Consider the following 57,098-nt stretch of genomic DNA (forward strand, 5'->3'; position numbering starts at 1 on the left):
GGCACTGAAGTACCGTTCCCCCCGGGAGTTCCGGCGAACCGCTGCATCATCAACTTAACGGTGTCTGCGTGTCCTGATTTACAGGGGCAACTCCACGGTGACCTGCCGTCCCTCTACTCGGTTTGAGGCGTTGAAAGCCGTGTCACCGGCGCCTGAATATGGGAGCCGAATAAATTCGGCTCCTTCTGGGCCCGGCGGCGCTTTGCGTCAACGGCGCTTCATCTTGAGCACACGAGAAATCTGACCCAGCGTAAAACCGCTGTTCTTGACGTACTTTTCGTAGTCAAGGGGCGCGGTAAGCGATTCCTCAGTGACGTATTCGCCCATATAACGAAAGCGGTCGGACGCGGTTCGCACAAAGACAGGTACGGGTTCGGTCTGTCGCGCAAGCGTTCGACCGGCCGCACGTGAAGCCGCGCTGCTGTCGCAAACAATGACGTCTGGGGCGTAGGGATTCAGATCCTGGCGCAATCGCGCGGCGACTACCTTGCCACCCTTCACGGGCAAAAATGCCTGCTTGCATCCGCCCGTCACCCTGTGAATATCTTCCCGGGAATATTCTTTTCCGATTTCAAACATGCTCTCACTCCTGACAATAACGCCTGACTGAGGTCCAGTAGCGTCAAGCGGAGCGATGATATCGGTCCTGACCTAAATCCCTTGTAAAGAGTGTGAGTGCCTTGGTAAAGGACGTATACAGCCCAAGTCGAACAGATCGGCATACGTGCCGGCCGCGCGCGAACGACACGACACGGCGACGATGAACGCCGGCTCCATCAGTTGCTCACTTGCCGCCAGTGACGTCGAGGAACGTGCCGGTAATGAAGGAAGCCTCGGCACTGGCTAGCCATAGGATCGCCCGCGCAACCTCTTCAGGCTGGCCGCCTCTTCCCATAGGGATCGAATCCTTGACGCGATCCACCCGTCCCGGCTCTCCACCGCTGGCATGCATGTCAGTGTAGATGTGCCCTGGGCGAATGCAGTTGACGCGTATCCCATCCCGCGCAACTTCTTTTGCAAAGCCGGTAGTGAATGTCTCAAGGGCACCCTTCGACGCGGCGTAGTCGACATATTCGTTTGGACTGCCAAGCCGCGCCGAGGCCGATGAGATGTTGATCACGGCGCCGCCTCGTCCGTTGTGACGAAAGGACATCCGCTTCACCGCTTGCTGTGCACAGAGGATAGGACCGATCGAGTTGACAGCAAAGATCCGCTGCATCCGCTCGAACTCAAGATCCTCCAGCCGGGACTGCCGCGCAATGATCGCGGCGTTGTTCACCAGCACATCGATCCGCCCGAACTTACGGTCGATCGCGGCGAATAGCTGAGCGACCTGCTCAGGGTCCGCGCTATCTGCGCGCACAGGTAAAGCTCGACGCCCCGCAGCTTCTACATCGGCCGCCACCGCAAGGGCGGCAGCTTCGTCGGAGACGAAACTGATCGCCACATCGTAGCCACGTGCGGCAGCAAGACGCGCAGTCGCTGCGCCTACGCCACGACCACCACCCGTTATCAGAATTAGCGGCGCCTGCGGGACGGTATTCATTTAGCGAACCTTCGTGTGTTGGTGGGATAACAATTGAGCGCTGGGACCGGCTGAATGCTGGCGGCTCATTGGCTGCTCACTGACTGCCTTCGCCGATTCGCCCCAACGCAGACAGACAAGAATAACGATCGTGCGATGCAAAGACAAAGCAGATTAAATACGGGCCCGGGTTAGAAAAACTCTTTCGATGACGAGCACGTTGCCCTCCGCGTGAGGAATGACGATATGTGGCTTAACATTACGATCTGCCGAGAGCCGGCCCCTCTCATTTGCTAGCCTGCGATAAACTGCTACACGTATCGACAGCAAGCCGTCCATGATGGGCTGCCAAATCATCGCAACCCTTCGATTCCTCGCCCTTTCGATCAGCGGCCAGTTGTTCTCCATCGCTACTGCCGCAAACACTGCGAACGGTTCCTATGAAGCGAATCCCTCTGAATGTGCTGTTGCACGAAATCCGCGCCTGCACGATCTGCGCGCCCGTGCTACCGCACGCCCCCCGCCCGATAGTCGCGGCATCCGAAAGCGCGCGGGTTCTGATCATCGGCCAGGCGCCGGGAGCGCGAGTGCACGCGTCAGGCGTTCCGTGGAGCGATGCAAGCGGTACCCGCTTGCGCACGTGGCTCGGCCTCGACGATGCGACCTTTTACGACGACACGAAAGTTGCGCTTGTGCCGATGGGCTTCTGCTTCCCAGGGCGTGGCGCAAGTGGCGACTTGCCGCCACGGCCCGAGTGCGCCGCACATTGGCATCACGATCTGTTGGCACAGATGCACTCGGTCCAGCTCACCTTGCTGATTGGTCAATATGCACAGCGCTTTGGACTCGGCGAAGCATGCGGGGAGACACTGACCGATACGCTCCTGCGATGGAGAGACTTCAGCCCGAAAATCATTCCGTTGCCCCATCCGTCGCCGCGCAACATTGCGTGGTTCAAGCGCAATCCGTGGTTCGAAGCCGAGGTGTTGCCGACGTTGCGTGAGCGTGTTGCGCAGGCGTTGTCTGCTTCTGCGTAGCGGTATGCGGCAGGTCACTGGCGCCACGAGTCAGAGCGCGGGACACTGCCGTAATTTTCAGCTAAGTTTTGATGGTCAATCTGTGCACGGTACCAGGTACCAGGTACCACAACATTTAAAGCCTAACGCACGGGACGATCATGAAGCTCAGATGGACAGCCTTTTTTCTCGCGCTCATCGCGAGCGCACTGATTTCCGGATGCGCCACACCGGTAGAACGGGCCAACGAGAAAGACGACCTGCTTGCAGCAGCGGGCTTTCATATTGTTCCGGTGACAACAGACCAGCAGCGTTTGCAACTGAACACGTTGCCACCGAACCGTGTGGTGCAGAAGGTAAAGGACGGAAAAGCCGTCTTTCTCTATGCAGACCCTTATTCATGTGGCTGCCTGTATATCGGCGACGAAAACGCCTGGGACAACTACAAGCGGGAGCAACTTCAGCAACATTTCCTTGACCAGGAGCGCATGAGCGCCGAGATGAATGAGAATGCAGCGTGGAATTGGAGCATGTGGGGCCCGGGCTGGTGGGCCTACTAATCGAGCCCTTGCCCCAAGCGCTCTGAATCACGCAAACTGAACGAGAGCGGAACGAACTGACTCAGCCTACAACTCGATCCTTGTCGTGGAACTGCTGCATCCAGTAAGGATATGGCAGCTGCGGCTGCGAAACCTGATTCAGGCGTTCGGTCTGCTCTGCGTTCAAGGCGATCTGCTGAGCGTCGAGGTTAGCGCTCAGTTGATCGTGCGTGCGCGCGCCTACGATGACGGAACAGATTTCGCGGCGCTGCAGAATCCAGGCCAACGCCACCTGAGCCGGCGACGCGTTCAACTCCGTGGCGATGTCGCGCAATACACCCACGACAGGATCCGCCTTTGCAGGATCGACCGGCGGAAAATTCAGCCTGGTTCGACGCCCCGTTTCGCCGCTGCTTCCCTGCGTGTACTTACCGCTCAGGTATCCGCCCGCGAGCGGACTCCACACTAGCAGCGCGACATCATTCGCCTTTGCCACGGGCGCGATCTCATGTTCGACGTCGCGGCTCGTCAGCGCATAGTGAACCTGATTGCTGACGATGCGGGCCCGGTGCGTGCGGGCGGTAATTCCCTGTGCACGCTCCAGATCGCCCGCGCTGAAGTTGCACACGCCGATGTGCCTCACCTTTCCCTGCGTGACAAGATCATCCAGCGCGCGAAGCGTTTCTTCGAGCGGAACAAGTTCATCGCGGTCGTGCAACTGAAACAGGTCGATATGATCGCGGCCAATGCGCCGAAGACTCGTTTCCACCGACCGCATGATGTGCGAGCGGCCGAGCCCAACGTCGTTGTGACCGGCTCCTGTGCGTAGCCGAACTTTGGTCGCGACCAGCATGCGCGATTCGTCGAGCCCGAGGTCGGCCAACACCTGTCCGACGACCGTTTCTGACTGTCCTTGCGAATAGGCGTCAGCGGTATCGATCAGGTTGATACCGCGCTCGACGGCCATTGCAACAAGCTGAGTGGCCTGCGCACGGTCGAGACCGGCAATTTCGCCCCAGATTCCGGTACCGGCACCAAAGGTCATGGCGCCAAGACAAAGACGGGAAATGCGCAGCCCTGAACTGCCGAGTGTGCTGTATTCCATAGCGAACCTCTTGATATGAATCTCTTGATGAACGATGGCGGAAAACACCCGGTGACGCGGCATCCTGCTCGCGTCACCGGGTGCGCCTGCTCTAACCCGCCTGGGAGACAAGGCTTCGCACGACGGTTTCCAGTTCCACTTCGCCCTTGACGATGCCCGCTTCCTCGCCTTCGAAGGCGATCCAGCCTTCATTGAACCCGTCGAGCATGCGCATACGCGGCAACGGTTCCTTCATCCCCTGAGAGCGGAACAGCGCCTCCCACGTTTCGCGCAGCACCACTTCCGCACGAACCGGACGACCGAGGACCTTTGCAAATGCCTCGGCCAGATCGTTAGGACTCACACGTTGTGGCCCCTCAAGCTCGACGACACGCACGCCGCGCCAGGTTTGTTGAAGCAGTTGTGCGGCAACTCGACCGACGTCCGCGGTTGCGACCATCGGCACAGCCTTGTCGAGCGGTTGCAGAAAGCTGGCGATCATCCCTTCGTCACGGGCCGGCGCAACGTCCCATGCGGCGTTTTCCATAAACCAGCCTGGCCGCAGGAATGTCACGGGCATCGATAACTCACGAAGCGCTTGCTCCATCAGCGTACGTTGCGTGAGCAGATTGGTCTCGGTGGCCTGCGCGCCGATCGTCGACAGGCAGACCACCTTGCCGGGTGCCGCGGACTCAAGCGCACCGCGCACGGCGTCAATGACAGCACGTGCCTCGGGAAAGCCAGGCAACGGATCGAAGTCGGATGGCGGCAGAATGAAGACCCCTTGCGTGCCCTCGAACGCGGCGGTGAGGGAAGCCGCGTCGTCCATGCTGGCTGTCACCACCTCACACCCTTGCTCGGCCCACGACCGTGCCCGGGCGGCATCGCGTACAACCGCGCGTACCGGTTGGCCCGCTGCGAGCAACGTGCGCGCCACCGCACCGCCGACCTTTCCTGTTATACCTGTGATTGCATACATTGCAGTTTCTCCTTGCATAGATAGTCGCGGCAGGGAAGTTGAACGGTCATCTCGTGCTCCCTGGAAATTGGAATGAAGTGAGGTTGAAACGTACTGTTGGGGTGCATTGTGGGCAAATTCGATAAGAAACTGAATGACATGAATGACACTTGTGAAATGACGGATAGTCACTAATGAGTCATAGTGCAGTTTTTGACGCACTGTGCAGGGTCAGCCCAATGAGATCGCCCAGCGAAAATCTCTCCAGCGGTATCAGCGTATTTGCTGCCGTCGTCGATGCGAAGACGTTCGCAGCTGCGTCCGAATTGATGGGCATGTCACCGCCCGGGGTTAGCCGGGCAATCGCCCGGCTCGAAAAGCGGTTGAAAATACGGCTCTTCAATCGGACGACCCGCGCCGTTTCCCTCACTGAAGAGGGCCGACGGTTCTATGAGCAGGTCATGCCGCACCTAAGAGGAATGGAAGAAGCGGCCACAGCCGCTGCAGGAGGCGTCGCGACAGTACGTGGAAAGCTGCGAATCAACCTTGATCCGGCCTTTTTGCGAATCGCTCTGAGCCCGAAGCTCGACGAATTCATGGATGCGCATCCTGAACTTGAACTCGAGTTCATTGCGAGAGATCAGCTTGGTGACCTTATCGTGGACGGCTTCGATCTCGCCTTGCGATTTGGCAAACCCCGTTCATCCAGTCTGGTTGCGCGAAAGCTTCTGGACACTGCAGTTGTTACAGTCGCAGCACCCTCATACCTCGCTCGCCGGGGTCGGCCAACAGAGCCTCAAGAGCTGGGGCGCGGTGTGCACAGGTGCCTCGAATTCCGGAACCCGGAAACCGGAAAGCCGTATCCGTGGGAGTTTCATCGCAAGCGTAAAAAGCTTGTTGTCGAAACGAATGGACGGCTCACGGTGAATGATCCAAGCGCGCTCCTCAACGCGTGTCTGGCAGGCTCTGGCGTCGCGCAGGTGTTGCTGCTCGGAGCCGAGCCCCTGATCCGCGAGGGACGGCTCGTCAACCTGTTCCCAGACTGGCCGGATGAGCGCTTCCCGCTCTATGCATACCATCCATCGCGGCACCACACGCCGGCCAAGACAAGGGTATTTCTTGACTTTATCGTCGCCTTGACGAGTACAACTTAGCAAATCGACTTCATGGGTCAATGAGATGCGGCGAAATCGTCGATCTTTGCAGCTGGGGATAGCGCGAACGATGCCCGCATATCCCGAGCTTCATCGACCGGCGAGCGCCCGAAAAAGCGCTTGAACTCGCGACTGAACTGCGATGGACTTTCGTAACCGACACGCGCCGACGCGGAGGCCGCCGTCAAGCCGTCGCGAATCATCAGCAAACGCGCCTGATGCAGACGCGTCGACTTGATGTATTGAATCGGCGAGGTCAACGTAACAGTTCTGAAGTTGACGTGAAACGCGGGAACGCTCATCCCCGCCTCTTCCGCGAGACTACTGACATCCAATGACTGCGCATAGTCGGTGTGAATTCGCCGCAGCGCTTTCGCCACCCGGCCGAAGCGGCCCTGATGCGCGAGCGCGGCCCTCATCGCTGCGCCACGTTCCCCGATCAATACCCGGTAGCAGATTTCCCGCACGATTGCAGGCCCCAGTACCTCGGCGTCCAGCGGTGAACTCAGGGCTTGCAGCAGACGCAAGGTCGCTTCGGCCAGGTCTCCTTGAAGCGGCGTCGATACGATCCCGAGCGGTGTGCCTTGCTGATGACGTCCGGAACGGTCGATCACCAGAATCAGATCGGTCAGTTCGATCAGATCGAGACGCAACGTCACGGCCAGCATCGGCTCGGCCTCGCTCGCTTCGGTTTCAGTCGAGAACGGCAGGGGCACGGACAGAATCAGATAGTGCTGGGCATCGTATACGTACACCTCTTCGCCCAGGAAACCCAGCTTGCGCCCCTGACACACGATCACGATGCTGGGCTCGTACAGCACGGGGGTGCGCCCCAGCGGCCGGTTCGAGCGCATGAACCGCACGCCCTCCAGCGCGGACTGGGTGTACCCCTCATTCGGCGCCAGTCGCTCAAGCAGACTCACCATTCTTGCGGAAGCAGCGTTGTCGGCAACGGTCACGAGAACTCCTCTCTCACCGGATCAGGTGGAGGAATTCTACTGGATGCGATCGACCGGCTGCATCCACTTCAATAGGAATAGGCAATGCCGCAATTGTCGCGTGTATTCGCGCGCAGGCACCCGGCTCATAAGATGAGTCATCGGTTGCACGGTGCAGCCGAAGCGCCCGGGAGACCGCGCCGCGATTGCCTTGCCGCTTCATGCGCAGACTTCGCTGCCTCTCCCTTGGACCAACCGGCACAGATTGCCGAAACGGAGAACGCAACGTGGCAACGCAAACCAGTCAACCTAAAGTCATCCTCATCACCGGAGCAAGCAGCGGTATCGGCGAAGCAGCGGCCCGCCTGCTCGCCGCCCAGGGACACCAGCTCGTGATCGGCGCGCGCCGCACGGAACGACTCGCGGCGCTGGCCGAAGAAATCCAGACGAGCGGCGGCTCGGTTCGTTACCGGGCACTTGACGTCACGTCTACCGCCGACGTCAACGCGTTCGCCCAGTTCGCATTGGACGCCTTCGGCCGCATCGACGTGATCGTCAACAACGCCGGCGTGATGCCTTTGTCACCCCTGAGCGCGACAAAAGTGGACGAATGGAATCGCATGATAGACGTGAACATCCGCGGCGTGCTGCACGGCATCGCTGCCGTCCTGCCGGTCATGGAGCGCCAGGGGTTCGGCCAGGTCATCAATATGTCCTCGATAGGCGGCCTGTCCGTCTCGCCGACGGCCGCCGTGTATTGCGCCACCAAGTTCGCCGTGCGCGCCATCTCGGACGGCCTGCGGCAAGAAACCGACAAGGTTCGCGTGAGCGTGATCTGCCCGGGCGTCGTGGAGTCGGAGCTGGCCGATTCGATCTCCGACGACACCGCGCGCGCAGCGATGCGCGACTTCCGCCGCGTTGCGCTGACGTCGGACGCGATTGCACGCTCGATCGCCTATGCGATCGAGCAGCCGGCTGACGTCGATGTCAGCGAAATCGTCGTGCGTCCGACAGCGAGCCCTTTCTAACCATTCTCATCCCTCAACTCGAAGGAGATATTCATCATGACTTCGTCCGCATCCACCAACCAGCCGTTCGCCGGCAAAGTCGCTATCGTCACCGGAGCGGCTAGCGGCATTGGACTCGCCACCACCGAACTGCTGCACTCGCAAGGCGCCAGCGTGATCGCCGTCGGACGCGGCACCAACGTCGAAGCGTTGGGCCGTCCGGGGATTGTCCCGCTTATCGCCGATGTCGCGCATGAGGAAAGCGCGGTGCGTGCCGTGTCCACCGCAATGGAACGCTTTGGCAAGCTAGACATTCTCGTCAACAACGCCGCGATCATCATTAACAAGCCGGTTGTCGAGATGACGCTAGACGACTGGAATGGCATCCAGGCGGTCAACTCCACCGGTGCGTTCCTGTTCTCGCGCGAAGCTATGCGCGCGATGATGCCGGCGAAGACCGGGGCCATCGTCAACGTTGGGTCGTATGCATGCTATCAGGCGTTTCCGCTGATCGCCGCCTACGCGGCTTCGAAAGGTGCGCTCGCCCAGTTGACGCGCGCCATGTCGCTCGAAGCGATCGATCACGGCATTCGTGTCAATGCCGTGGGATCCGGCGACGCGGTCACGAACATCACGAATCACATCCACAAGGATGGTCCGGCCTTCCTTGCCGAGCACGGCAAAAACTCGCCCATCAAACGGGCGGCCGACCCGCGGGAAATTGCTGAAGTGATCGCCTTTCTGGCGTCCGAGAAGGCCAGCTATATCGTCGGCGCGGTCGTGATGGCGGACGGCGGTATGAGCGTAGCGCTCAAGTAAGACTCGGACCAGATTCCTTTAAACCGTAGCATTTGGTTAATTCCGTACTACTAATTTATCAAGGAAATTATCATGAGCAATTCTGCAAAAATCTGGTTCGTCACTGGCGCATCGAAAGGCGTCGGCCAACGACTCGTGCGGCAACTCCTCGCTCGTGGCGATCACGTCGCGACGACCTCGCGAACCGTGGCGTCGCTGACGGAAGCCATCGGCCCCGCCTCGGCACAATTTCTTCCGCTGCAAGTGGATCTGACCAGCGACCAGAGCGTACGCTCGGCCATTGAGCAAACCATCGACACGTTTGGCAAGATTGATGTGATCGTCAATAACGCCGGCTATGCCCAGCAGGGAACCGTCGAAGCCCTCTCCGAAGAAGAGCTTCGTCAAAATTTCGAAGTCAACCTGTTCGCGCCGCTGACGGTACTGCGGCACGCGCTCCCGCATCTGCGCAAGCAGCGTGGCGGGCATATCATCAACATCGCCTCGATCGTCGGTTACCAGGGCGGCTACGCCGGCTGGGGCAGTTATGTGGCGAGCAAGTTCGCGCTTGCGGGCTTGACCGAGTCGCTCGCGGTCGAGGTGGCCGAGTTTGGCATCAAGGCAACGGTGGTGTACCCGGGGCCGGTGCGCACGGAGTTTTTGTCGAGTGGCGCGCTGGCAGTGGCCAAACGCCAGATTGATGAATACACCGAAGCAAAGGCGTCGCTCGATCTGCACCTCGGCACGCTGCACGGTCATCAGGCCGGCGATCCGGACAAGCTGGCCATGTTGATCATGCAGGCCGTGAACGTCGCCGAACCGCCGGTGCACCTGTTCGCCGGCAAGATCGCCAACGAACTGGCGGCACAAAAAGCCGCAGCGGTTCAACGCGACCTTGATGCATGGAAAGGCTCATCGGAAGCAACGGACTTTGCCGAGTAACGTCAAAAGCGGGCAGCGCCCAGCGATGGGCGCTGCTTTACCGGAGAAATCCAACGTTCACGTAAATGACGAGCAAAAATCCCTACCGTTTGCTCCAATCCGGCACTATCGTCATAGTAACGACGCGCGCCGGTGGATTACGCTGCCGGCCACATATTCTGCAGCATGGGTGCCAAGGTGGCTCGGCAAGAGTTAGCTGACCCGCGTGATCGAACGAGGCCATTTTCCACATGGATCACTACGTCTTTTCTGCCTTCGTGTTTGTGCTCGTTCTTTCGAGCGCAGCGCTAGGGTCGTATGTACGCTCAAGACTGGCAGATCACCACTTTGAGGAATCCTCGCTTGCCGCGATGCGTATTGCCGTTGGTCTCGTAGCGACGCTGTCGGCATTGGTGCTGAGTCTGCTGATTTCGTCCGGGAAGTCCTCGCTTGACCTGGTCAATACCGCGCTCCAACACAATGCTGTCACGATGATCCGGCTAGACCGAACCCTGTCCCAGTTCGGTCCATCGGCCGACGGCCTGCGCCTTCAAATAAAAAACGACTATGGCCGATGGATCTCCTTTCTGTTTTCCAACAAAACGGGAACGCCCGCAGAGGCAGAGACGCGAGAAATCCTCCAGAGTACTTACGACATCCAGGGACGCATTTTCGCTTTGCAGGCTGCCGGACCCTCACAGGAGAGATTCCGTGACCACGCGATGGAACTTTGGGACGACATATTCGCCGGCCGATGGCTCGCGTTCGAACACAGAAAGGGCCTGATTCCAACTCCTTTGATTGCGGTCCTCGTCGGCTGGCTGGTGGTCATATTCGGCATATTTGGTTTCAGCGCCCCAAGAAACTGGAGCATGTGCGTCGTGTTTCTTCTTTGCGCCCTATCGACTACAACTGCCGTGTTCGTTGTCCTCGATCTCGACACACCCTTCCAGGGCATGGTCAATGTATCGAAGACGCCGATGATGGATGCACTCAAGTTCATCGGCAACTCCTAGGGCGCATGACATGCTCCCTCTAAAGACATCGGGGCCCAGGCTGACGACTCCCCTCCTCATTCGACGCTAATAGTCGATCAATACACTTGACGTGTTGCGTCGATCATCATCGAGTCAAGGAGCGTCCATATGAACAAGCCGCTAAGATCCACGGCACTCGCGATTACATTGGCGTGTGTCACGCTGTCAACCGCCGCTCACGCGCGAACCGTGAGCTATCCGCATGAAGCGGCGTGCGTGGCGCCGTCTGCTACGTCATCGATCTATGCAGGTCATCGCGAACAGATCGCGAACACACCACGCGGTCCGCTCGCCTACTACCGGTTTGGTCATGGCAGTCCGCTTCTGCTCGTCACCGGCTATCGCGCGACGGTGTCCGAATGGGACGCAGCGTTTCTCGCCGAACTCGCGAAACACCATGACGTCATCGTCTTCGACAATCGTGGCATCGGACGTTCGATGCCGGACGCGTCGAACTTCACCATCGACGACATGGCGAGCGATACTGCCGCATTGATCGACTCGTTGGCGCTAAAGCATGCGACGGTCGTCGGATGGTCGATGGGCGGCTCGATCGTGCAGCAACTCGCGATCGACAAGCCCCAGGCGATCGGCAAAATGGTGCTGATGAGTGCGTTGGCGCCGGGCCGCGCCGGCTCGCCGGTGCCTGCGGATGTCATGGCGAAACTGGCGGGCAGCCCTGGCGTCACGTTCAACGACATCATGGCCGTTCTGTTCCCGGCACCAAGCGTACAAGACGCCGAACGGTGCTTCGCCAAGGATATGTTCAAGCCGTCCGGCTACCAGTCATCCGCCATTTCCAACGCGGTTACGGACGGCCAATCCGCCTCACTGAAAGAGTGGGAAACGGACGATGCAGCCGCTGATGCGTTGCGCTCGGTGCGTATCGATACGTTGGTGCTGTCGGGCACTGACGATGCTGTCGTCGCCAAAGAGAACGCCTTGGCGCTCACGCACTTATTGCCGCATGCCCATCTTCTGCTGGTTGAGCACGCAGGACACGCGATGATGTATCAATACCCGGTCGCACTGGCGCATGCGATCGATTCATTTGCGCGTCACTGATGTGCTGCAATTGAGGACGCGAAAAGCGGCGAACGGGGATAGAGGACGTTGCGCCGCGCGTCCGCTCGTTAGTGCCAGTAGCCGTATCCATATCCGTAGTGCCCATACCATCCGCCCGGGCGGCCGTAATAACCGACGACCACGGGCGGCGCATACACGGGCGGCGGGGGCGCGTAATAGATGGGCGCAGGCGGCGGTGCATAGACCGCCACGGGCGCGACGGGCACCGCGGCCACCATCGGCATCATTGGCACCGCCGGCACTCCGACGCTCAAATCGACGAATACATGAGCCTCGGCAACACTCACGAGGCCGACGCTTAACACGGCGGCGACTACCGCCTGGCGAATCCCTTTCATGTCTTTCTCCTTGACCTCCGGCGCAGCGCATTGACTGCATCGGTTGACATGCATTCTGGTCGATGAAAGTGAGGAGAGAATGAGGGACCGTTGATGGATGAAACGGCCGTGGATCGCGACGTAATTCGTTGCGACGGTGCTACATATGTCCCTCGTTTCTGCCCGATTCACGGCGTCTGCGATTCGTTTGTCTATGCGCACGGGTCAAGTTCCGAGCGTCACTCAGACGGCGAGCTGGTTTCCCTCATTCGCGAGAGCGATGCAAAGTACCGTGCAGGGGGTTGCCCAAGAGCTTTTTTGAACATGGTGATGAATGCAGTCACGGACTCATAGCCGAGATCACCGGATACCCGCTGTACCGATGCCCCGCCCGCCAGTTCTCTGATGGCGAAGAGCAAATGGAACAACTGCCGCCAACGACCGAAAGTCAGCCCCGTCTCGGCAACGATCAAGCGGGCCAATGATCGCTCGCTCATCGCCACGCGCCTGGCCCATTGCTCGATTGTGCGGCGGTCACCTGGGTTGGCACGCAACGCGTTCTCAATCTCAGTTATTTTTGGATGGTCGCTGACCGGCAGGCAAAGCCTTTCCATTGGCATTCGTGCCAACTCATCCAGCAGCACACGTGCAAGACGATCAGTATGGCTATCTGGTTCGTACTCTTGATCAATGCTGGCCAGATGCAGGATCATCTCTCTCACCACCGGCGAGATCGCGAGCGTACAACACTGCTTCGGCAAATCAACGAGGTCGGGCTCGACGAACAGATAGTACAGTTTTGCGTTTGCCGTTGTGCGATTGCTGTGGGGTAATCCTCCGGGAATCCATACGCCACAATGCGGGGGCACCATCCACAATGCCTTGTCCACCTGGCACGTTACCGCGCCATGCAGCGCAAGCACCAGTTGACACTTGCGGTGCTGATGCACCGGGATCTCAGCTTCGTATTCCTTAACCTGAAGCCGAAACGCTAATGCGGGCCGATCGCTCCTGTCGGGATTAAGCTCAGAGATGAAGGAATTGGACGTCATTTTTCGACTGCGATCTTTACTCGCGATACGTTTGCTGCTGGCAAACATTCAAGCGCCAGTTCCCGCATGTCGCATGGGCCGCGACATGCAGTGAACACGAAGACGAGGCTCGCTATTGCAACCGATCAGGCAGACATCCGCGCCTCAAATACCGATGTTAGCTCGCTTTCCCGACTGACCTGATCACCAGACAGTGCGTATCCAGCCATTGCTCCACCCTCTTCGACAAATATCGCGTACACGCCCTTGCTATCGCTATTCTGCATCTGCCACCCACCACGGGTACCGACCGGAGGCAAGACGACGCGTACTGGGTGCGCTGGAGTCTTGACGTCGATAGGCATCGGGGGATAGTGCACCGGAGTGGCCACTCCTGTCAGCGTTGCGGCCAATGCTCGCGCCCCATGCTGAACTGGCTCGAGGAACGGCAACACGCTGCCCTCCATTTCTGCGCAATCTCCGATTGCGTAGATGTCCGGTGCGGATGTTTGCAAATAGCGATCGACAACGATGCCCCGGTTGATCTGTAATGGCGGCTCGGCGCGGACGGTCTGCGGAATGAGTCCGATTGCGGCAATCACTACATCGCACACGATACGAAGGCCGTTGTCGCCCGTTATCACAAGCTGGCGTCCATCAGACTCCGCGGTATCGATGGACTCGATGATCGCACCGGGATGCCACTGTACGCCCTCGGCGACCAATGCTTGCGTCACCGTGTCGGCCGCTTCGGGTGGCAAGAATCGGTCTAGCATACGCATCGACACGTCGAGCAGATCGACGCTATAGCCTCCAGCGAGCAAATCGTTTGCGAGTTCACATCCCACCAGTCCTGCGCCGATTATCGCTACCTTTGACGCGCCGTCAAGCGCGGCAAGCAACGTCTCGTACTCCGAAAGACTGTTGACAGATAGCACCCGGCTAACGGCATTTCCACCGAACTGAGGAACCCGTGCCTGCGCCCCGACTGCCAGCACGAGCTTGCCGTACCCGATCTGCCCACCCTCGGACAGATACAGACTGTGCGCGACCGGATCGATCCACTCGACGCTCAGGTTCGGCTCGATCTCGGCATTGAGCCGTTTCGCCATCTGCTCCCTGGGCGTGCCCGCCAATTGCGCCGGGCTCATCTTCTGGGCAAAAGCATTGGACAACATCGGCTTTGAATATTGGTTGCCGTCATCGCAGCTCAACATCAACAAACCTACGTTCCGGTCGCGACGTCGTAGTTCGCGGGCCACTGTATAACCCGCGAAGCCGGTGCCAACGATAACGATAGGGTATTCGGTGCCGCGGCTCATGGTGTCACCATTTCAGACGGGTACGACAATGAGTGTGTCCACGCAGCTCGAATCGAGTACGGCGATCTTCTCGCGAAAGCGCAGACCTTCCGTAGTCTCGACGATTTCGTCATGCCATACGCCGGAAAGGAACAACATGCTGTCTCCGCTCTCCATAATCCGCACGATGGCAAACCCCATGCGCGTACGGATCGTCCCACCTTCGGTGGTCTCCACGTGCAACGCACCGAGCAAATGTCGATACCGTTGTGGCTCGAAGATATTTGCCTTTTTCATCGAGTTGATCCGGTCAATCAGCATGCCCTTGCTGTTGCACTGAATAATGCCGATAGGCAACGACTTGCGACGCGCTTCTCGCGTCGTGATCTGATAAAAGCAGACATCTTCGAAAAAGTCAGGCCACTCCTGATAGCGTTCTTCGTCGATGCAGTCAGCGTAGGCGTCGTACAGCGGCCTTACGCGATGAAAAAGTTCGGTGGATCCCGACACGATTGCCTTCCTTGAATAAGTAGATCCTATGTGCGCGGCGCACCGCGGCGGCGCCGCGCGAACTGTAGAACTATTTGCGTGAACAGGTCACAGTTGCATGTACTTGCGATACGTCTGCCAGAATCCGCGGACTGACGCTTCACTGACGCGTGATTCCTGGCTTTCAACAGTTCGCCCGCCCATTTCGAGCACTGTCTCACGGCCTTGGTTGCCGACGATCGCACGCTGGACGAAGCTTCCGATCACACCGTCTTCCATCGAAACGAGGCCCGCTGGCCCCACCAGGTTACTCAGGGCTACGCGGATATCGGTCTCTTCCTGAGTATCCGATTCGTAGCCGAACATGATCCATACGAGCTCGCAGCCGTTCACACCACGCGGAATGAGCAGACGCAATGCAAGCGAGTTCTGGATTTGCTGGACGATCAGGTTGGGAAAAATGCCTTGAATGGCGTGCGTGATGCCGTCTTCGAATTCAGGCCAGCTTTTGAGAATCCGACCATCGTGCAGCGCAAATTCGTCGTTTTGCGCGCGAATGCCGCCGCTCTCGTAGTCTGTACCGCTACCGGAGTCGGTCGCCATTTTCGAGTAGCTGATGTGGTGGCCACCATCGCCCTCAAGAATCAGGCCGCCCTGCATTGAAAGCCGGTTCAGCTTGAAAGTGGTGAAGAACGTATGAAGCAGGCTTGCGTGATAGGAGTCCTTTACGTTTTCCATGTACAACTTCCAGTTGTTGTGCATGTATTGCGAAAACGTACCGAGAATCCTGATCTTCTTGGCAAAAATACGCCGGATATGGGCGCACATCTTTGGCCCAAGAAACTCTTCGAGATCTGGCGCAGTTTCGTCGAAAGATACGAACAGGAGGCCGCAGAGCGTTTGGACACGCAGTTTCTGAAGATTGTGATCGCAGGTACGGAAATCTTCGGGCAAGCCGCCCTTGCCGCGCACACCCTTATGGAACGCAACGGTCTTCAGGTTTCCCTCAAGATCGTACGACCAGTTATGGTAGACACATGTAAAAGCATCGCGATTACCGGTTTTCTCATAGCACAGCGTTGAACCCCGATGCGCGCAACGGTTGACGAAGGCGCTATAGCTGTCGGCGGAGCTCTTCACGACCACGACGGGCGTGTCGCCGACGAAATTTGTCTTGAAGTCGCCGACGGCAGGCACTTCCACGTCGACGCCAACAAAGTTCCATATCGGCCCCTTGAACAAGGCATCCTGTTCATTTTCGTAAAGCGCATCGTCCGTATAGATCTCGAACGGAACCCGGCTCACGCCTGCTTCCGGCCATTGGATACGTTGATCCTGCAAAACTACGTCGCCCATCCTCGCCTCCTGAAGTTACATTGAGCGCGGGCCGCCTTTCGCGACATCCGCGTTCACCCTGTTGCTGCCCCGCACTCGCTGATGAGCGCCTGAGCCGATGCTTAATTTCCGGCGTCCGGAAGGTCCACCCAGACCTCGTCGCCCCGGACGTCTACCTCATAGGTCGCCAGATCGACAGTCAGCGGCGAACAAAGCGCCTTACCCGACCGGATGTCAAAGCGCCCCTGATGCAACGGACACTCGATTTCGCCGTTCTCCTGATACCCATCACTTAGCAGAGCAAACTGATGAGTACAGATATTCGACGTTGCATACACGGCGTCACCGACGAGATACACCGCGATTCGATGCCGCCCCACACTGCAGGCCGCCGGATAGTCCGGCGATAGCTCGGACAGTTTCACAACATTCAGCCAGGACACGTTCACCCCTCCCAAGGAAAGCCGCAGTGCGGCGAACAGACGTGACGACAACGGCTTGTGTCCGTGCTGCTCTTTCGACATATCGTATATCGCATTTTTTTGGATCGCAAGTTATTTTGGCACTCCGGCTCAGTTGAATCCCTATTTGCAGGGGTTCTAAGGGCATTTTTGGGCGAGATCCAGAGGAACACCGTTCGATTTCCGCATATTTATACCAAAGTATAAATATGCGGCTACAATCTGGGCGGATGGGTGCCGCGAGGGCAAAAGGACCGGATTGCCGGCTGACGAGCAGGCTGAGCGTTCTGACTGGTACTGCATCCTGTGGAGGAAAGCGCAATGATCCGCTCGGCTGTCGCGTGTGCGAGCGAGCCCGTATAATTTCGGTCTGCGCCGGAGCTTATCCAGAACATCAATGATCCGGACATGACTAGGATGGGTTGAGAGAAATGCCAGTAAAAGCTCGAATCGGGCGCGCGCTTGCGCGCCGCGAGTCGATGCATGTTGCCATTCTGGAACAGCTTCGGCTCGATATCGTGGAAGGCCGCTGGCAAGCCGGCGAGCGCCTGCCGGAACCCCTGCTTTGTGAGGAATTTGGCGTATCGCGCACGCCGCTACGCGACGCGTTCCGGATTCTGGAAGCAGAAAGGCTAGTCGAGCTGATACCGCACGTCGGTGCCGTGGTGACGGCACCCGATGCCTCGGACATCACTGGTGCATTCGAGGTGCTGGCATTGATCGAGGGCGCCGCCGCCGAATCCGTCGCACGCAGGCAGCCCCCCGAGGTGCTAAAAAAGCTCAGCAAGACGACCGAACTCATGCAGATTGCTTTGGAAAAAGGCAATCATCGCCGGTACTTCGAGCTCAATGACGACTTCCATTACGCGATCGTCGAAGGGGCTGACAACCCCGTCATGCGACAGACTCACGAGCATCTGATGTGGCACGTGCACCGCATCCGGCACACAATCAACCGCCACCGCCCATTCAGCCGTGAGGCCGGAACGGGCGAAGAGCATCAGGCAATCATTCAGGCCATTCTCGATGGAGACGCGGGACGCGCTTTTGCGCTTTCGCGCGCGCATCTACTGGGCGTGGGTGCCGCGACTCTGACCAACGCCGGACTGGTTCAACCCGAGGCTGCAGGCGAGTCTGCCTGAGGGACAAGCTTATTTCGCAGCTGCCGCCTGCAGGCCGCCCACCACGAAGCTCGTCAATTGCTCAAGCACCTCGACCGGATCTCCGGGATTGCAAATATCCTTGGCAAGCACTTCTAGCCGGTGACTGTCTGAGAATGCGTAAAGATAGGCGCCGATCATTAGCGTCACACGCCAGTACAGATCTTTTTCGGGCAATCCCGGCAACACCTTGCGCAGCGCGTCCACGTAAGCCTTTGTCGATTCGCTATACGCCAGACTACGCAGCTTGTACGACACTTCCGGCGGTTCGGTGTGGAGCCGCGCCTGCAGCCTGATGAAGGCCCTTCCCGAAACCGTTGCGCGCAAGTCAACGATTGGCTTCAGAAAGGCACGGACGATTTGCTCGAGCTTGGCATTGTCGCCGTGTGCCTCTATCTGTTCGAGTAGCTGCACCCGGTCAGCCGATATCTTCGTCGCGCGACGCAGAAATACCTCTTCAAACAGCTGCTGCTTGGTGCCGAAATAATAGGTGATCAGCGCCTGGGTCACACCACACGACACCGCAACCTCGCGTAGCGTCGTACCCGCATATCCGCGGTGAGAAAAATCGACCTCCGCGGCGTCCAGGATGCTTTCTTTCTGGTTCTCAGTAGCCCCTGCGGGCCGGCCCAGTGCCCCGCGACGCCGCAAAGCACCCTGAGGGTGTTCTGATTTATTCATGGCTGTAGTTTTGAAAATCCACTTTGCGGAAACGATTGCCCGCGCCTCTGTTGAGCCGCGCAAATGGAATTATACGGCCGCACAGTAAAGAACGCCTCTCGTAGCACCACCATAGTGCAACCCAGCCGACCATTACCCTGGACAACGAGTTCACATCCCGCGCATTTATCGCATACGTATACCCTGAGCAGACGTAATTATTCAATCGTATAATATTGACTGAACGTCCTTGGTCCAGGTACGAATGACAGATAAGCAACCGGTTTGCATCATGCAGAGACATCCCAGGAAATGGCTTCCGGACGAAGGGGCATTGACCGTTTTCACGCTCTGCTTCGTGGGTGGATGCATGGACTGTGTAAGTTACCTGCTGCTCTTTCATGTCCTGCTGGGCGTGATGACTGTCAACACCATGATCGGCATTATTGGAATAATTCATCACACAAATATTCACGACGCCATATTGCACCTGTCGACGGTAGCTGGATTTTTAATGATGGTGTTGGGTCATCATTTAGCAGCCAGGCGAAAAGGGAAGGCTCAGACCAGTTGCACGTTTTATTGCCTCATCCTGGAGCTTGTCATAATCCTTGCGTACGCGTGCATTGCCAGCGAGTTGCATCACAAAGGGATGCTACGAGAGCCCAACATTATTGTGTTCGGGCTGGTATGTCTGGGCTCATTTGCTGTGTATCTTCAGAACACCGTCGTGCCGTCGACCTCGGGCTTCCCCACGTCAACGATGGTCATGACAGGCAACTACATTTCGCTGCTTACGCATTCCGTGAATATGATTTTGAGCTCCGACGAAAAGGCGAAGGCCCGTCAGGCCGCTAAGCACTTTTCGCTAGTGCACGCTCACTTTTGGAGCGGGGTTGCGGTCATGGCGTGGGCGACACAATACTTCGACTTCCTGGCTCTGTTCGTGCCGTGCCTGGCGCTTGGGTTGCTGATCTGGAAGCTCAAGGGATCAACCGCGCACACTGGCAATACGATCGTGTAGGAGAGCTGCTGCGTTTTCGCTGTCGCGCCGATCGGTTCAAGCGCTCTCTCCAAACAGTATCCGGAGTCTTTCACCCCGCCGAACACCATGTCCTTGCTGGCGTCGCGGGCTGATTGACCACAGCACGCCAACCTCAAGGCGCTGCGCCAAAAGCCGCTCTCCGCAACGAAACTGAGCTCCAGCATACGAGGGTTTACCCCAGCTATATATAATTTTATGGCTATATAATATCAAAGCGACAGCGTTGAAAGCTTTCGCGGGCGGTAAAGACATACTTTCCGTCGATGTGGCTTTAGCTGCCGGGTGTCAGCCGTGTGGCTCGCTGCGCGGCTGGCGCTCTCGCATAAGGCCTGTCCGACCTGTGGGCAGTTCGAACGGCAGACCCAACATCGCAGTGGAGAGAGTCTTGGAAACACGGAAAGTAAACATTCACGACGTGATCGATGAACATCGTATCGGTCGCACCCAGCGCGTCGCGCTCGCCCTGTGCGCGCTGCTGATGTTGTTCGATGGCTTCAACACGCAGACTATTAGCTACATCGTCCCTGTTCTAGCCAGCGAATGGCATCTTCCTAAATCTATCCTCGGCACCATTTTTTCAGCGGCTTTCGTGGGGCTGCTGATTGGCAATTTCGGCATCTCGCCGCTTTCAAACCGGTTCGGGCCAAAGAAGATGACTGTTTTGTCCACGGCCGCGTTCGGAGTTCTCACACTGCTCACCGTCCTGGTAACTAACGCACCGCAACTCATCGCAATCAGACTCCTTACCGGAATCGCCCTCGGAGCGGCCGCACCCTGCGCGATCGGTCTTACATCCGAATTCAGTCCGAAACGGACCCGCGCAACTTTTGTTCTGCTGATCTATGTCGGCTACTCTCTCGGCTTCACTGTAGCGGGCTTCTGTTGCGGCGCCATGATCCCAAGCTTTGGCTGGGCCGGTCCTTTATGGGTCGGTGGTCTCGGGCCTATTGTGCTGACACTGCTGCTCATTCCCTTCCTGCCTGAGTCCGCCTCTTATCTTGCGCGCCGCCGCTCACCCGTCGATCTGTTGCGTGCTGCCCAGCGGTTCTTTCCCGGGTTCATCTTGCCGAAAGACGCCGTACTGACTTCGAATGAAGACGCAACCAGCGATACACGTGTAAAAGGTCTGTTCTCCAGGAATCTTCGCCTAGGGACCTTTCTGCTGTGGGGCGTGTTCGTTATCAACCTTGCGGAATTCTATTTCCTTCAGAGCTGGTTGCCGACGGTACTGCATTCGCTGTCCTATCCCTCCGCATTTGTCGTCTGGGCGACCGCTGTGAGCACGATTGGCGGCATGGTGGCCGGTCTCCTTATGGGACCGTTGATGGACCGTATAGGCCCATACATGATCCTGTCGGCCCTCTATCTGTTCGGCGGAATATCCATGCTGGCAATTTCGGTCGCGCTCGGTGCGACGCACTGGATACTCGTGTTCGCGGTGTTCTGTGGCGGGTTCTGCATCAGCGGTGGCCAGAAAGGTGTCGTCGCTCTCGGATCGATTTTCTATCCAGCCGGGCTACGGGCGGCGGGAGTTGCATGGGCGTACGGGGTTGGCCGTCTCGGAGGCGCCGGCGGAACTTACCTGGCCGGCGTCCTGTACGCAGCGAATTGGGCACCCGATGCGATCTTCCGTGTTGCGGCAGCACCGGCCGTCGGCGCCGCGATTTTCGTCGGGGTCATGGGGTTGCGTTACAGCGGTGGCCGGGCGCTCGAGCCCTCGGCGGTGGTGCGAAACATCAGATAAGTCACCGGACCGTGCGCAGGCTACGTAATACGCCTGCTGCGGTACGGTGAGGCGGTGAACGCCCGTTAAGCCGGGGACGGGCAGCGCGCCGGCACAGAAAGCACGAACCCCCATTAACCAAGTCAGGTCTTTTAACAATAATTAGGAGTCACGATGAAAAAATCATTGATTGTTTTCAGCTTATGTGCTGTCACAAGCTATGCGAATGCACAAAGCTCAGTCACGCTGTTCGGTCAGATCGATGAGGCGGTCGCGTATATTAACAACGCCGGCACCGGCTCCTCGTATCGCTTACGTAGCGGGACATGGTTAGGTTCGCAATGGGGCCTCGCCGGTACCGAAGATCTCGGCGGCGGCTACAAGGCGTACTTTCACCTTGAGAACGGGTTTGATGTGAACACCGGCAAGCTTGGACAGGATGGCCGCGAATTCGGCCGCCAGTCGTACGTGGGAATTGGTAGCCCCTACGGCAACCTGAGTCTTGGTCGTCAATACGACGAGGTCGTCGATTATGTCGGTCCGATCATGGCGAATGGCCGGGGAACGGCTCCTATCTACGACATCGATAACACTGCTAACGACTGGACCACCAGCAACTCGCTCAAGTACACCAGCCCGACCTACCGGGGTCTTTCGGTGGCCGCGCTGTATGCGTTTGGCGGAGTCCCAGGTCAGTTCTCCAATGACAGCGTGGCGAGCGTCGGCGCCGGATATACCGCCGGCCCTCTCCAGATCGGCGCGGCTTACACGTCGGTGCGTGACCCATACGCGGTGTGGTATGACAGCACCGGCGCGTCAAGCATCCTGGTTTACGGGAAGTACTTGCCTACTGCGCGAGACCTGAATATCGCGGCGGGAGGCGTTGCGTACACGTTCGGTAAGCTGACTGCCCGCGTTGCGGTTTCACATTCCGACCTCACCGATTCGATCAACGGCGCAGATGCCCAGTTCAACATCTATCTGGCGCAGGCTGACTACAGGGTTAATCCATTCCTGCGCCTCGCAGCGGCGATCGATGTGATCAATGGCAGTATCGGTTCGCTAAATCAGCATCCTAAATATCTGGAATACAACCTGGTTGCCGACTATTTCATCTCCAAGCGTACCGATCTATACATGTGGGCTATCTACGGAAAAGCGGATGGCGGTGCAACACAGATGCAGATTGGTCAACTGCCCGCGTCGTCAACCGACAAACAGTTCAATATCAATTTTGGCATTCGACATCGATTCTGAGCGTGCTGCGATCGATATCGGCAGGCTCGTAGAGCTTGCCGGCCAGGTGAGGCATCGACCAGCGAGCTCAGGCTGGCGATACCTCACCCACTCTGTACCGCGTTCGATCCCTCACGACATGAAAGTCAGATTCGCAGCCACACGAGACATGGTATCCATCACACGGCCGCTTATCGGAAGAAACGTTGACAACAGCCGCTTCGGTTTTGCGATGGTGAGTGAGCCGCTCCCAAAACGCTGGCAACATGCATTCCGTCACCATCAGTGGCGCCTGCAGTCGTGTGAATACAGATCGTCGGGCAACGAACAGATACGGCAAGCGGCCTGAAACTTGAGCCGCACCCAAACCGTAAAGTGGATGACGCGCGTTGATGCGTCGACTAGAAAGCGCAGATCGGCTTACGCTAACGTCCCCGTAAAGCAGTTCGCCCAGCGGCCGAGCACGTAACCGCCGCATCGCCTGCCATACGCCAAGGCTAGCTTCGAGGGGCGTCACGCTGTGAGCAGCGACGCAGGGAACACCATCAACGGCAAGCACAACTTCGCGTATCCACGCGCGCTCGCGGGGCGCCAGTTGCAGTGCGTCACGCTCGTCGGACCAGGGCAGCCCAACAACCTCACGCGTGACACGCACATCTACCACTCCAAGCGTGCGCAGATGCGCAGTCAGCGAACCGCCCAGCGTCAGCCAGTGTTTTTGGAAAGCATCGAGGCTGGGCCTGGCGGTCGTGCACCAGCAGCAGCCGCTGGCGGAATCAAGGTGAGTCCGCCTAGCACGCATTGTGGGCTCTTCCCGTGCGCGCAGGTCCACCGATAAGCAATGGCATATCCTGGCTAAGTGTCAGCGAACGTTCCTGCCGCTGCTTTTTTCAATTGCGCCAATTGCGTCGTCGAGCGGCATAACCGCCGCATATTTCTGCGCCATATCGAAGAGATTCGCCTCGTGCGGTGCAATTGCGCGATCTCCCACGCAATCGGCAAGGACCAGCGGTCGGAAACCGTACGACATCGCGTCCACAACGCTTGCACGCACACAACCGCTTGTCACGGCACCGGCAACCAGCAAAGTCTGTACGGCGCGCTCCGTAAGCCACGGGGCGAGTTGCGTGCCGAAAAACGCCGATGGCACCGTTTTCCGCACAACCAACTCACCGCTTTCAGGCGTGAGCTCATCGACGATGGCGCTATTGGGATTGTCTTCGGTAAGCGACGCCATGCCAGGAACCTTTACCGAGAAAACGTTGTTACTGCTTCCGTCGTCGGCATAGACAATCCGGCTGTGTGCAACAGGCCACCGATTTCGACGCGCAAGCGCAAGCGCTTCGACAGTGCGAGCGATTGCGGGACCGATGTTTCCGCCGCCGAACACATCTGGATCTGCGAATCCAATAACGAAATCGACGATCAGGAGTCCGACATTGCCTTGAACCGGCAATGGCGTTCCGAATCCTTGCTTATGGTAAACACCCGCTTCGGCATGTTCTGAAAGATCGGTCATCGTAGTCCTTGTCAGTGTTGGGCCGTATCCGCTACCCGACCATCGGCGACGACCACTTCATCGTCGATTCGCACGGTGCAGTTACGCAGTGGAATGTCAATGTGACACGTGGTGGTGCGGCTGCCTCCGCCTTCGTTGTTAGGTCCGAGTGAGAACAGGAAATTACCCTCGAAGGCGCGCGCGTCCATTCCAATGGTTGCTTCGCGGTCGTACAGACCCAGCGTCGACCAGCGCGCACGACGTTGCAGTCCCCAGCCAATGTGGGAGATCGCGTAGCCTTCGGGATCGTTGAAGGTTTCCATGTAATCGCGCAACAGTGCAGCGTCGATGCCGCCTTCGATCTTCGTCGCATAGCCCTTTTCCACCGTCAGCACGATCGGCTCGCCGACGTAGCGTTTCTGCGGCAGCAGGATGTCGCCGCGATCGATCACGATCGTGCCACTGGCGGTTCGGTCATTCGGGAAGGTCAGTGCAAAGCCGCTAGGCCAGTGGTCCCAGCGACCCGGCTCGTCGACGAAACCATATTCGGCGATCGCAGGAAACTCACCCATAGGGCACACAAGCGATGTGCCTGCTGGCGACGTAACGCGCATCTCGCGCGCGGCGCTTATCTTTTTCGCAGCGGCCAGCACACGCTCGCGGTCGGCGTATGTCGGTACCAGCCGCGCCAACACTTCGGGCGGCTCAACCGCAAGGAGGATCTTCGTGCCAGACTTGAGGATGTCGTGTTGCTCGGGCGAGAAAAGCAACGTCATCAGATCAAGCACGAGGTCGCTCTCTTTCAGCGCGGCAATCGCCGCGCGGTTGCCTGTCAATGGCGTCGTGCCGAGGTACGCGAGCGAGTCGCGGCTAAATGCCTTCTCGCCATTTACCGGTGGTAAGTCAAGCCGGTTGACGACTGCACCCATCGACTGTGTTGCGATAAGCGCGCAAGCGAGAGTCTGCGGGTGCGTGGAGGAACTCGTCAAGATGGTGACGGTTTGCCCGCGTTCGAGGCGGGACAGCGTAAGCACTTCCTTCCAGGCTTCGACCAGTTGATAGTCGCTGATAGGCATGGCGGCTCCTTCGGGGGCTGAGCAAATGGGGGCGCGGCGAGCCTAGACGAGCGGCGCGCCGAGAAAGTCACCGAACGCCGCGTAAAAGCCCGTCGCGTTGTCCCACGGAATCATGTGGCCCGCGTTCGGCACACGCACATGCTGCATCGACGGCGTCGCACGTTGCAGTTCGGCGACATCCTCGTCACGCACAACGTCGCCGCGCTCAGCCGTGATCAGCAGAGACGGCACGTGCAGTTGCGCAGCGTCCGCATGGAAGTCGTCGATGTGAAAGCCTTCAAACGATGCAATGATTGCGCGCTCGTCGCAGGTGTGCAGCCACTCGGCTCGCAACTGGAGCTCCTGATCGGTCCACGTCGGCAAAAACGCGCGCATTGCCTCCGCGCCCACGCCGGCTCGAGCGAGCGCCATCGAATCGACGTACCACGGCAGCTTGCTTGGATACTCGCGACGGCCAGGACCCGACACCGGCGGGTCCACCAGCACGACCGATTCGAGGCCAATGGGCTTGCATGTCGCCGCGCGCGCTGCAATGCGTGCGCCCATCGAATGGCCTACAAGCGTGAATCGCTTCACACCAAGCGCGTCTGCGAATGCCACTACATCGTCGGCTTGCGCGGTCAGGCTGTAGTCAAGCGTTGGCGACGCCTCTGACAAGCCGCGGCCACGCACATCGATCACGTAGGTATCGAACTCACGGCCGAACACTTCACACACAAATCCCCACGTAATGGCGGGACTCGTGATGCCTGGAATCAGGATGATCGCGGTGCGCTCACTCCGCGTCCCATGTGTTCCACCGTAGCGGAGATAGTGCTGGCGAATACCGTTTGCGGCAACGTTCGCGCCGTACTGAAGAGTCGTAAACATAGGGGCGTCCCTGTGAATTTGCGAGGCTCAGTACGCGCCGGACAGCAACGCGCCCGCACCCGGAACGATACGTTCGAGGTCCAGTTCGCGCAGCATTGCGTACGTGGTTGCGATCGCCGCAGTAATGACCGGCTTTCCTGTCATCGCTTCGACCTTTGCAACCGCCGGCAGCGATGGCATCTGCACACACGCCGACAACACGATCGCGTCGGCATCCTGGTAGCGCAACTGCTGCACGATCGCCGGCAGGTTGGTCGGGTCGTGGCGTCCGACTTCCAGGTTGTCGGGGATTTCGAGTGCACGGTAGTCGAGCACCTCGTAGCCTTCGTTGCGGATGTAGTCGACGACCAGCTCCGTCAAAGGCTTCATGTACGGTGCAACTACAACGATGCGCTTCGCGCCGATGACCTTTAGCGCATCAATCAGCGCGCCGGCGCTGGTCAGCACCGGCGCGTGGGCGTCGTTAGCAGCAGTGTGCTTTGTGAGTCGCTCCTGCGATGCACGATGGTAGCCGTGGCCCATTGCCATGATCGCAACGAGACATGCGTAGCCGAGCACATCGACGCGCGCGTCAGACAGCTCAACCGCGCAGCGGTCGGACTCCGCATCCATTGCTGCCAGTTCTTCCTTGACGACCTTCTTCATGCGCATCCGGCTCGAATGGAACGTGAAGCGCTCCGGCCGGATGGTCTCCCGCAGGCGCAACATCGCGGGAATCTCTGTTTCCATCGTGGTATTTGAGCTCGGCACAATCTGGCCGATGCGATAAGTCTTGGTCATGTGTGTTTGCCTCGAACTCTAGATTAGCTTCGCGTTAAGCCACCGCTGCTACACGCGGCTGGAAGTCCGCCGCGTTGTATGCGTACACCCAGTCAGCCTGAATGCCCGAAGCGTGCGGATTGATCCACGACTTGAACTGATAAATGAGGTCGCGTTTGCGCTGCGCGAAAAGTGTCGGGAGGTGATAGGTCCGTCCACGTTCACGCGACTCCAGCTGTACCCGGCTGGTGCGTGGAATGCGCTCTGCTTCGTAATCGCGCAGGGCCGATGCGACGTCGGTGCCGTGCCCAGCGAGCGAGCGCGCCAGCACATAGCCATCCTCGATCGCCATCGCCGCGCCTTGAGAAAGGAACGGCAGCATGGGATGGGAGGCATCGCCCAGCAAGGTGATCCGCCCTTTCGACCACGTCGTCATTGGATCGCGGTCGAACAAACCCCATTTGAATACGGAGTCAACGCGATCAAACAACTGCGTAATGTTCGGATGCCAGCCAGCGAACGCGGCGAGCAGTTCTTCGCGAGTGCTAGGCGCATTCCACGACTCTTCGACCCACTCGGCGGTCTCATTGACTGCAACGATATTGACTGCCTGCCCGCGACGAACGTAGTAGGTGACGATATGTGATTTCGGGCCCAGCCAGAACGATGAATCAGGGCTCACGAAATCAAAGTTTCCGTCCACCGGAACAACCGCCCTGAAGCACATGTTGCCGGTGAACTTCGGCGCATCGTCGCCGAACAGTTTGTTGCGGACTGTCGATCGCACGCCGTCCGCGCCCACGATCAGATCCGCTTCGAACTCCGAACCGTCTGCGAAGATAGCCGCGGCGCTATCACCTGTTTGCCTGATATCAACACACGCCGACGAAAGCGATGCAACGCCAGCTGGCAACGAGTCGACCAGCAACTGATGCAAATCAGCACGGTGAACATGAAAAAACGGGGCATTGTAGAGACGCGGACACTCGTCCGCCAGCGGGATGCGGAAAATCTCCTTTGCCGTGTCCCAGTTGCGGCCAACGATGGCCTGAGGCAGAAACGCGACTTTTCGCAGTGCCTCTCCCAGACCCAACGCCTCAAGTACCTTGACGGCATTTGGCGTGACCTGAATGCCAGCGCCGATTTCACCGAACGCGTTAGCGCGCTCAAAGGCATGCACCTCGATCCCGTGCTGCGCGAGCGCGCTTGTGAGGGCAACGCCTCCGATACCGCCGCCAACCACGCCAACCCGAAGTTTTCTAGTCATCTTGCTTAATCTCCGCTGAATGCTCGAGCCGAATCAGCCATGCGGCCCGCACTATTTGGCCATACAATTAATTTATGCGACGAACCATTCTGCTCAACGGCCGCAATCCGGCGGATCGAAACTCAATCACGACACCCTGCAACCGAATTGTTCCGCACGGACCGGAAATGCCACCGCCGATCACGCTTACCGCTGCGGCCTTCACTTCACTGGCCGGCCACTGTGCCTGAGTCCGCCGCGGCGATTAATTCAAACCGCAACTTTACTCAACGGTGAAGAGAGACGCGCAACGCCCCACCAATCTGCTGCATGGCAGAGTGCATCGCTTCAGTCACCGTCGACTCGAGACCACTGTCCTTGGTCGCCGCAATCATGTCGTCCAGGACCTCAGCTGCATCCGCCGACGTTTGGTCGGGCAGCACCGCGGCAATCGCATTCAGGGCACCGACAAGACCAAGGATTTGTCCCCGCATCGTTTCGAGCTCATTTTCCATCGACCACTCCTCCATAGCTTCAACGCAACTGCTGTTAGCCGACGAATGACGCCCAAGTCCTCTGCATCCGCCGTTGGTTTGTACCTGCAGTTAATTATATGATCGTAAAATTAATAGCGCAAGCCCGATTTTTGCTGTGCCGATCACCGAACATCTACATCGGCAAGCCTGCTCGAGTTCGCCGGCAAGTCGACCAATTCCCCCAGAGGCCGCTATGCCAGTGCCGTGACGGGCAACAACGTAATGGGACTTTTCATTGGCCGCGCGGGCGCAAATTCAGCGCGGCGCAAACCGACGTCAGCACGGCCGCAAGGAAGGCAATACGATCCGTTCCGCACCGCTCCGTCCTGTCACAAACATGGTTAGTGCCCGGTGTGCTGCGTTAGGCAGAATTGAGCGGTCCGCCTGAAGAAGCCTGGCCCGAGCCCACGGCCGGTCCTTCCTGCCGAAGCTGCTTTTCGCTGGTCAGACGTAGCCATACAGGGTGAAAAGCAACGAGTAGGGAATTTCGTGTCCCGCAACGTCGTACGCGACAAGGTCCACCTCTTCAACGATAAACATGGATGCGAGAAATTTCCCGATTGAGGAAAGAGTACGAGTTAAAGATGCCGCACAGTTGGGCAATTTAGCTGGGCTCATTTGACTTTGGCCAAGGTAACAATGCATTAAAGAGTGATGACGGTGGTCGCTTTGCCACCAACCCGGAATTGAGTTTCTGGATTTGTATGTTTCGGATAACTGAATTACATGTATATCGAAAAATGCAATCCTTGAGAGATACTCTAGCGACAATCGCCCGATCTGGATTTGGCTAAAACGACAACTTACCTCTAAAAACGGTCAACTTGGTTCGGACACGTTCGCCTACGAATTCCCTCGTCGTCGATACGACGCGGGGCAAGATGACCCTTCGGTCGATACCCCAGACTGTAGTAGTACGTGCGAGCCGTCAGAACGAAACGGGCGGAACCTTCGACCACAAGTCCGGTTTTGAACGATTGTTGGCCGAAGTGAAGCGGCGAAAGGGCAGTACACGCAGATAGACTGACCACATCAAGAATCACGGATCCTGAATTCACAGCGGAGACATGTGATGGAATCACGCAAAGTCTACATTCACGACGTAATCGATCATTCTCGAATCGGCCGCGCCCAGTACGTCGCACTAGCGCTCTGTGCATTGCTCATGCTCTCCGATGGCTTCACCACGCAAGCCTTCAGCTACATCGTGCCCGTTCTCGCAAATGACTGGCATCTTCCAAAGTCCATCCTCGGCAGCATTTTCTCGTCCGTACTCATTGGTCTGATGATCGGAAATTTCGGCATCTCGCCCTTTGCGAAACGTTTCGGCACAAAGAAAATGACGGTATGGTCAACGGCTGCGTTCGGCTTGTTCACGCTGTTAACTGTCTTTGTAACGAACGTGCCGCAGTTGATCGCGCTCCGGCTGCTTACTGGCATCGGACTAGGATCTGCCGTGCCCTGTGCCGTCGGCCTCACATCCGAATTCAGTCCCAAACGGACACGCGCAACGTTTGTTTTATTAATCTACGTCGGCTATTCCCTCGGATTTACTGTCGCGGGCTTCTGCTGTGGCGCAATGATTCCACGCTTCGGCTGGACCGCTCCACTTTGGGTGTGTGGTCTCGGGCCGATTGTTTTAACGTTTCTGCTCATTCCTCTCTTGCCTGAGTCTGCCTCGCATCTTGCGCGGCACAGGTCGCAAAAAGACTTGCTTCAAATGGCGCGCCGATTCTTTCCTAAATTCAACTTACCGGACGGCGCCGTCCTAACCTCCAATGCCCACAAGAATAGCGATGGGGCCGTAAGTGGCTTGTTTTCCGCACGTTTGCGTGTCGGCACGTTTTTGCTGTGGGTTGTGTACAACATCAACCTGGCGGAATTCTATTTCCTGCAGAGCTGGCTACCGACATTTCTGCACTCCCTTTCTTACTCGCCCAGAATGGTCGTCTGGGTAACGGCCATCAGCACTGTCGGTGGCATGGCAGCCGGACTCATTTTGGGTCCGCTGATGGACCGGTTCGGGCCGTATATCATCCTCTCAGCGCTATTCCTGTTTGGCGGTATATCGATGCTGGCAATTTCTATGGCGCTTGGCGCAACACATTTTTTACTTGTGCTGGCGGCATTTTGCTGCGGCGCATGTACTAGCGGCGGCCAGAAAGGGATTGTCGCATTGGCCGCCCTCTTTTATCCAGCCGACTTACGTGCGCCCGGCGTGGCATGGGCTTCTGGTATTGGTCGTCTTGGCGGTGCCGGGGGCACCTATCTGGCCGGGGTGTTATACGCGTCGAACTGGCGGCCGGAGGACATCTTCCGCGTCGCGGCAGCTCCGGCCGTCGTCGCAGCGATCTTTGTAGGATTCATGGGCTGGCTTTACAGCGGCGACGGGTCTCTCCCGTCCTCCGCATTAACTCAGGATAGCTGACCCGTTTTTAGACGGCGGGGCGCGCTAACTCAATCGCAATTCGCATTTCCAGACAAGCAGAAGTCTTGACGATAGCGATTGCTCTTTCCTTTCATACTCCTATATATTCGTCGGGCCTGTATTGCTTTCTGGCATCCTGTCTGGATTTCAGATCAGACCCGACGTGCACAACTTGCTCTACCGATTCACCAAGGAAGTGGCCTGCAATCCATGGTATCGACGATCAAAGTAGATGAGCCCGCCAATCGTCTCGCCATCGCTCAGTTTTATTTCCTGCACCTCGCAAAAGAAGACCCTGTGAGTGCCTTGGCAGACGGTGTCAATTACCTTGCAGTCGAACGCTACCAGTGCATCCTCCAGCACAGGGGCACCCGTTTTCAGGGTGCTCCACGACGTTCCGGCGAAACGCTCCTCTACGCTGACGCCCGCACCGAACCTACGGGATAGCGCCTCGTGGGAAACACTTAATGTGTTCACGCACAGTACGCCGTTTTCGATCAGCGCGTTGTGTGCCGACGACTGCTGGTTAACGCAAACGAGTAGCGTGGGTGGCGTATCGGTGACGCTGCAAACAGCTGAGGCTGCAATGCCGGCTTTCCCAGCAACGCCATCGCTGGTGACTACGTGAACCGCAGCGCCGAGCCTGGCCATCCCAGCTCTGTAGCTAAGTTGTTCTTGGCTGAGCATGATGATGTCCTTTTACCTTACTGTACCGTGTCGGGCACTTCCGCCACCACGCGGCAGGAGAGCCCGCTGAAGCCGAGGAAACCTGTCCACGCAGTGTGCATCGTGAACTCCGTCTTGCCGACCGCGTTGTAGAGCTCGTCGATCTTGTTCATATTTTCGATGATGAAGCCGCCGCGGCGACCAACCAGGAGATCTGCTGGGCCATGCTGATCACCGCGACGCAGGCCGGCAAAATCCAAACCGATGAAGCCCAGCTTCATTTTCGCCAGCGTTTCGATGAAATCCCAAGACATCTGGGGATGGCCGCGGAAATAGTCACGCGTTCCGTACGAGTACTTCGACAGGTAGCCCGTGTGGAAGATGACGAAGTCGCCTTCGCGAACGTCGTATCCTTCGAGGACCTTTTCCGTGATTTCGGTTTCGCCGACGTCGCCTACATGAACGATTACGCCTCGGCGGACGGCGTATTCAGCCGGCGGACGACCTTGTCCCTCATACACGTCCAGGTGCGTGCCGATGTGCCCCTGGGACATGAAGCTGTTCTGGTCTTGATTGGCCTTGCCAACAACGGGATCGTGCATGTCGATGGCCAACGTGAGATCGAGGAACATATTTTTTTCTCCACTAGAATTGTGAAGTACCAATGTAAGCTCCCGGGCCAGGCAGGCACCCTCTAACATAGGTCACAATCCATTCAAAACAGGACAACCCATGCAACCGAATCCGCCACTTCTCGCGGTACGTCGCGATAACTTTCCTGTCAGCGCGGTGATTCGCGAGGGAGACGCGGTGGACTTCGAGGCGCATGTGCACGCGTGTGGACAACTGGTTTTCGCACAGCACGGTCCCATGCTGTTGGAGACACGCAACGGCATCGTGCGGATGGGACCCGACCGTGCGGCGTGGCTACCTGCTGGAGAGTCGCACGCGGTGTTTCTGGACCGTCGATTCCGATATCACAGCCTCTACATCGATAGCGACTTTTGCTCGCGCGGGACGTGCGGGGTTTTCATTCTCACCCCGCTGCTTCGTGAACTCATAATCGATGTGTCGTTGTGGCCTGAGAGCAATCTGACGGCTGACGAGAAGATGCGGCGCGCGTACGTCATCGTGGACGAAATCGTGCGAGCCCCGCGAACCGGCTCATCCGTTCGCATTCCTGAAGACAAGAAGCTTGGCGTTATTTGCAGGGCAATCGAACGAGACACCTCCATCGAAAAGTCGCTCGAGGATTGGGCCGTCGAGGTTGGCGCCAGCACCAAAACACTACAACGACTTTTTCTGGCGCAAACGGGTATGGCCTTCCAGCAGTGGCGCAATCACGTGAGGATGACAAGGGCTCTTGAAATGCACATGGCTGGCATGCGGGAGCTCGACGTTGCGCTGGCAGTAGGGTACGCCACAGAAGGCTCCTATGCGCAGGCTTTCAAGAAGTTCTATGGCCATCCCCCAAGCTTCCTGAAACGCTGTGCAACGGCCTAGGATTCTGCCAGCGCACGGCAAGAGCCTCCCGTTGGTCTTCCCTTGTGGGAAACACGTGAAACGCACGTCGGTCTGGACGAAAGCCTTCACCGTATCCGTGCAGCGCTAAAGAAAGTACAGCAATCTGCCGATATCCTGGTGTCCTCTCCCTTCAGGTAGCCGACAATGATTGTGAACGGAAACGTAACCACTACGGGACTCGTTCCCCTACCGACGACGAATACCCCTTCTTCGAGCAATGCCGCGTCAAACTCCGCGCAGGGCACCTCCACAACAACAGATGCAAGTAGTGATACATCCGGCACGGCGTCTGGCACGAAGCCGGCTACGGGCAGTACATCTGGAGTCTCGGGCGCCACATCGACTACCTCCTCCAGCGACTCCGGGTCAGCATTGGCCGCAGCTCAAATGCTGAAGCAATTGATCGATCATCTGCAGGCAATGTTGGCGGCGATCCAGGCCCAAATCTCCGCTGCCGCGGCCCGGTCCGGCCACGGGGGCATGCCGAACCCAGCGCTCGGTGCATTGCAAGCTGAAGCCTCGGTCATTCAAGGCCAGATTTCCGCGGCTACAGCGAAGATGGCGGAAATGCTGTTGGCGAATGGGCAATCCAGCGGGACGCTTATCAACGACCAGGCATGAGCGCATTTCGCATCGGCTTCAAACGGTCAATCTCGAATCCGACTGGTGATCGTTATGTCGATGCGAGAGCACGAGTTCAGTCGCCTCGCCACTCATCTTTCTGCCGGCGGACACTCCATTGGTTCGATCGGAGCTTGCGCCGCATGAGGCACATCTGGATTGGGTGCTTATTGGAGCGCATTCCCTTGTCGGGAAGATGCGGTACGGTTTCTTCGACCCTCTCGACTCGCAACTGCGGACAATGAAGACATGGCCGTGATGAATGTCGAGGCGTTCTCGACTGTCCACTCCTTCGATTGACCGGTAATGTTCTTCATGATGGACTTCAAACGCCGAGGGTGGCTTACCACACGGATCTCGGAGGTGATCTGGGTGTCAAATACCAAGGGTGCCATTTCCAAGGGCAGCGCTTTCTGCACGCTTGAATCCTTAGGGCGCGGCCGCATTCTCTGCCAAGTGACGACAATTGCAGATTTGGATCGGGCACGAGACGCCCTTGGATACAGGCTTCTGTCGCGATGGAGCATTCCGGACCGAACCACCGAAGCGCCAACGGCCAAGGGTAAACAGTTGATAGAATCGATCGGCGAAGCTTGGACCAATAAGGCCATCGCGCAGGAAGCTTCCCCTGGAATCGACACGGACACGTCCCTTTCCCCAGGTTTCTAACAGCGACGAGGCATCCGCATGATCTCTGGAACGCCTTCTTCTTGGGCTCTTGCCGCTTCCGGTCTTGTTGCGCTCGTGGTCGCGGCGGTGATTGGCGTCGCCTGGTATGCAGGGCTTGTCGACCCGAAGGAAATGATCCGTGCCGTGATGTTCCTCGACACAGACAGGCCCCGGTTGGAGGGGCCCTATGCCGTCGGCTTCGCCAGTGTTGATGTGAAAACGGGGAGCGACGGCCCTTCGCTTCCGGTCGATATCTGGTACCCCGCGCAGGCGCCCGGCGATGGCATGGGGCGCTCAATTCTGCGGTGGATCGCATCAGTCGGACATCCTACCTCGCCGCCGTTCACGCGAAATGGAAAGCTGTCCGAGGCCCGTGCTAAATATCCCCTCATCATTTACTTTCCATCATGGTTCAGTGTTCGCCAACAGAGCACATTTACGCCAGCAAATCTGGCGAGCCATGGTTTCGTCGTCGCTACGGTGGACGACATCGTGCACGCCCCTCGTCTTCCCGGACGAGAGGGCACAGCTCAGGCATCGGAGATCCCCGGCGATTCGATGGAAAGCTTCGAGGCTTATCGCCCCGTCGCAGCCCTCCGGGCTGAACTGGCGGCGAAATCGGGCTCTGCCATCATCGACGCATTTCAGAATATTCCGGTGTTTGGACAACGTGTGGATATGGCGAAAGTCGGTGCCGTCGGGTTCTCGTTCGGAGGCGCGACGGCAGCGCAGATGAGTAGCGACGATCGACGCATCAAGGCCGTCGTGAATTTCGACGGCTCCTTGTATGGCCGCCCTGAACGCGGCAATGTCGAGGTGCCTTACATGATGTTCTATAGTGGTTGGACCTATCCGACTTGCGAGGAACTCCTGCATAGTGACTTCGCCACGCGGATCAACTCGGTGCTGACGGTCGAGTCAGTTGCGCACCAGATTCGCCAGGCCACGCTCCCGAACAACTGGACCTTCACGGTAAAGGGTACGGTACATGATGATTTCGCGGACAAGCTCGCGAAGCCCCCATGGAAGGCCGCATTCGAAAAAACTGCAATCAACAGGGCGAAGACCTGGTCCGAGATCAACCGCTACGTTGTTGCATTCTTCACCCGCTTTTTGCTAGGCGAGAATCAGCCTTTGTTGACGGAGCCAGCCCCGTTCGCAGAAATACGGCCCTTCATGGAGAACCAGGCGCCGCCACAAGACCGGGCATCGGCCACTGGTTCCACACAATCCCGCTGTCCTTAGATCACATCGCGTTTTTGCGCGTCTGGTCGACCAGAGTGGATCTATTCGACGCCGACTCCGGCCATGGCTTTGCCACGCCGGTATATTGAGGCGACATCCTCTGCTCGTTCGAAACCAACGAAACGCGACAATGCCTTGAGATAGGATGGACTTAAGGGCAGGAAGCGTCCGAACATCTGGTCGAGTTGTGCGAGGCGGGCCCGGAACGCCCCGATATCGTATCGATACAACAGCCGCATGTATGACGAGAGGCGTTGCTTGAGCATTTCCTGATCGTCCTCCGAAAGCATGTCTAAAGAATGCCGGTGTCCCTCAGTGATCCTGAAGAAGTTCTCCATATATTGTTCTGTGAGGTCTATGGCGTTGTAGCGCGCTCCCCGGAGCCCAAGACGACGGTGTGGTTGCTGTCTCCACGCGAAGAGCGGGTCTGCGCTCTCGACTGTCAAAACCTTTGCGCCTTTTTTTGCGAGCTTTAGCAGAAAGTCCTGGTCCTCATCTACCTTGATATTCTCGTCGAAGCCGGCCACATCCGCGATCCATTGTCTTCTGAATACGCTCTGGCCCAAATGTATTAGAGGTCCCTTGGCGAGAATTTCCAGTTCGCTCGGCTGTGAAGAAAACGCTGAGCACTCGGCGAGGCGAACCCTTCGCGCAGCATCGCCTTCGACGATGACCTCTTCCCATCGCGACATCACATAGGCGACACCCGGATCAGCAGTCCGGCAGGCGATCGACTGAAGCTGCAGTTTCGTAGGGGCCAGGAAATCGTCGGCATCCAGAAACTGAATCCAGTCTGCTGTCGTCGATTGCCATCCCAGGTTTCGGGCAGCACTAACCCCCTTGTTGGGCTGCGTGAGAATCGTCCACCGATGGCGGCAACCCTCGAGGTGCTCCCGAGCCTTCGAGACGGTATCGTCCGATGAGCCGTCATCGACGATCAGGATTTCAACCTCGTCATGCGTCTGTGACGTTACCGTCTGCAACGTAGTGTCGACATACGCGGAGGCGTTGTAGCAAGGAATGACGATGGCGATTTGCAACGATGCCCCCATTGATGGATAACTTACGATCTCATCGCGCCCGGATTTGCGAGAGAGTGCGAAGTGTCAGTTAGCGGTCCTCAAAAGTAACGATCCACCGTCAGAGCCGGTGCCTTTCGATGGCTTGCCCCTCAAAGGGGCCTGTTCGCCATCAGTAAAAGGCAGCAACGTCAGCCGGAACAGCGGCTGACTGCTTCGGCTGTAGCGTGGCGGCTGCGCAACCCCGCCCAACCCTTCACGATTAAACGGCTGAAGCCGTCCGCCCTTACATCCCCTTCCATGTCCGGCTACAGCTGTTCAAGCCATAGGCCTGTATAAGCTCCTACACTCGAGGAGGGGCGATCTACGACGGTGAGCCCGAGTTCTGCCGCCTGCCATTCACCCAGCACCTCGTAGCCGAGGCGCTTGAAATCAGCAACGAGTTTCGAACGGTTGTAAACCTTGCAAGCGACACGAATCATTCCTGCATAATCTTGAACGACAGCGAATTCTGGGCCTTCTGTCAGCGGTGATCGATTTATCAGGATATATTTTGGACGTTGTTTGATATTTTCAATGAACTCCGGCAATGGTTTGTCGAAGTAGTGAAGAGCCCCGCTCACAATCAATAAATCAAGGCCTTCGGCCTGCTGCAGGTCATCGGTAAATTGAAGGTTGTCTACGTTCTTCTCGCTGGCCAATGCCCGCCCGCGCAGGATATTATCGGGCAGATCGTACACAGTCCAGATTGCGTCCGGTCTCAGGGGCAAATAATCTCGATAGCGATAGTAAAGATTGCCAACATTGCCACCCATATCGAAGATCTTTTTTATGCAAGGGATCCGGTCGCGGAGGTAATAGAAGGCGGCGTAGTCACTGGGTTTGGCCACGCGGTTGAGCTCGAACTGGTTGAGCTCGAACTGCAAGGCCGAATTTACGGGATGTTCATGGCCTCCTTTCGCATAGGGCCTGACTGCCCTTTCGGCTTCATCAAGCGTTCGGAAGCTGCGTCTGTATCCCAGCATGCATCCGAAAATCGCGGCTCCTGAGCGAGTGCGTTCGATTCCTTCTATCAATCGGCGGCTATAACCGATCGTTCCGAGAACCCTGAAAACCTTCGCGGTCCTGACGATTTGCATATCGCGCAGCCTGATCTTCGCTTCCATTGATAGACTCCCATGCGAACATGTGCTCGCCGCTCGTAACCAGACGTCTTCCGTGCGCGAAAGTCATCGCGACACACGACCAGATTCGACAAGCCAAGCCAAGTAATCCATCTGGCATAAAGTGTTGCCGATCTTCGCCCTGGCGAATGTTCGGCGTCGCTCATGCCACGCTACTTCGACAAGGATGCCGGGGGTCGCCTCAGAATAGGTCTGAGGGTTTCGAGTAGCGAGGCAATGTGCGTCGCCGTCAGCGGGCTAGGCTGGAAGGCTCTTGAGAACGGCGAGGAATTCGACCGGCTGCATCGGCGCGGCATGCAATCGTGGGAAGAGCATGATCGCACAGTCGGTGGGGCCAGGCTGCGTGCTAGATCTGCCGTAGCCTATGTGTAGCCTGGAAGGAATCGTTGAAGTCGCTACGAAGTATGAAAAACGGCTGAAAGCCTTGGTGGGCCGGGTGGGAGTCGAACCCACGGTGTCCTTTCGGAGGCGGATTATGAGTCCGCTGCCTGCAACCAGCACGGCGTCCGGCCCTGAGATGATGTGAAACCAACAAAAAGACCCGGTCTAAACAGAGGCCGGGCCTATTCGCTGATTGGCCGACATACTACACGAAAAAGGGGCTTCCGTGACCGCTCCGCGTGAGCAAAACGATCCGAAAGCCCCTATATCCGCATCAGTAGCCGGCTGCTCCTCGATCAGTTCCCTTCGAGGAACGACTTCAGCTTGTCAGAACGGCTCGGGTGACGCAGCTTGCGCAGCGCCTTCGCCTCGATCTGGCGGATCCGTTCACGCGTCACATCGAACTGCTTACCGACTTCTTCGAGCGTGTGATCGGTGCTCATCTCGATACCGAAGCGCATACGCAACACCTTCGCTTCGCGCGGCGTCAACGAGTCCAGCACGTCCTTCACGACATCGCGCATGCTCGCATGCAGCGCTGCGTCGGCCGGGGCAACCGTGTTCGTATCTTCGATGAAGTCGCCCAGATGCGAATCGTCGTCGTCACCGATCGGCGTTTCCATCGAGATCGGCTCCTTCGCGATCTTCATGATCTTGCGGATCTTGTCTTCCGGCATCTCCATCTTTTCCGCCAGCGTTGCCGGATCCGGCTCGAGACCGGTTTCCTGCAGAATCTGACGCGAAATACGGTTCATCTTGTTGATCGTTTCGATCATGTGAACCGGAATCCGGATGGTACGTGCCTGGTCCGCGATCGAACGCGTGATGGCCTGACGGATCCACCACGTGGCGTACGTCGAGAACTTGTAGCCGCGGCGATATTCGAACTTGTCCACGGCCTTCATCAGGCCGATATTGCCTTCCTGAATCAGGTCCAGGAACTGCAGACCACGGTTCGTGTACTTCTTCGCAATCGAGATCACGAGACGCAGGTTGGCCTCGGTCATTTCGCGCTTGGCCTGACGCGCCTTCAGTTCCCCAGCCGCCATCTGACGGTTGGTTTCCTTCAAGTCCTTCAGTGGCAGCACGACGCGCGCCTGCAGGTCCAGCAGGCGTTGCTGCTGTTCGCGAATCGCCGGGATGTTACGCGTAAGAATCGCGCTATACGCGTGACCTTCCGTCACGATCTTGTCGGCCCACTCGAGATCCGTTTCGCTGCCCGGGAAACGCGCGATGAACTCGGCACGCGGCATACCGCACTTGTCGACCACCGTATGCAGAATCTGACGCTCGACCTGACGCACTTCGTCCACCTGGGCACGCAGCGTGTCGCACAGACGCTCGACGGTACGCGCGGTGAAGCGGATGGTCATCAGCTCGTTCTGGATCGTTTCCTGAGCCTTCAGATACGACTTCGACTTGTAGCCTTCCTTCTCGAACGCACGACGCATCTTGTCGAACCATTCGCTGATGAGGGCGAACTTCTCGAGCGAGGCACGCTTCAACGCTTCCATCTGCGCTGCGTTGGCAGTGGCTTGCGCCGCGCCATCGTCGTCTTCCTCATCTTCCTCTTCACCCTCTTCGACTTCTTCCTCTTCGCTCTCGATCGCTTCCGCTTCCTGCACGGAGAAGCCATCCGCATCTTCCGCGTTGGCGTCGATCAGGCCGTCGACCAGTTCGTCGATACGGATTTCCTCGTTCGCGACGCGCTCAGCCATCGCGAGGATGTCGGCGATGGTCGTCGGGCACGCGGAGATGGCCATCACCATGTGCTTCAGGCCGTCTTCGATCCGCTTCGCGATTTCGATTTCGCCTTCGCGCGTCAACAGCTCGACCGTACCCATTTCTCGCATGTACATGCGGACCGGGTCGGTAGTGCGGCCGAATTCGGAATCGACGGTGGACAGCGCAACTTCCGCTTCCTCTTCGACTTCGTCGTCAGACGAGGCCGCCGGGGCATTGTCGTTCAGCAGCAGCGTTTCAGCATCGGGCGCCTGCTCGTAGACGGCCACGCCCATGTCGTTGAACGTGCTGATGATGCCTTCGATCGCCTCGGTCTCGGTGAAGTTGTCCGGGAGGTGGTCGTTAATTTCGGCGTACGTCAGGAAGCCGCGCTCCTTGCCGAGCTTGATCAGCGCGCGCAGTTTCGAGCGGCGCTCTTCGAGTTCTTCGACGGTGCCAGGCTGGGTGGATGCGAAAGCATCTTTCAGCAGCGCTTTTTCCTTCGCGCGGCGGTCGCGTGCCTTGGCCTTTTCGCCTTTGCCCGGAGCTGCAGTAGTTTCCTCGCTCGGGGTTGCGTCGTCATCGACGGATACTTCGTTCAGCTTTTTCGTCATGGAGTTCGCCGTACCGGCTGTAGTCTCGACTCGCGGCTGTTGGACAACAGCCGGCGGAACCGTGGATACTGGAGTCTCGCGCGTTACCGCATCGTCCTGGGCGGCAACGGCTTCCCTTGCGCTTCTGGCACTCGGCCGCTTCGCAACCGGCGTGGCGGCTTTCGCCGTACTCACCGACGCCGCTTTCGCGGCGGAAGTAGTCGAGGATTTCTTCCTCACATCCGGCGTAACGCTTGCGGCAGACGCTCTTTTCGCGGAGGAAGCGGACCTGGCCCCTGTGACCTTGATGGTTGGCTCCTCGGAGCCCGTGCCTGTCCCTTTCTTTCCGCCTGTAGTCTTTGCCATTGCAATCGCCTTTCGCCTTTTGCCTGGAAAACAAACCGCTGAAAACCTTTTATTGTAGCACTCGGCCTCAGCCCACCCTTCTTACAGCCCGAGCTGACGCTTCATGTCAGCCCGTTTCTGATTCAGATCCGTCAGTTCGGCAAATTCCTCGGCGGTATGCCTCGATTGCCGCGAAAGTTGCTCGAGCCGCTCACAATAGGCGTCATAGCGCATCTTCAGGATTGCGGCCTTCAGCTCTTCGCCGACAATCCGTTCCTGCTCGCGCCGTTCCTCAATAACGGCCGCATCCGTAGGGTCCTTCAGCAACAAATCCCGAACGTTTTCATCATAGTCCAGAATTTTGCGAAAGATTTCCTCGAAAGTCGGGGCGTTAGCGCCGTTTCGCAAGAGATCGGACAGCAACTGGAACTCCGCCGCATCGCCGAGCGCGCGGGCGTGCGTCGCCACTTCCTCAAAGAGCTCGCCGTGGCGCGTAATTGTCAGCAGCGCCTGCTCGGCCTCCTCGTCCAGCACCGCGACCGTCCGCGGATGCATCACGAGGTTACGGAGCGTTTTTTCCTCGATTCCGGTTACGCTGCGGCGGTCTTTGCGGGCCGGCGCCCGGCGCGCAGCCGCGGCAATCCGGGAATCGACCTCGCATAACGCCGCCACCTCGTCGAACGGCACGTCGAGCCGGTCGGCGAACATATGCATGATCTGCGCACGCAGCGCATTGGCCGGCAACGCCTGCAGCAGCGGCTTCGCGTCGAACAGCGCGCGCGCCCGGCCTTCCGGCTGGTCCAGCTCCTTGCCGGCCAGCACTTCGTTCAGCATAAACTGCGACAGCGGCATGGCCCGCTCCACCTGCTCGGCAAATCCCTCGGTGCCGAACTCCCGCACGTAACTGTCCGGATCGTGCTCCGTGGGCAGGAACAGGAAGCGGATGGTCCGGTTATCCGCCGCGTGCGGCAGGCAGGCGTCGAGCGCCCGGCGCGCCGCGCGGCGGCCCGCCGAGTCGCCGTCGAAGCTAAAAATCACTGTATCCGTCTGACGCAGTAATTTTTGCACGTGAATCGGCGTGCAGGCCGTACCCAGCGTGGCGACCGCGTTCTGGAACCCTAATTGAGCCAGCGCGACCACATCCATGTACCCTTCGACCACCAGCACGTACTGCTGTTCACGAATCGCCAGACGCGCCTCGAACAGCCCGTACAACTCGCTGCCCTTGTTAAATAGAGGCGTTTCCGGCGAATTCAAATACTTGGGCTCGCCGCCGTCCAGCACCCGGCCGCCGAAGCCGATCACCTGGCCTTTGACGTTGCGGATCGGGAACATGATCCGCTCGCGAAAGCGGTCGTAGCGGCGGTTCTGGCCCTGTGCGTCCGCCTTTTCGCTGACGATCACCAGACCTGACTCCACCAGCGCGTCGTCCCGATAGTTAGGAAACGCGGTTTCCAGATTCTGCCAGCCGTCAGGCGCGTAACCCAACCCGAACCGGAGTGCGATCTCGCCCGTCAAACCACGCTTTTTCAGGTACTGGATCGCGTTGGGCGCGCCGCGCAACTGCTTGCGGTAAAAATCGGATGCGGTCTGCATCACATCGGACAGCGCCGTCGTCACGGCCTTCGAAACCGCCGGCGCATAACCGCCGCCCCCACCGCCCTGATTCGGCGACGGCTCCTGCGGCACCGTCAGGCCCACTGACTGCGCCAGATCGTTGACCGCCTCGGGAAACGTCAAGCCGGCATGCTCCATCAGGAAGCCAATCGCCGTGCCATGCGCGCCGCAGCCAAAGCAATGATAGAACTGCTTAGTCGGACTAACCGTAAATGAAGGGCTCTTTTCGTTATGAAACGGACACAGCCCCATGAAATTAGCGCCGCCCTTTTTCAGTTGCACGTACTTACCGACCACGTCGACGATATCGACGCGGTTCAGCAGATCCTGCAGGAACGAATGCGGAATCACAGTGGGGGGCGCTACCTTTAAAACCTGAAGGCTGCGCGGCCAGCCCGTCCAGAAGCAGGCCGCACAGACCGGAAAAACACCGGAAAAGCCGAATTACTTCGTCAGCGCAGCCTTGACCAGCCCGGACACAGCGGTCATATCGGCGCGGCCTGCGAGCTTCGGCTTGAGGACGCCCATCACCTTGCCCATGTCCTGCGGGCCGGCGGCGCCGGTTTGCGCGACCGCAGCCTGCACTTCGGCTGCAATTTCCGCGTCCGACAGCTGCTCCGGCATGTATGCGGAGAGGATGGTGAGCTCGGCGCTCTCCTTCTCGACCAGATCCGTGCGGCCGGCCGCTTCGAACTGGCTGATGGAGTCTTTGCGCTGCTTGATCATCTTGTCGATGACCGCGGTGATAGCAGCGTCGTCGAGCACGATGCGCTCGTCGACTTCACGCTGCTTGATCGCGGCGAGCAGCAGGCGGATGGTGCCGAGACGCTCGGTTTCGCGGGCCCGCATGGCGGCCTTCATGTCGTCGTTGATCCGATCCTTGAGACTCATTACTCACCTGAATGCGTTGGAATGTAAAAAGATCTGGCCATGCGCGGTGCATCAACACAAAAACCCGCTTGGGACTGCTTCCTCAAGCGGGTTGGCGCGAATTCGCGGAGTAGATGCGGCTTGACCAGGATGGCCCTCACGGCCAGGTTGTCCGAACGGGGCTGCGTTTAGCGCCGCCACCGGTTACGTGCCGCCGCTCCGTAGGACCCGCAGCGGCGTCAGAATCAGTAAAACTTCTTTGGCAGCATCTGACTGCGCAGCCGCTTGAAGTGGCGCTTCACCGCCGATGCCTTCTTGCGCTTGCGCTCAGCCGTAGGCTTTTCGTAAAACTCGCGCGCTCGAAGTTCGGTCAGCAAGCCGTTCTTCTCGATCGTGCGTTTGAAGCGGCGCATCGCGACTTCAAAAGGCTCATTTTCTTTTACGCGGATGATCGTCATTTTGCAATAACGGAACTTTGTAAAGGTTGAGGATTATAGCAAACCTTTCTCACAAAGACACGTCCGCGTCAAGCCCCCTTTATGTACTCTGCGGCGGCCTGGCCCGCGGCCACGCCGGAAGCCCACGCCCACTGGAAATTGTAGCCCCCAAGCCAGCCCGTGACGTCGACCGCTTCGCCGATAAAGTACAGGCCCGGTGCCCGGGCGCTCATCATGGTGGTCGACGACAGGTCGCGCGTATCGATCCCGCCGCGTGTGACCTCGGCTTTGCGGTAGCCTTCGGTGCCGTTCGGGGTAAGCGTCCAGCGCGACAGCGCCTCGCCGATGCGGCGCAGCGTCTTGTCAGGCAGATCGGCAATGCGCGCGTCTGCGGGAATCTGGTGCGTTTCCAGCCAGACGTGGGCGAGCCGGGCGGGCACCCATTCGGCGAGCAGGTTGGCAATCTGACGTTTTGTGCTGGTCTTCGCTTCCAGCAGCGCGGCGGTGGCGTCCTGCTCAGGCAACAGATTGACGTGAATCGGCTCACCTGGCTGCCAGTAGCTCGAGATCTGCAGCACACCTGGGCCGGACAGGCCGCGATGGGTCAACAGCAGATCCTCGACGAATTCCGCACCGGTTTTCTTGCTGCCGGTCTCGATCCGCACCTCGAGCGAGACGCCAGATAGAGCCGCAAACGGGTTCCAGTCGGCTGCCGCAAACGTTAGCGGCACGAGAGCCGGACGTGTGTCGATCAGCTTATGGCCGAACTGCTTGGCCAGCCGGTAAGCAAAGTCCGTCGCGCCGATCTTCGGAATCGACAGACCGCCGGTTGCCACCACCAGCGCACGAGCGCGGATCGCTCCGGCGTGCGTATCGAGCGTATAGCCCGTGGTTGCGTCGTGCCGCACCTGCTCGACGGCGAGCGGCCGGCGCCACGCGATACCGCCGGCGTCGCACTCGTTTTTCAGCACCTCGATGACCGCGTCGCTCGACTGGTCGCAGAACAGCTGCCCTTTGTGCTTTTCGTGCCACGTCACGTGATGGCGCTTGAGCAGCGCCATGAAGTCGCGTGGTGTGTAGCGCGCGAGCGCCGAACGGCAGAAATGCGGATTCGTCGACAGGTAGTTGGCCGGTCCCGCGTACAGATTCGTGAAGTTGCAGCGGCCGCCGCCGGAGATGCGGATTTTCTCCGCGAGGCGCGGCGCGTGGTCGATCAGCACGACACGGCGGCCGAGTTGCCCGGCCACCGCCGCGCACATCATGCCGGCCGCGCCCGCGCCGATGACCGCGATATCGAAGGATTCCATGGCGCGCATTGTACCTGCGGCCCCTGCCCCGCACTGCTATACTTTAAGGCTTGCTTTTTTACTTTTCGGGCACCTGAACATGCTGGTTCTCGGCATCGAAAGCTCCTGCGACGAAACCGGACTCGCGCTCTACGACACGGAGCGCGGCCTGCTTGCGCACGCGCTGCATTCGCAGATTGCGATGCACCGGGAGTACGGTGGAGTGGTGCCGGAACTCGCGTCGCGCGACCATATCCGGCGCGCGCTGCCGCTGCTCGAAGAAGTGCTGGAGCGGGCCGGCACGGCGCGCACTGAAATCGACGCGATCGCCTACACGCAAGGGCCTGGGCTGGCTGGCGCGCTGCTGGTCGGCGCCAGCATCGCCAATGCGCTCGCCATGGCGTGGGACAAACCCACCATCGGCATCCATCACCTTGAAGGGCATTTGCTATCGCCGCTTTTGGTCGACGAACCGCCGCCGTTTCCGTTCGTCGCCTTGCTCGTCTCCGGCGGTCACACGCAGTTAATGCGCGTGTCGGATGTAGGCGTCTACGAGACGCTCGGCGAGACACTCGATGACGCCGCTGGCGAAGCCTTCGATAAGACCGCGAAGCTGCTCGGGCTCGGTTATCCGGGTGGACCGGAAGTCTCGCGGCTGGCGGAATTCGGCACGCCTGGGGCCGTGGTGCTACCTCGCCCGATGCTGCACTCGGGTGATCTCGATTTCAGCTTCAGTGGCCTCAAGACCGCGGTACTGACGAATGTGAAAAAACTTGGCGGCGCAAATATCTGCGAACAGGCCAAGGCTGACCTGGCGCGCGGGTTCGTCGATGCTGCGGTGGACGTGCTCGCAGCCAAGTCACTGGCCGCGCTCAAGAAGACCGGGCTTAAACGGCTGGTGGTCGCGGGTGGCGTAGGCGCGAACCGGCAGTTGCGTGAAGCTCTTTCGGCGGCTGCAAAGAAGCGTGGCTTCGATGTGCACTACCCGGATCTATCGCTGTGCACTGACAACGGCGCCATGATTGCATTAGCGGGCGCATTGCGCCTGCAGCGCTGGCCGGCGCAATCGGGCAAGGACTATGCGTTCACGGTGAAACCGCGTTGGGATCTGACCTCACTCGCGCGCTAAAAGAAGGATTGCTCAAGGGCGCATCACATCTCAATTGAAAACGGCCGCTTTAGCGGCCGTTTTCACATCAAAGCAAAGCGCGCAGCAGCTTGGCAGCTAGCTAGCCCGCTTGTCGTGCTCAATCACCGCATACGCGCTGTGGTTGTGGATCGATTCGAAGTTCTCAGCCTCGAGCACATACGCTACGATCCGCGTATCCGCATTCAGACGCTGCGCCACATCACGTACCAGGTCTTCGACGAACTTCGGATTCTCATACGCGCGCTCGGTGACGAACTTCTCGTCAGGCCGCTTCAGCAAGCCCCACAGCTCGCACGACGCCTCTTCCTCGGCAATCCGAATCAAGTCTTCCGCCGGCACGTCATCGGACAGCTCGGCATTGATCGTCACATGCGAGCGCTGATTGTGCGCACCGTACTGCGAGATCTTCTTCGAGCACGGGCACAGGCTCGTCACCGGCACCAGTACCTTCAGGAACACACGCGTCACGCCGTTGCGCGTATCGCCCGTCAGCGTTACTTCGTAGTCCAGCAGACTTTGCACGCCCGACACCGGCGCGGTCTTGTTGACGAAGTACGGAAATGACACTTCGATACGGCCCGCTTCGGCCTCGAGCTTCTCAAGCATCGCGGCCAGCATCTTGCGGAACGTCGACGGCTCCAGCGGAGCCTTGTTCTCTTCGAGCAGCGCCACGAAACGCGACATGTGCGTGCCCTTCTGATCGGCCGGCAGGTGGACGTCGAGGTTCCATGTGCCAACCGTCGGCTGCACATCGCCGCCCTGTGTGCGCACCGTCAGCGGATGACGCACGGCCTTCACGCCAACCCGTTGAATGGGGATCTGGCGGGTGTCGACGGTGCTCTGCACGTCGGGCATCACAAAAGCGGGATTCATTTGATTCATGTTGTTTTCCTCAGCGGCCGAGCGGAACGACCCACGCAACGGCGAACGCCGGCTCGTGCCGGCGTTGCATGATGGGCCCGCAGGCCCATCGATTCAAGTTGGAGATTGCTATAGCCGCAATAGCGCCTGCACACCCGGCGCCCGGCTCGGCCTTGCGGCTCGCTCGCCGGCTCTCTCTTACGCGACGCGCTTGACGGACTTGCCCGCGGCGCCCGTGGCGTGATCCATGAAGCGTTCGCGGATCGACTTGGCAATGCCCGCGCTATCCAGACCACACTCCGCGAGCAGCTTGGCCGGATCCCCATGATCGATGAAGCGATCGGGGAGGCCCAATTGTAGTACGGGACGCATAACCCCACTGGCGAGCAGGGCTTCGACGCAGGCCGAACCCGCGCCACCCATGATGCAGCCTTCTTCGACCGTGACGACGTAGTCGTGGGACTCCGCAAGTTGGCGTACCAGTTCGGCATCCAGCGGCTTGACGAAGCGCATGTTCGCCACCGTCGCGTCCAGTTGCTCCGCTGCGGCGAGCGCCGGTGCGACCATCGTACCGAACGCCAGAATCGCGATCCGCTTGCCGGCCGGCTGTGTAGTCTCGCGACGCACTTCGCCCTTGCCGACAGGAAGAGCCGTCATCTGCTTGACAGTCGCCACACCCGATCCAGCGCCGCGTGGATAGCGCACTGCCGTCGGCCCCGGCTGCTGCAACGCCGTGTGGAGCATCTGACGGCATTCGTTTTCGTCAGACGGAGCCATGACGGTCATGTTCGGAATGCAGCGCAGGAACGCCAGGTCGTATGCGCCTGCGTGTGTGGCGCCGTCTGCACCAACGAGACCCGCGCGGTCGATCGCGAAGACCACCGGCAGATTCTGCAAGGCGACGTCATGAATCAACTGGTCATAAGCGCGCTGCAGGAACGTCGAATAAATTGCCACGACCGGCTTCATACCGTCAGCGGCGAGGCCGCCTGCGAACGTCACCGCATGCTGCTCCGCAATGCCCACGTCGAAGTAACGGTCGGGGAAGCGCTTTTCGAATTCCACCAGACCCGAACCTTCGCGCATGGCCGGCGTAATGCCGACGACGCGCGAGTCGAGCTCAGCCGCATCGCACAGCCATTCGCCAAAGACGTGCATGTAGGCCTTCTTCGACGGCGCAGTGGCCGGCTTGATCCCTTCCGCCGGATTGAACTTGCCCGGCCCGTGATACAGCACCGGATCGGCTTCGGCCAGCTTGTACCCTTGACCCTTCTTCGTCACGACGTGCAGGAATTGCGGACCACGCAGTTCCTTGATGTTCTGCAGCGTCGGGATCAGCGAGTCGAGGTCGTGACCGTCGATCGGGCCGATGTAGTTGAAACCGAATTCTTCGAACAGCGTAGCCGGCACGATCATGCCCTTCGCGTGCTCTTCGAGCTTGCGGGCGAGGTCGAGCATCGGCGGCGCGACGCGCAGCACGCGTTCCACGCCGGCACGCGCCGCAGCGTAGAAACGGCCCGACATCAGACGCGCCAGATGGCGATTGAGCGCGCCCACCGGCGGCGAAATCGACATGTCGTTGTCGTTGAGGATGACGAGCAATGGAACGTCGTCTTCGACGCCCGCATTGTTCATTGCCTCGAAGGCCATGCCGGCGGTCATCGCGCCATCGCCGATCACGGCGATGCCCATGTGGCCCTCACCCTGCAGCTTGCTGGCGACGGCCATGCCGAGCGCCGCGGAAATCGACGTGCTGGAGTGGGCGGTGCCGAACGTGTCGTACTGCGACTCGTCGCGGCGCGGAAAACCGGAGATGCCGCCGTACTGACGCAGCGTGTGCATCTGGTCGCGGCGGCCGGTCAGGATCTTGTGCGGGTAGGTCTGATGGCCGACATCCCAGACGATCCGGTCGCGCGGCGTGTCGAACACATAGTGCAGCGCAATCGTCAGTTCGACCGTGCCAAGATTGGACGACAGGTGTCCACCCGTCTTGGAGACGCTGTCGAGCACGTAGGCGCGCAACTCGTCTGCAAGCGGTTGCAATTGGCGGCGATCGAGGCGGCGGAGGTCAGCCGGGTCGTCGATGGTTTTCAGCAAGTCGTACATCGTCGTTCCATTGTAGGAAAACTTACGCGCCCGCACTTCATTCACGCATTCGTCGTAGCAAATGCGCGGCGGCGGGCTTTCGCGTTCAGCTCACCCGGTTCACCACCAGGTCAGCCAGTTCGGCAAGACGCTGCGCCCGCGCGCCAAACGGCGCGATTGCAGCATGGGCGTCGGTGCGCAGTTGCGCGGCGAGTTCGCGCGACGCCTCGAGCCCAATAATCGACACGTAGGTCGGCTTGCCGTCCTTCGCGTCTTTGCCTGCCGTTTTGCCGAGCGTCGCGGAATCGGTCGTGACGTCGAGAATATCGTCCACGACCTGAAACGCGAGACCCACAGCGGCCGCGTAGGCGTCGAGCGAACGCATTGCGTCCGCGCCAGGCGCTTCGCCCGCCAGTGCCCCCATGCGAACCGAAGCGCGCAGCAGCGCGCCGGTCTTCATGCGGTGCATCGTTTCGAGTTGCGGCCGGGTCAGCGTGTGACCGACGCTCGCCAGATCGATCGCCTGGCCCCCAGCCATGCCGATCGAACCGCTAGCCAAAGCCAGTTCGCGCACCAGCGCCGCCTGTTGCGCCGGCGGCAGCACGTCAGCCGTCAGCGTAACGAAAGCTTGCGATTGCAGCGCGTCGCCGACCAGCAGCGCGGTCGGCTCATCATACTGAACATGCACCGTGGGTTTGCCGCGACGCAGCGCGTCGTCGTCCATGCAGGGCATGTCGTCGTGCACAAGCGAGTAGACGTGGATCATCTCCAGCGCTGCCGCGGCCGCATCGAGGCATTCGACACGAGCGCCGGTCAGCTCGCCGGCGGCGTGGCAAAGCAACGGGCGCACCCGTTTACCGCCGCCCAGCACTGCATAGCGCATCGCTTCGTGCAGTTGTGCCGGCTCGACGGCCGGCTCCGGCAAGTAGTGTCCGAGTGCCGTCTCGACGCGCTCGAGTACCGAGTGCATCCATTGTTCGAAAGTCATAGGTCGTCCCCGCTCTCTGTAGCGGTTGTGCCTGCGCCACTCATGGGCAACGGTTTGAGGGTCTCGCCGTCGAGGACCCGCACCTGCTGCTCGACCTTTTCCAGTTGTTGCTGGCAAAACGTCACAAGGCTCGCGCCGCGCCGGTACGCGGACAGCGATTCCTCCAGACTCAGACTGCCGCCTTCCATCCGCGCAACGAGCCCTTCCAGCTCCGCCAGCGCCGCTTCGTAATTCTCGGGCAGCGGCGTGCTGTCGACGCCCTCAGGTGTTGCAGCGGTGTCCTTCGATGCGGTCTTCGCCATGAATGGTCGCAAAATTAAAACAAGTCGGACATTCTACGGCAAAAGCGACTTATCCGATCCGCTCGACGCCCTCCGCCCCGCTTGCTCCCCTTACGGCTCAACCAGAGCGTGACAGAAAAAAATCCTTTTTGCTCGGACGAAAGGAGTGAACCATCTTCACAATTTTGACCCAAATCAGACACTTAGTCGCCCCAAGCAAGGGGAAACGGGTATAATCGCGGGCTCCCTAAATCGAATCTTCGATGGTTGGGTTGTTCACTGCTTTCACGTCTTCATCGGGAGTGGGAATGTCCAATCTGAGCAATGCATTGCAGTTGCGGTCTGTTCACAGCCAGCTGCCAGTCACGGCTTACTTTGACGAAGCGCTTCTAACGCGCGAAATCGAAACCCTTTTCAAGAAAGGTCCTCGCTACATCGGCCATGAACTCATGGTGCCAGATGCGGGGAGTTATTTTGCTTTGCCCAGCGAGAGCGAAGGGCGTGTGCTCGTCCGTAACCAGCAGTCACAAATCGAACTGCTGTCGAACGTGTGCCGCCACCGGCAAGCCATCATGCTGAACGGCCGCGGCCAGACGGAGAACATCGTCTGCCCCCTGCACCGCTGGACCTACGATCTGAACGGTCAGCTCCTCGGCGCACCGCATTTTGCGGACAATCCCTGCCTGAATCTCGGCGCCACGCCGCTGCAGAACTGGCAAGGGCTGCTGTTCGAAGCGCAAGGGCGCAACGTCGCCAAAGATCTGGCACGTCTGGGCACCAAGCAGCACTTCGACTTCTCGAACTTCATGTTCGATCATGTCGAAGTCCATGAGTGCAACTACAACTGGAAGTCGTTCATCGAGGTCTACCTCGAGGACTACCACGTCGCGCCATTCCATCCGGGCCTCGGCAGCTTCGTCTCCTGTGACGATCTCGAGTGGGAATTCGGCGAGTGGTACAGCGTGCAGACGGTCGGCGTCCACAAGGGACTCGAAAAGCCGGGCAGTCCGACGTATCGCAAGTGGCACGATCAGGTGCTGCGCTTCCGCGAGGGCAAAGCCCCCGACTTCGGCGCAATCTGGATGGTGTACTACCCGGGCCTCATGATCGAGTGGTATCCGCACGTGCTGGTCGTTTCATGGTTGATTCCGCGCGGTCCGCAGAAAACCACCAACGTCGTGGAGTTCTACTACCCCGAGGAAATCGCGCTGTTCGAGCGTGAGTTCATCGAGGCCGAGCGCGCCGCCTATATGGAAACGGCCCGCGAAGACGACGAAATCGCCGAGCGGATGGACGCCGGCCGCCGCGCGCTGATGGAGCGGGGCGAGTCGCAGGTTGGCCCTTATCAGAGCCCGATGGAAGACGGCATGCAGCACTTCCACGAGTTCCTGCGCCGCGAGCTCGGCACGATCTGAGCGGTAGCGTCATATGGCGCACGCGGTGATAGCATTCATGGAAAGACGGGCTTCGGCCCGTCTTTTTTTGTTTAGACTTAACACATCAGTCGGTTGAGCGGCTTGGGCATCGCTACATGTCTCCGCTGCAAGCACCGAAGTCATCCGTTCCGCAACTATCTTGATGGGACCGGGGTAAGCGCTAAAGCGCTCACTCCGGCCGACAGAGGAGCCGTCATGCCGCACACTCATTACACCACGTTGATCTCCGCGACGAATCTCGCGGAACGGCTCGCCGCTGCGCCCGGCAGCGTATTCGTGATCGACTGCCGTTTCGATCTGGCCAATCCTGAGGCGGGTGCAAAGGCCTATGCCGAGGGCCACGTGCCCGGTGCGCAGTATCTGAACCTGGACCACGATCTGTCGGGCCCGAAGACTGGCGTTAATGGCCGCCATCCGCTGCCGGATCGGGCTACGCTGGTCGCCGCGCTGGCCGCACGCGGCCTGAAGCAGGGTCAGCAGGTCGTTGCCTATGACGCGCAAGGCGGCATGTACGCCGCGCGCGCCTGGTGGCTGCTGCGCTGGCTCGGTCACGACGCCGTCGCGCTGCTCGACGGCGGACTGCAGGCCTGGCAGGCAGCGGGTTACGCACTGTCACAAGATGTTGCGCCGCAAAGCCCAGGCGATTTCAAGGCGGGCGCGCCGCTCGCGGTCACCTTCGACGTGCAGGCGGTGGAGCGCAACCTCAGCACGCATGAGCGGGTGGTGATCGACGCGCGCGCTGCGGATCGCTATCGCGGCGAGAACGAAACGCTCGACGCGGTCGGTGGACACATCCCGGGCGCGTTGAACCGCTTCTTCAAAGACAATCTGACGGCCGACGGCCGCTTCAAGCCGGCTCATTCACTGCGTGAAGAATTCCAGGCGCTGTTGCCGGGCATCGCGCCCGATCACGTCGTGCTGCAATGCGGCTCGGGGGTGACGGCCTGTGTCAACGCATTGGCCATGGAGGTCGCGGGTCTGCATGGCGCGGCGCTTTACGCGGGATCGTGGAGTGAATGGAGTTCCAATCCGGCACGACCGGTTGCGACCGGGCCGAACCCGTAAGAGCAGATGGCGGATGGCGGGCGCGCAGCATGCCCGCCGTCATCCGCCGCGCCTTACCGACCCTTACCGGCAACGCCGACGCTATACCCCGTGCTGCTTGAACCAGACCAGCGCGCGGCGCCAGCCATCTTCGGCGTCGACCTTCTTGTAGCTCGGCCGGTAGTCCGCAAAAAACGCGTGCCCCGCATCGTCATAGACGACGAACTGCGAGCCTCTCCCTGCCTCCGGCCCCTGCGCAATCAGTTGCTTCATCTGCGCCAGGGTGTCCTGCGGAATGCTCTGATCCTGTAGTCCATAGAGGCCCAGCACGGGCGCATGGAGATCGGCCACGCGGTCGATCGGATTCTCGGGCGTCATTGCCGTGTGATCGCCGGCCACCCGGCCGTACCACGCCACCGCCGTCTTCACGCGCGGATTGTGTTCGGCGTACAGCCACGTAATCCGCCCACCCCAGCAGAAGCCGTTGATGCCGAGCCGGTTCAGGTCGCCACCGTTCTGCCCAGCCCACGCGACCGTCGCATCGATATCGGCCAGCACCTGCTCATCGGGAACCTTGCTAACGAGTTGCTCGCTCAGTTGCTGGATCGTCGGATACACCGACGCATCGCCTTCCCGCACATAGAGGTCCGGTGCAATCGCCAGATAGCCCTGCTTGGCGAAGCGCCGGCAGACATCGGAGATATGTTCATGCACGCCGAAAACCTCGTGCACGACGATGATCACCGGCAAATGCGTCTTGCCCGCTGGCTGCGCGCGATAGGCCGGCACCAGCGTGTCGCCGGAATGCACGGCGATTTCACCGGCTTCGAGCCCTTCGCTATCGGTATGGATGGTTTGAGCAGACACCGGCAACACGGCAGCGGCAAATCCACTGCCGAGTGCGGCCTTGATGAAGGTGCGTCGATTGAAGGGGACGTGTGGAACCAGGCTGTCGACTTCGGGCTTCAGCATGCGGCACTCCTTGAGTGATGGGCAGTGAACGGCGGTGACGGACGAGGCAAAGGCGACAGGATACGCTCGTGCGCATCCTCTTGCAGTGGCTTGCCTGATGTCCGTCTGGCGCCCGAATGGCGGCCTCGAGCCGCCCTCTGCCCCAACCTCAGCCTCAGTGCAATTTCACCCGCGGCAGCGTCGTACGACGCAGCCAATGCGCAAAGGTGTCAAGCACCATGCGGGCGTACCCGTGCAGCGCGGCAATATGCAAGCGGTACAACGACATATACATAAAGCGCGCAAAGAGACCTTCGATCAGCATATTGCCGCCGATCACCCCGCCCATCAGGTTGCCCACCGCGCTGAAATGCCCGAGCGAAACGAGCGAGCCGAAGTCCCGATAGGTGAACTCCGGCAGCGGCTTATTCTCGAGCCGCGCTGCCAGCGCAGTCAGCAGAAAACTCGCCTGCTGGTGAGCGGCCTGCGCCCGCGGCGGCACGTTGCGTTCGTTGCCCGGCCACGGGCAAGCGGCGCAATCGCCAAGCGCGAAAATGTTGTCGTCGGTTTCGGTTTGCAACGTGCGGCGCACGACCAGCTGGCCGAGCCGGTTGACCGGCAGGCCGTCGAGCTGGCTCAGGATCGCGGGAGCCTTGATGCCCGCTGCCCACACCGTCAGATCGGCACGAATCGCCTTACCACTGGCTGTTCGCACCACTCCGGGCGCGACTTCGGCTACGGTTTCGCCGGTCATCAGCTTTACGCCCAGCTTCGTCAGCAGTTCCGCGGTCGCGGTCGACACGCGCTCCGCCAAGGCCGGCAAGATCCGCGGCCCCGCCTCGATCAGCACAATGCCGACGTCGTGGCGCGGATCGAGCTTATGCAGTCCATACGCGGACAACACCTGAGCGGTGTTGCGCAATTCCGCTGACAATTCGACGCCCGTCGCTCCCCCGCCGACAATCGCCACCTGAATGCGCGGCTCCGTCGACGGGGTCGTCGCGTCCGGCGTCGACTCCACCAGCTCGTGCGCCTGATGCTCCGCACGCACGCAGGCCGCGATCAGGCGTTTGCGAAAGCGCTCGGCCTGACTCACCGTATCGAGCGCAAGCGAGTATTCCGGCGCGCCTTGCACGCCGAAGAAATGCGTGGTGCTGCCGATGGCAATCACCAGCGTGTCGTACTCCAGTTCGCGTTGCGGCAGCAGTTCCGCACCGTCCTCGTCATCCATCACGGCCGCAAGCGTGATGCGTTTCGCCGCGCGGTCAAGGCTCTTCAGTTCGCCCTGCTGAAACTCGAAGTGATGCCAGCGCGCCTGCGCCGCATAGGCGAGTTCCTGCGTGAACGGGTCCATGCTGCCGGCCGCCACTTCATGCAACAGTGGCTTCCAGATATGGGTTGGATTGCGATCGACGAGCGTGACCTGCACACGCTCCTGGCCTTTGTACTTGTGTGAGGCATAGCGATCGCCAAGACGGGTCGCCAGTTCCAGTCCTCCCGCACCTCCACCAATGACGATAAAACGATGCATCGCAGTTCTCCGTATTTGCCGATCGGTTGTGCGTCGAGACGGCCGGCGTCATCCGCGTAGGGGCCGTCTGTCAGAGATTGTCTGCGAGCAGCAGGGTTTGCCACAAGCCATCAAGGCGCATATGTGACATGCGCACGACGATATCGCTTGATAGTCAACTCTGAGTCAATGTGCCTCTTCCCAGTTCATGCCCGCACCCACTTCGGCGACCAGCGGCACTTTCAGCGCGGCTACGCCGCACATCAACTCAGGTAAGCGCTTGCGTACTTCGGACAGTTCGCTGTCGGGCACTTCGAGGATCAGTTCGTCGTGCACCTGCATGATCATGCGCGTGCCGACCTCCGACGCCTCAAGCCAGTCCTGCACGGCGATCATCGACATCTTGATCAGATCGGCTGCGGTGCCCTGCATTGGCGCGTTGATGGCGGCGCGTTCCGCTGCCTGACGACGCGGTCCGTTGCCGCCGTTGATTTCCGGCAGCCACAGGCGGCGTCCGAACACGGTCTGGACGTAGCCCTTTTCCTTCGCGCTCGCGCGGGTCTCGTCCATGTAACTTGCGACGCCGGGATAGCGCGCGAAGTAGCGGTCGATATAAAGCTTCGCCGCATCGCGCGTGATGCCGAGGTTGGCAGCCAGACCGAACGCGCTCATCCCGTAGATCAGGCCAAAGTTGATCACTTTGGCGACGCGCCGTTGGTCGCTCGAAACTTCGAGCGGCGTCACGCTAAAGATCTCCGCAGCGGTGGCGCGGTGGATATCCTCGCCCTGCGCGAAAGCACGCAGCAGCGACGCATCGCCCGAGATATGCGCCATGATGCGCAGTTCGATCTGCGAATAATCCGCGGAGACGAGCTTGTGACCCGGCGCAGCAATGAACGCCTCACGGATGCGACGGCCTTCCGCCGTGCGCACGGGGATGTTCTGCAGATTCGGATCGTTCGAAGCAAGCCGTCCGGTGACCGCCACCGCCTGCGCATAGTTGGTATGCACGCGGCCCGTTTGCGCGTTGACCATGCGCGGCAGTTTGTCGGTATACGTGGACTTCAGCTTCGACAGGCCACGGTGTTCAAGCAGCAGCTTGGGCAAAGGATAGTCTTCAGCCAGCTTCTGCAGGACTTCTTCATCGGTCGAGGGCGCGCCGCTCGGCGTCTTCTTGACCACCGGCAATTGCAGTTTCTCGAAGAAGATCTGCCCGATCTGCTTGGGCGAGCCGAGATTGAATTCGCCCTCGGCGAGGACATAAGCTTCGGTCTCCAGCTCGATCAGCCGCGCCGCAATTTCATTGCTTTGCTGGCGCAGTTTCTCAGCGTCGATCAGCACGCCATTGCGCTCCATCTTGCGCAATACGCGGGACGTGG

55 protein-coding genes and 1 tRNA gene (1 of these 56 running past the window's edge) are annotated in these 57,098 nt (G+C 59.3%); 20 read left to right on the forward strand and 36 right to left on the reverse strand.

Annotated elements, in window-relative coordinates:
* Nucleotides 1-207 precede the first annotated feature (207 nt).
* Together P3T24_RS10225 and P3T24_RS10230 are read right to left on the reverse strand one after the other, a co-directional pair.
* Nucleotides 208-579, reverse strand: a complete 372-nt coding sequence (locus P3T24_RS10225; RefSeq protein WP_074266526.1) for a hypothetical protein — start codon at nt 577-579, stop codon at nt 208-210.
* 205 nt (nt 580-784) lie between these two features.
* A complete protein-coding gene (locus P3T24_RS10230) occupies nt 785-1,546 on the reverse strand; it encodes an SDR family oxidoreductase (protein WP_429434329.1) in 762 nt (253 codons plus the stop codon).
* Between the two features lie 419 nt (nt 1,547-1,965).
* Here P3T24_RS10230 and P3T24_RS10235 point away from each other — a divergent pair, with 419 nt between their 5' ends.
* Both P3T24_RS10235 and P3T24_RS10240 read left to right on the forward strand, forming a co-directional pair.
* On the forward strand, nt 1,966-2,562 hold the full coding sequence (locus P3T24_RS10235) for a uracil-DNA glycosylase family protein (protein WP_429434332.1): 597 nt from the start codon (nt 1,966-1,968) through the stop codon (nt 2,560-2,562).
* 140 nt (nt 2,563-2,702) lie between these two features.
* Nucleotides 2,703-3,101, forward strand: a complete 399-nt coding sequence (locus P3T24_RS10240) for a hypothetical protein (protein WP_074266530.1) — start codon at nt 2,703-2,705, stop codon at nt 3,099-3,101.
* A 61-nt stretch (nt 3,102-3,162) separates the two neighbouring features.
* Here P3T24_RS10240 and P3T24_RS10245 read toward each other — a convergent pair whose 3' ends face one another.
* Complete coding sequence (locus P3T24_RS10245) at nt 3,163-4,185, reverse strand: aldo/keto reductase (RefSeq protein WP_429434335.1); 1,023 nt, start codon at nt 4,183-4,185, stop codon at nt 3,163-3,165.
* 91 nt (nt 4,186-4,276) lie between these two features.
* A complete protein-coding gene (locus P3T24_RS10250; RefSeq protein ID WP_429405666.1) occupies nt 4,277-5,143 on the reverse strand; it encodes an NmrA family NAD(P)-binding protein in 867 nt (288 codons plus the stop codon).
* Nucleotides 5,144-5,361: 218 nt separating this feature from the next.
* Here P3T24_RS10250 and P3T24_RS10255 point away from each other — a divergent pair, with 218 nt between their 5' ends.
* Entirely contained in the window at nt 5,362-6,276 is a 915-nt protein-coding gene (locus tag P3T24_RS10255; RefSeq protein WP_074266532.1) for a LysR family transcriptional regulator, read from the forward strand.
* 17 nt (nt 6,277-6,293) lie between these two features.
* Here P3T24_RS10255 and P3T24_RS10260 read toward each other — a convergent pair whose 3' ends face one another.
* Nucleotides 6,294-7,202, reverse strand: coding sequence for an AraC family transcriptional regulator (locus P3T24_RS10260; RefSeq protein ID WP_429435278.1), 909 nt, complete (start codon nt 7,200-7,202; stop codon nt 6,294-6,296).
* Nucleotides 7,203-7,501: 299 nt separating this feature from the next.
* Between P3T24_RS10260 and P3T24_RS10265 the strand changes: the two genes are divergently transcribed.
* The 5 genes from P3T24_RS10265 (at nt 7,502) to P3T24_RS10285 (ending at nt 12,042) form a co-directional block, all read left to right on the forward strand.
* Nucleotides 7,502-8,242, forward strand: a complete 741-nt coding sequence (locus tag P3T24_RS10265; RefSeq protein WP_429434338.1) for an SDR family oxidoreductase — start codon at nt 7,502-7,504, stop codon at nt 8,240-8,242.
* Nucleotides 8,243-8,278: 36 nt separating this feature from the next.
* Nucleotides 8,279-9,040: an SDR family NAD(P)-dependent oxidoreductase gene (locus P3T24_RS10270; RefSeq protein ID WP_429434340.1), complete on the forward strand. Its 762-nt coding sequence runs from the start codon at nt 8,279-8,281 to the stop codon at nt 9,038-9,040.
* A 72-nt stretch (nt 9,041-9,112) separates the two neighbouring features.
* Nucleotides 9,113-9,961, forward strand: a complete 849-nt coding sequence (locus P3T24_RS10275) for an SDR family oxidoreductase (RefSeq protein WP_429434343.1) — start codon at nt 9,113-9,115, stop codon at nt 9,959-9,961.
* A gap of 230 nt (nt 9,962-10,191) precedes the next feature.
* On the forward strand, nt 10,192-10,956 hold the full coding sequence (locus P3T24_RS10280; protein ID WP_074266537.1) for a hypothetical protein: 765 nt from the start codon (nt 10,192-10,194) through the stop codon (nt 10,954-10,956).
* Nucleotides 10,957-11,085: 129 nt separating this feature from the next.
* A complete protein-coding gene (locus tag P3T24_RS10285; protein WP_429434345.1) occupies nt 11,086-12,042 on the forward strand; it encodes an alpha/beta fold hydrolase in 957 nt (318 codons plus the stop codon).
* Between the two features lie 68 nt (nt 12,043-12,110).
* On the opposite strand, the gene P3T24_RS10290 is transcribed toward P3T24_RS10285, so the two are convergent.
* The 6 genes from P3T24_RS10290 to P3T24_RS10315 form a co-directional block, all read right to left on the reverse strand.
* Nucleotides 12,111-12,401, reverse strand: coding sequence for a hypothetical protein (locus tag P3T24_RS10290; RefSeq protein ID WP_429434347.1), 291 nt, complete (start codon nt 12,399-12,401; stop codon nt 12,111-12,113).
* Between the two features lie 218 nt (nt 12,402-12,619).
* On the reverse strand, nt 12,620-13,432 hold the full coding sequence (locus tag P3T24_RS10295) for an AraC family transcriptional regulator (RefSeq protein WP_429435281.1): 813 nt from the start codon (nt 13,430-13,432) through the stop codon (nt 12,620-12,622).
* A gap of 125 nt (nt 13,433-13,557) precedes the next feature.
* On the reverse strand, nt 13,558-14,733 hold the full coding sequence (locus tag P3T24_RS10300) for an FAD-dependent oxidoreductase (RefSeq protein WP_429434349.1): 1,176 nt from the start codon (nt 14,731-14,733) through the stop codon (nt 13,558-13,560).
* Between the two features lie 12 nt (nt 14,734-14,745).
* Nucleotides 14,746-15,222, reverse strand: a complete 477-nt coding sequence (locus tag P3T24_RS10305; RefSeq protein WP_429434352.1) for an aromatic-ring-hydroxylating dioxygenase subunit beta — start codon at nt 15,220-15,222, stop codon at nt 14,746-14,748.
* Nucleotides 15,223-15,309: 87 nt separating this feature from the next.
* Entirely contained in the window at nt 15,310-16,542 is a 1,233-nt protein-coding gene (locus P3T24_RS10310; protein ID WP_429406448.1) for an aromatic ring-hydroxylating oxygenase subunit alpha, read from the reverse strand.
* Between the two features lie 116 nt (nt 16,543-16,658).
* Entirely contained in the window at nt 16,659-17,060 is a 402-nt protein-coding gene (locus P3T24_RS10315) for a non-heme iron oxygenase ferredoxin subunit (protein ID WP_429289198.1), read from the reverse strand.
* 416 nt (nt 17,061-17,476) lie between these two features.
* Here P3T24_RS10315 and P3T24_RS10320 point away from each other — a divergent pair, with 416 nt between their 5' ends.
* Nucleotides 17,477-18,139: a GntR family transcriptional regulator gene (locus P3T24_RS10320; RefSeq protein WP_429434354.1), complete on the forward strand. Its 663-nt coding sequence runs from the start codon at nt 17,477-17,479 to the stop codon at nt 18,137-18,139.
* Nucleotides 18,140-18,148: 9 nt separating this feature from the next.
* Here P3T24_RS10320 and P3T24_RS10325 read toward each other — a convergent pair whose 3' ends face one another.
* A complete protein-coding gene (locus P3T24_RS10325) occupies nt 18,149-18,901 on the reverse strand; it encodes a TetR/AcrR family transcriptional regulator (RefSeq protein ID WP_429434357.1) in 753 nt (250 codons plus the stop codon).
* A 181-nt stretch (nt 18,902-19,082) separates the two neighbouring features.
* Here P3T24_RS10325 and P3T24_RS10330 point away from each other — a divergent pair, with 181 nt between their 5' ends.
* From P3T24_RS10330 to P3T24_RS10340, 3 genes are all read left to right on the forward strand, one after another.
* Nucleotides 19,083-19,841 (forward strand): YoaK family protein, encoded by a 759-nt coding sequence (locus P3T24_RS10330; RefSeq protein ID WP_429434359.1) that lies wholly within the window; start codon nt 19,083-19,085, stop codon nt 19,839-19,841.
* A 406-nt stretch (nt 19,842-20,247) separates the two neighbouring features.
* Nucleotides 20,248-21,606, forward strand: a complete 1,359-nt coding sequence (locus P3T24_RS10335) for an MFS transporter (protein ID WP_429434362.1) — start codon at nt 20,248-20,250, stop codon at nt 21,604-21,606.
* Between the two features lie 153 nt (nt 21,607-21,759).
* On the forward strand, nt 21,760-22,842 hold the full coding sequence (locus tag P3T24_RS10340) for a porin (RefSeq protein ID WP_429405685.1): 1,083 nt from the start codon (nt 21,760-21,762) through the stop codon (nt 22,840-22,842).
* A 67-nt stretch (nt 22,843-22,909) separates the two neighbouring features.
* Here the strand turns inward: P3T24_RS10340 and P3T24_RS10345 are convergent, their stop codons facing one another.
* The 7 genes from P3T24_RS10345 to P3T24_RS10375 all read right to left on the reverse strand — a co-directional run bounded on the left by P3T24_RS10345 (nt 22,910) and on the right by P3T24_RS10375 (nt 28,785).
* A complete protein-coding gene (locus tag P3T24_RS10345) occupies nt 22,910-23,623 on the reverse strand; it encodes a chorismate--pyruvate lyase family protein (protein WP_429434365.1) in 714 nt (237 codons plus the stop codon).
* Nucleotides 23,624-23,683: 60 nt separating this feature from the next.
* The gene (locus tag P3T24_RS10350) at nt 23,684-24,340 is read right to left on the reverse strand and encodes an isochorismatase family protein (RefSeq protein WP_429289395.1); all 657 of its coding nucleotides are present in this window, start codon (nt 24,338-24,340) and stop codon (nt 23,684-23,686) included.
* An 11-nt stretch (nt 24,341-24,351) separates the two neighbouring features.
* Entirely contained in the window at nt 24,352-25,395 is a 1,044-nt protein-coding gene (locus P3T24_RS10355) for a 2,5-dihydroxypyridine 5,6-dioxygenase (protein WP_429289396.1), read from the reverse strand.
* A gap of 42 nt (nt 25,396-25,437) precedes the next feature.
* Nucleotides 25,438-26,265, reverse strand: a complete 828-nt coding sequence (locus P3T24_RS10360) for an alpha/beta fold hydrolase (protein ID WP_429405690.1) — start codon at nt 26,263-26,265, stop codon at nt 25,438-25,440.
* A 27-nt stretch (nt 26,266-26,292) separates the two neighbouring features.
* Nucleotides 26,293-27,045, reverse strand: a complete 753-nt coding sequence (locus P3T24_RS10365; RefSeq protein ID WP_429434368.1) for a maleate cis-trans isomerase family protein — start codon at nt 27,043-27,045, stop codon at nt 26,293-26,295.
* Nucleotides 27,046-27,079: 34 nt separating this feature from the next.
* On the reverse strand, nt 27,080-28,291 hold the full coding sequence (locus P3T24_RS10370) for an FAD-dependent monooxygenase (RefSeq protein ID WP_429405694.1): 1,212 nt from the start codon (nt 28,289-28,291) through the stop codon (nt 27,080-27,082).
* A 266-nt stretch (nt 28,292-28,557) separates the two neighbouring features.
* Nucleotides 28,558-28,785, reverse strand: coding sequence for a hypothetical protein (locus P3T24_RS10375; RefSeq protein WP_429289400.1), 228 nt, complete (start codon nt 28,783-28,785; stop codon nt 28,558-28,560).
* A 1,093-nt stretch (nt 28,786-29,878) separates the two neighbouring features.
* Here P3T24_RS10375 and P3T24_RS10380 point away from each other — a divergent pair.
* Nucleotides 29,879-31,234, forward strand: a complete 1,356-nt coding sequence (locus P3T24_RS10380; protein WP_429434371.1) for an MFS transporter — start codon at nt 29,879-29,881, stop codon at nt 31,232-31,234.
* Between the two features lie 177 nt (nt 31,235-31,411).
* On the opposite strand, the gene P3T24_RS10385 is transcribed toward P3T24_RS10380, so the two are convergent.
* Together P3T24_RS10385 and P3T24_RS10390 are read right to left on the reverse strand one after the other, a co-directional pair.
* Nucleotides 31,412-31,921 carry a flavin reductase gene (locus P3T24_RS10385; protein ID WP_429289402.1) on the reverse strand — a complete coding sequence of 170 codons (510 nt, stop codon included), beginning with the start codon at nt 31,919-31,921 and terminating at the stop codon, nt 31,412-31,414.
* Nucleotides 31,922-31,938: 17 nt separating this feature from the next.
* Nucleotides 31,939-32,532, reverse strand: a complete 594-nt coding sequence (locus P3T24_RS10390) for a cyclase family protein (protein WP_429405697.1) — start codon at nt 32,530-32,532, stop codon at nt 31,939-31,941.
* Nucleotides 32,533-32,632: 100 nt separating this feature from the next.
* Between P3T24_RS10390 and P3T24_RS10395 the strand changes: the two genes are divergently transcribed.
* The 4 genes from P3T24_RS10395 (at nt 32,633) to P3T24_RS10410 (ending at nt 35,959) form a co-directional block, all read left to right on the forward strand.
* Nucleotides 32,633-33,403: an AraC family transcriptional regulator gene (locus P3T24_RS10395; RefSeq protein WP_429434375.1), complete on the forward strand. Its 771-nt coding sequence runs from the start codon at nt 32,633-32,635 to the stop codon at nt 33,401-33,403.
* Nucleotides 33,404-33,811: 408 nt separating this feature from the next.
* A complete protein-coding gene (locus P3T24_RS10400; protein WP_429434378.1) occupies nt 33,812-34,045 on the forward strand; it encodes a hypothetical protein in 234 nt (77 codons plus the stop codon).
* A 315-nt stretch (nt 34,046-34,360) separates the two neighbouring features.
* A complete protein-coding gene (locus P3T24_RS10405; protein WP_429434381.1) occupies nt 34,361-34,714 on the forward strand; it encodes a hypothetical protein in 354 nt (117 codons plus the stop codon).
* An 18-nt stretch (nt 34,715-34,732) separates the two neighbouring features.
* A complete protein-coding gene (locus P3T24_RS10410) occupies nt 34,733-35,959 on the forward strand; it encodes an alpha/beta hydrolase family protein (protein ID WP_429434384.1) in 1,227 nt (408 codons plus the stop codon).
* Nucleotides 35,960-36,000: 41 nt separating this feature from the next.
* Here the strand turns inward: P3T24_RS10410 and P3T24_RS10415 are convergent, their stop codons facing one another.
* The 8 genes from P3T24_RS10415 to P3T24_RS10450 form a co-directional block, all read right to left on the reverse strand.
* Nucleotides 36,001-36,999 carry a glycosyltransferase family 2 protein gene (locus P3T24_RS10415; protein ID WP_429405701.1) on the reverse strand — a complete coding sequence of 333 codons (999 nt, stop codon included), beginning with the start codon at nt 36,997-36,999 and terminating at the stop codon, nt 36,001-36,003.
* A 287-nt stretch (nt 37,000-37,286) separates the two neighbouring features.
* On the reverse strand, nt 37,287-38,144 hold the full coding sequence (locus P3T24_RS10420) for a methyltransferase, TIGR04325 family (RefSeq protein WP_074266543.1): 858 nt from the start codon (nt 38,142-38,144) through the stop codon (nt 37,287-37,289).
* A gap of 443 nt (nt 38,145-38,587) precedes the next feature.
* Nucleotides 38,588-38,675, reverse strand: a tRNA-Ile gene (locus P3T24_RS10425).
* 164 nt (nt 38,676-38,839) lie between these two features.
* Complete coding sequence (rpoD, locus tag P3T24_RS10430) at nt 38,840-41,224, reverse strand: RNA polymerase sigma factor RpoD (protein WP_074266545.1); 2,385 nt, start codon at nt 41,222-41,224, stop codon at nt 38,840-38,842.
* Nucleotides 41,225-41,305: 81 nt separating this feature from the next.
* Nucleotides 41,306-43,171, reverse strand: coding sequence for a DNA primase (dnaG, locus tag P3T24_RS10435; protein WP_429434386.1), 1,866 nt, complete (start codon nt 43,169-43,171; stop codon nt 41,306-41,308).
* 93 nt (nt 43,172-43,264) lie between these two features.
* Complete coding sequence (locus P3T24_RS10440; protein ID WP_429434389.1) at nt 43,265-43,711, reverse strand: GatB/YqeY domain-containing protein; 447 nt, start codon at nt 43,709-43,711, stop codon at nt 43,265-43,267.
* A gap of 224 nt (nt 43,712-43,935) precedes the next feature.
* Entirely contained in the window at nt 43,936-44,148 is a 213-nt protein-coding gene (gene rpsU, locus P3T24_RS10445) for a 30S ribosomal protein S21 (RefSeq protein WP_074266548.1), read from the reverse strand.
* Between the two features lie 68 nt (nt 44,149-44,216).
* Nucleotides 44,217-45,434, reverse strand: coding sequence for an NAD(P)/FAD-dependent oxidoreductase (locus P3T24_RS10450; protein ID WP_429434392.1), 1,218 nt, complete (start codon nt 45,432-45,434; stop codon nt 44,217-44,219).
* A gap of 79 nt (nt 45,435-45,513) precedes the next feature.
* On the opposite strand from P3T24_RS10450, the gene tsaD reads away from it, so the two are divergent.
* Complete coding sequence (gene tsaD, locus P3T24_RS10455; RefSeq protein WP_429405710.1) at nt 45,514-46,542, forward strand: tRNA (adenosine(37)-N6)-threonylcarbamoyltransferase complex transferase subunit TsaD; 1,029 nt, start codon at nt 45,514-45,516, stop codon at nt 46,540-46,542.
* A 96-nt stretch (nt 46,543-46,638) separates the two neighbouring features.
* Here tsaD and folE2 read toward each other — a convergent pair whose 3' ends face one another.
* From folE2 to P3T24_RS10475, 4 genes are all read right to left on the reverse strand, one after another.
* Nucleotides 46,639-47,445, reverse strand: a complete 807-nt coding sequence (gene folE2, locus P3T24_RS10460) for a GTP cyclohydrolase FolE2 (protein ID WP_074266551.1) — start codon at nt 47,443-47,445, stop codon at nt 46,639-46,641.
* A gap of 177 nt (nt 47,446-47,622) precedes the next feature.
* Complete coding sequence (gene dxs, locus P3T24_RS10465; protein WP_429405714.1) at nt 47,623-49,530, reverse strand: 1-deoxy-D-xylulose-5-phosphate synthase; 1,908 nt, start codon at nt 49,528-49,530, stop codon at nt 47,623-47,625.
* Nucleotides 49,531-49,615: 85 nt separating this feature from the next.
* The gene (locus tag P3T24_RS10470; protein ID WP_074266553.1) at nt 49,616-50,497 is read right to left on the reverse strand and encodes a polyprenyl synthetase family protein; all 882 of its coding nucleotides are present in this window, start codon (nt 50,495-50,497) and stop codon (nt 49,616-49,618) included.
* A complete protein-coding gene (locus P3T24_RS10475; RefSeq protein ID WP_074266554.1) occupies nt 50,494-50,799 on the reverse strand; it encodes an exodeoxyribonuclease VII small subunit in 306 nt (101 codons plus the stop codon). The genes P3T24_RS10470 and P3T24_RS10475 overlap by 4 nt, the downstream gene beginning before the upstream one ends.
* Before the next feature lie 287 nt (nt 50,800-51,086).
* On the opposite strand from P3T24_RS10475, the gene P3T24_RS10480 reads away from it, so the two are divergent.
* Both P3T24_RS10480 and P3T24_RS10485 read left to right on the forward strand, forming a co-directional pair.
* Nucleotides 51,087-52,193 (forward strand): aromatic ring-hydroxylating oxygenase subunit alpha, encoded by a 1,107-nt coding sequence (locus tag P3T24_RS10480; RefSeq protein WP_429405718.1) that lies wholly within the window; start codon nt 51,087-51,089, stop codon nt 52,191-52,193.
* Nucleotides 52,194-52,409: 216 nt separating this feature from the next.
* Nucleotides 52,410-53,279, forward strand: coding sequence for a sulfurtransferase (locus tag P3T24_RS10485; RefSeq protein WP_429434394.1), 870 nt, complete (start codon nt 52,410-52,412; stop codon nt 53,277-53,279).
* Between the two features lie 81 nt (nt 53,280-53,360).
* Here the strand turns inward: P3T24_RS10485 and P3T24_RS10490 are convergent, their stop codons facing one another.
* From P3T24_RS10490 to polA, 3 genes are all read right to left on the reverse strand, one after another.
* Nucleotides 53,361-54,230, reverse strand: a complete 870-nt coding sequence (locus P3T24_RS10490) for a dienelactone hydrolase family protein (RefSeq protein WP_429434397.1) — start codon at nt 54,228-54,230, stop codon at nt 53,361-53,363.
* 154 nt (nt 54,231-54,384) lie between these two features.
* The gene (locus tag P3T24_RS10495; RefSeq protein ID WP_074266558.1) at nt 54,385-55,740 is read right to left on the reverse strand and encodes an NAD(P)/FAD-dependent oxidoreductase; all 1,356 of its coding nucleotides are present in this window, start codon (nt 55,738-55,740) and stop codon (nt 54,385-54,387) included.
* A gap of 165 nt (nt 55,741-55,905) precedes the next feature.
* Nucleotides 55,906-57,098 carry the 3' end of a DNA polymerase I gene (gene polA / locus P3T24_RS10500; RefSeq protein WP_429434399.1) on the reverse strand. Its footprint extends 1,561 nt past the window's final position, so only the last 1,193 of its 2,754 coding nucleotides appear in the window; its start codon lies off the right edge, out of view; the stop codon is at nt 55,906-55,908.

It is taken from the genome of Paraburkholderia sp. GAS33 (genome assembly GCF_050436645.1).
Lineage (GTDB): Bacteria > Pseudomonadota > Gammaproteobacteria > Burkholderiales > Burkholderiaceae > Paraburkholderia > Paraburkholderia phenazinium_B.

Coding starts and splice junctions, on each gene's coding strand:
- P3T24_RS10225 (WP_074266526.1), bottom strand. CDS start 579: ATGTTTGAAATCGGAAAAGAATATTCCCGGGAAGATATTCACAGGGTG.
- P3T24_RS10230 (WP_429434329.1), bottom strand. CDS start 1,546: ATGAATACCGTCCCGCAGGCGCCGCTAATTCTGATAACGGGTGGTGGT.
- P3T24_RS10235 (WP_429434332.1), top strand. CDS start 1,966: ATGAAGCGAATCCCTCTGAATGTGCTGTTGCACGAAATCCGCGCCTGC.
- P3T24_RS10240 (WP_074266530.1), top strand. CDS start 2,703: ATGAAGCTCAGATGGACAGCCTTTTTTCTCGCGCTCATCGCGAGCGCA.
- P3T24_RS10245 (WP_429434335.1), bottom strand. CDS start 4,185: ATGGAATACAGCACACTCGGCAGTTCAGGGCTGCGCATTTCCCGTCTT.
- P3T24_RS10250 (WP_429405666.1), bottom strand. CDS start 5,143: ATGTATGCAATCACAGGTATAACAGGAAAGGTCGGCGGTGCGGTGGCG.
- P3T24_RS10255 (WP_074266532.1), top strand. CDS start 5,362: ATGAGATCGCCCAGCGAAAATCTCTCCAGCGGTATCAGCGTATTTGCT.
- P3T24_RS10260 (WP_429435278.1), bottom strand. CDS start 7,202: ATGGTGAGTCTGCTTGAGCGACTGGCGCCGAATGAGGGGTACACCCAG.
- P3T24_RS10270 (WP_429434340.1), top strand. CDS start 8,279: ATGACTTCGTCCGCATCCACCAACCAGCCGTTCGCCGGCAAAGTCGCT.
- P3T24_RS10275 (WP_429434343.1), top strand. CDS start 9,113: ATGAGCAATTCTGCAAAAATCTGGTTCGTCACTGGCGCATCGAAAGGC.
- P3T24_RS10280 (WP_074266537.1), top strand. CDS start 10,192: ATGGATCACTACGTCTTTTCTGCCTTCGTGTTTGTGCTCGTTCTTTCG.
- P3T24_RS10285 (WP_429434345.1), top strand. CDS start 11,086: ATGAACAAGCCGCTAAGATCCACGGCACTCGCGATTACATTGGCGTGT.
- P3T24_RS10290 (WP_429434347.1), bottom strand. CDS start 12,401: ATGAAAGGGATTCGCCAGGCGGTAGTCGCCGCCGTGTTAAGCGTCGGC.
- P3T24_RS10295 (WP_429435281.1), bottom strand. CDS start 13,432: ATGACGTCCAATTCCTTCATCTCTGAGCTTAATCCCGACAGGAGCGAT.
- P3T24_RS10300 (WP_429434349.1), bottom strand. CDS start 14,733: ATGAGCCGCGGCACCGAATACCCTATCGTTATCGTTGGCACCGGCTTC.
- P3T24_RS10315 (WP_429289198.1), bottom strand. CDS start 17,060: ATGTCGAAAGAGCAGCACGGACACAAGCCGTTGTCGTCACGTCTGTTC.
- P3T24_RS10320 (WP_429434354.1), top strand. CDS start 17,477: ATGCATGTTGCCATTCTGGAACAGCTTCGGCTCGATATCGTGGAAGGC.
- P3T24_RS10330 (WP_429434359.1), top strand. CDS start 19,083: ATGACAGATAAGCAACCGGTTTGCATCATGCAGAGACATCCCAGGAAA.
- P3T24_RS10340 (WP_429405685.1), top strand. CDS start 21,760: ATGAAAAAATCATTGATTGTTTTCAGCTTATGTGCTGTCACAAGCTAT.
- P3T24_RS10345 (WP_429434365.1), bottom strand. CDS start 23,623: ATGCGTGCTAGGCGGACTCACCTTGATTCCGCCAGCGGCTGCTGCTGG.
- P3T24_RS10350 (WP_429289395.1), bottom strand. CDS start 24,340: ATGACCGATCTTTCAGAACATGCCGAAGCGGGTGTTTACCATAAGCAA.
- P3T24_RS10355 (WP_429289396.1), bottom strand. CDS start 25,395: ATGCCTATCAGCGACTATCAACTGGTCGAAGCCTGGAAGGAAGTGCTT.
- P3T24_RS10360 (WP_429405690.1), bottom strand. CDS start 26,265: ATGTTTACGACTCTTCAGTACGGCGCGAACGTTGCCGCAAACGGTATT.
- P3T24_RS10365 (WP_429434368.1), bottom strand. CDS start 27,045: ATGACCAAGACTTATCGCATCGGCCAGATTGTGCCGAGCTCAAATACC.
- P3T24_RS10370 (WP_429405694.1), bottom strand. CDS start 28,291: ATGACTAGAAAACTTCGGGTTGGCGTGGTTGGCGGCGGTATCGGAGGC.
- P3T24_RS10375 (WP_429289400.1), bottom strand. CDS start 28,785: ATGGAAAATGAGCTCGAAACGATGCGGGGACAAATCCTTGGTCTTGTC.
- P3T24_RS10380 (WP_429434371.1), top strand. CDS start 29,879: ATGGAATCACGCAAAGTCTACATTCACGACGTAATCGATCATTCTCGA.
- P3T24_RS10385 (WP_429289402.1), bottom strand. CDS start 31,921: ATGCTCAGCCAAGAACAACTTAGCTACAGAGCTGGGATGGCCAGGCTC.
- P3T24_RS10390 (WP_429405697.1), bottom strand. CDS start 32,532: ATGTTCCTCGATCTCACGTTGGCCATCGACATGCACGATCCCGTTGTT.
- P3T24_RS10395 (WP_429434375.1), top strand. CDS start 32,633: ATGCAACCGAATCCGCCACTTCTCGCGGTACGTCGCGATAACTTTCCT.
- P3T24_RS10400 (WP_429434378.1), top strand. CDS start 33,812: ATGCTGAAGCAATTGATCGATCATCTGCAGGCAATGTTGGCGGCGATC.
- P3T24_RS10405 (WP_429434381.1), top strand. CDS start 34,361: ATGATGGACTTCAAACGCCGAGGGTGGCTTACCACACGGATCTCGGAG.
- P3T24_RS10410 (WP_429434384.1), top strand. CDS start 34,733: ATGATCTCTGGAACGCCTTCTTCTTGGGCTCTTGCCGCTTCCGGTCTT.
- P3T24_RS10420 (WP_074266543.1), bottom strand. CDS start 38,144: ATGGAAGCGAAGATCAGGCTGCGCGATATGCAAATCGTCAGGACCGCG.
- rpoD (WP_074266545.1), bottom strand. CDS start 41,224: ATGGCAAAGACTACAGGCGGAAAGAAAGGGACAGGCACGGGCTCCGAG.
- P3T24_RS10440 (WP_429434389.1), bottom strand. CDS start 43,711: ATGAGTCTCAAGGATCGGATCAACGACGACATGAAGGCCGCCATGCGG.
- rpsU (WP_074266548.1), bottom strand. CDS start 44,148: ATGACGATCATCCGCGTAAAAGAAAATGAGCCTTTTGAAGTCGCGATG.
- P3T24_RS10450 (WP_429434392.1), bottom strand. CDS start 45,434: ATGGAATCCTTCGATATCGCGGTCATCGGCGCGGGCGCGGCCGGCATG.
- tsaD (WP_429405710.1), top strand. CDS start 45,514: ATGCTGGTTCTCGGCATCGAAAGCTCCTGCGACGAAACCGGACTCGCG.
- folE2 (WP_074266551.1), bottom strand. CDS start 47,445: ATGAATCAAATGAATCCCGCTTTTGTGATGCCCGACGTGCAGAGCACC.
- dxs (WP_429405714.1), bottom strand. CDS start 49,530: ATGTACGACTTGCTGAAAACCATCGACGACCCGGCTGACCTCCGCCGC.
- P3T24_RS10470 (WP_074266553.1), bottom strand. CDS start 50,497: ATGACTTTCGAACAATGGATGCACTCGGTACTCGAGCGCGTCGAGACG.
- P3T24_RS10475 (WP_074266554.1), bottom strand. CDS start 50,799: ATGGCGAAGACCGCATCGAAGGACACCGCTGCAACACCTGAGGGCGTC.
- P3T24_RS10480 (WP_429405718.1), top strand. CDS start 51,087: ATGTCCAATCTGAGCAATGCATTGCAGTTGCGGTCTGTTCACAGCCAG.
- P3T24_RS10485 (WP_429434394.1), top strand. CDS start 52,410: ATGCCGCACACTCATTACACCACGTTGATCTCCGCGACGAATCTCGCG.
- P3T24_RS10490 (WP_429434397.1), bottom strand. CDS start 54,230: ATGCTGAAGCCCGAAGTCGACAGCCTGGTTCCACACGTCCCCTTCAAT.
- P3T24_RS10495 (WP_074266558.1), bottom strand. CDS start 55,740: ATGCATCGTTTTATCGTCATTGGTGGAGGTGCGGGAGGACTGGAACTG.